Source organism: Acidobacteriota bacterium, from assembly GCA_035471785.1.
Taxonomy (GTDB): Bacteria; Acidobacteriota; UBA6911; order RPQK01; family DATIPO01; genus JANQFM01.
The window spans coordinates 1-57,671 of sequence record DATIPQ010000013.1; the positions used below are offsets into that span (position 1 = coordinate 1).

Sequence of the window (57,671 nt, forward strand, 5' to 3'; positions counted from 1 at the left end):
GCTCAAAACTTCTGAGGCACTGCATTAGGGCCACTTGGTGGCCAACAAGTTCACACACGAATCAAGTTTCAGCGACCGCGCTGAAGGCCTAATCGCTCTCGGCGGTATGAGGCTGCTCGCTATCAATTGAGATGGCATCCACAGCGCAAACTTCCACAGGCAGTATATCGTAAGCCGCCCCAGCCAACCCTCAGCCCTAATCTTCACGACATCTCCACGACGATGTTTTGCGACATCTTTGCGACATTGTTTGCGACATTCCAGCCGCCGGGCTGATCTTGGCCACGTGGAAGACGCAAGTCTGGTGGGAGGCCATCCGTGTGGCGATCCAGGGAATGCTGCGAGATGGCTGGCTGGCGGTAGGTGGCTGGCCATTTCACGACAGACTCAACCCAGGAGACTCCCCGTGACACCGGTGGGGATCGCCGCAGGGATGCGCCTCCCACCAGACCCGCGCCTCTCGCCGGGCTTGACTGTCTCACCACTCGGGGGACTGAAGCACTGTCGGGAAGCCTACATTGAGGGGATCGCTGCAAGGCGCCAGTCATGGTCTGATGGCTAGAGGTCCAGCAGGCGGGGGAGGACTTTGTCGGAGTTGAAGTGGGACTCGGCCAGGGCTCGGGCGGCTTGGGCGTGGCGGGGGTAGAAGCGGTTGACTTGATCTAGGGCTTGCAGGAGTTCTTCCATGGTCGAGAAGGCGAGAAGGCCGTCGCCCAGCGGGAGGTGGCCGGTCAGGCCCGTGTCCTGGGTGATGACGGGTCGGCCGCTGGCCAGGTAGCAGATGCTGCGGTCGGAGAACCAGCCGCTGTTGGCTTGCACGTAGCCTGATTTGGCGATGCCCAGCTCGCCGCGGCTGGCGCGGATGAAGTCCCGGTAGTCGTCGGGAGTGGCGGTGACCTCGTCGGGGTCGAGCAGCTTCCATCCGTGCTCGATGAGCGAGCGCAGGTCCCTGGATTCGGCCGGGTGGATGGAGAGAGCGGCGGCGAAAGCATCCAGGCTGCGCCCGGGCAAGTCGATGAATTCCCTCCAGGAGTGAGCCTTCTGTCCGAAGTGGACGCCCTGCCATTCGATCGATCCATAGCTGCGCCAGTTGGCGATGGTGGTCCAAGCCTGCAAGGTCACGTCCTCCAGGGGCGCCTGTGGCCAATGCTCCAGGACCATGGGCTGCAAAGTCGTGATCCATTCCTTATCGCAGGTGGGAATGGGGCAGTCACGGCGTCCTAAATTGAGGCCTACGGTGACGAAACGGTTGTGCAGATCGAAGCCCATGTCGGCTTCGCCCGAAGCCTGCCAGAGCTGGGTGAAGACAGGATCAAGATCCACGTAGACGCGCAGGGGGACGGGCTGCACCAGTTCGGGCAGGCGCAGCAGTCCCGAAATGTTGAGCAGCAGGTCGGCATCGCGAGCCCGCACCTTGAGCTGGGTGTAGGGGATGCCGATGCTGCGCAGCGTCTCCACTTCCAGCAGCGAAGAGTCTTGCAGGAAGCCGAACTGCCCCAGGATGCTGTGAAATTCGTGGGCGTTGACGGTGTCTTCCAACCGCGCCCGGGGAGGACGGCGGCTGTTCTGGACGAAGGGCTCGATGAAGGTGACGTGGTGTCCCAGGCGGCGCAAGCCCAGCAGGTATTGCAGCACGGCCCAGGCCGCCCCTCCCTGGCGGGGGACGGAGACGATCATTCCGGTGACGATGATGTTCATGACTCGTTACCCACCCCATCAGCCCTCAAGGATCGATCCGCTCCAGAAAGGCTGTAAGGATCTTATCGGAATCGAAGTGGGATTCGGCCAGACGGCGCGCGTGGAGGCTGTGATGGGAATAGTCGTCCACGATGCGGCGCACGCCGTCTGACGCCTCTTCCAGCGTGCGGAAGGTCAGAAGTCCGTCACCTGAGGGAATATTGTGAACGATTCCGGTGTCCTGGACAAGCGCCGGACGTCCCGACGACAGGTAGCGGACGGTGCGGTCGGAAAACCATCCGCTGTCGGTGTGGGCGTAGACTCCCTGAGCCACCGAGAACTCGGCGCCCGAGTTTTGCAGGTAGCGGCGGAAGAGTTGAGGCGTGTTGAGGCGGCGGGCATCGCTGAGCCGCCATCCCCGCCGCAAGAGAGCCGTCCGGTCGGCCTCGTCGCCTGGATGGATGTCCAGCGCCAGTTCGAATTGGGCGTCCTCAACCATCCGGGGCAGCTTGCGGAAGCGGCGGAATTCGTGGACCTTTTGGCCGTAGGTGACGCTGTCGTGCTGCAGGCTGCCGGAAGGGCTGCGCCAGGAAGCCACCGTTGTAAAAAGCGACGGCTGCGGCGAAGGCGACGGGGGCCATAGATCGAGCAGCGAGGGTTGGCGGATGGGAATCCAGCGCAAGCCGCCGGTGGGAATGGGGCAGAAGGACTTCCCGATGTTCTCGCCGACGGTGAAGTGCAGGTCATGGTTGGGGAGTCCCAGGTCGTGTCCTTGCTGGTGCCAGATCTGAGTGTAGCCGGGATCGAGATCGAGGTAGACCTTGCGGTCGATCAAGCCCAGCAGCTCCGGTTGGCGCAGATGTCCGGTGATGTTGAGCAAGAAGGAGCACTGGGAGGCCCACTGGCGGGCCTGCTCCCAGCGGATGTCCTGCGTTGGGTGGCCTTTCAGCAGGATGCCCTCGAGGCCGAAGTCCTCCAGGGTTCGGTTGAAGAAGTCCGCCGAACTGACTTCTTGAGCGACCTCCAGGAAGCGGACCTCGAGACCCATCCTCCGCAAACCCAGCATCCAGCTCAATCGCGTCCAGGCCGCGCCGCCGTTGTGAGGTTTCGCGGCCAGGGCTCCGGCAACCAGGGCTAGCATGGTTCCACTCCAGCTTGCTCGAGAAGGCGGCGCAGCACTCGCCGGGCGTCAAGGTGCCTCTCGGCCAGGCGGCGGGCGGCGCGGGCGTGGGCCGGGTAGTCGTCGAGGAGGCGGCGAATCTGGCGGGTGGCCTCTTGGGGAGTCGAGAAGATGAGGAGTCCCTCTCCCGCCGGCAGCCGATCGCCGAGTCCGGTGTCTTGGGCCAGGACCGGACGTCCCGATGCCAGGTAGCAGGCGCTGCGGTCGGAGAACCACCCACAGCGGGTGTCGACGTAGATGTTCTTGGCCACCAGGAACTCGCCCAGCGAAGAGCCGATGTAGTCACGATAGGAGTCCAAATCGCCGGCAGCCTCCCGCGACGGCAGCACTTCCCATCCACGGGATATCAGGCTCTCGCGGTCGGTCTCGTCGGCCGGACTGAGATCGATGGCGAGCTGAAAGCGGACATCGTCGATTCCTGAGGGCAGGTCCCAGAAGCGGCGGAACTCGTGCACCCGCAGTCCGTAGGTCCGGCCCCGGTACTCCAGCGGACCATAGGCCCCTCGCCAGGAAATCACCGAGGTCAGCCCGGAGGAAGGCCGGGAGACGGGCGGCCAGGACGGCAGGTGGACGGGCGGCAGAAAGTGTATCCAGGACTTGCCGCAGGCGGGTATGGGGCAGTCGTCGCGGCCGATGCGTCCGCCCACGGTGGCGTAGGCGTGGTGGCCGTCGAGGAAGTCGGTCAGGCCCAAGTCCTGCCACATTTGGGTAAACCCCGGGTCGATGTCGAGGAAAATGCGGCGGCGGGCGGCCTGCATCAGTTCCCCATCGCGCAGATAGCCCTGCACGTTGATCAAGGCCACCGACTCTTCGACCAGCGCCGCGCAATCCGCCCGCGCCCCCGCTTCTCTCAAAGAGCGCGACAAAGCGGCAACGCCACCTTGGGCGTCCAGCAGCACGCCCTCCAGCGGCGGGTCGGGGAAAGACAGCACCCGCTGGAACCAAAGCCTCTGTTCCTCCTGCAAGGGGTCATGGACCTGGTCGATGAAAAGCGGACGGAAGCCCAGGTCGCGCAGGCCCAGCAGGTACTGCAAGAAGACCCAAGCGTGCCCGGCCTTGCCCGGCTTTTGGGCCACGGCTCCGGCCACGACGATGCGGGGAGGCGAGGAGGCGCTCATGCAGCCTCTCCCGGGCCGGTCAGTTCATAGATGCGGCAGGTGTCGGGCGAATAGTGAAGGAGGCGGGCATGGCTCTCCAGCCAGTCGGCGAATCCGCCGTAGTGCTCCAGCCACCAGAAGGCGGTGGAAGGAATGAGCAGGTGGGTCAGGCCGTCCTGCCGCTGCTTTTGCAGAAGCTCGATGGCCGAAGCGCTGTCGGCGGGATGGTGCCAGAGGGGCCGTCCTGAGGAGTCGCAAGGGAAATGTACGACGTGCTCCAGCCCCAATCCCAGCATGTCGTCGTCTCCCCGGCTGATCACCGCCAGGCGGGCTTCCCCGTTCAACTCCTGGGAAGCGGTCAGGCGAAGGCGCAGCAGCAGGTGCTGGTACTGGCTCTTCATCCAATGGTCGCGGCGGCTCCGAGCCTGGCGGGCCCGCCGGGCGGACTGAGGCGGACGGGAAAGCACCTCCCTGACGGCGGCGGTCAGACGCTCACGGGCGCGCTCAGGGCTATGCCGCTCCTGCAAAGCCTCCCGCCCGGACTCGCTGAGCCGCCGCCACAGGTCGTCCTCCTGCAGGAGGCGTTTGACGGCTTGAGCGAAAGCGGGGGCGTCCCCGGCGATGAGCACCTCGCGCTCATGCTCCAGTCCGAGTCCTTCGGCGGCCACGGGAGTACAGACGCAGGGCGTGCCGCAGAGCAAGGACTCGATGACCTTGCGCTTGGTCCCGGCCCCGAAGCGCAAGGGGGCCAGGGAGAGGCGGGAGGAGGCCAGCAGAGGCTTGACGTCGTCGACCCAACCCAGGGGAAGTACGAGGTTCGGATTTCGAAGTTTGAACGGGGGAGGAATAGGCCCGCCACGGGACCTGGCGCGGGGGAGCTCGGTGCCGTGGCCCAGGATGCGTAGAGGGTGGTCAGCCAAAAGGGACTCGCCCAATAGCGGGACGATCTCTTCCAGCAGCCAGGAGACGGCGTCGCAGTTGGGCTGGTGGCGATGGTTGCCCAGGAAAATCAGTCCCCGGCGCTGCGACAAAGGGGGCGCGTCGGCGTAGGGCTCCTCGTAGTCGGGTACGGTGTGAATCCCCTGACGCCGGCCCAGCAAATCGCCGATCAGGGAGGCCTCCTTTTCCGATACCGCCAAGACCCCGTCGCAACAGGCATAGGTGTTGAGTTCGCTGATGAAGTTGATTCCGTCCTCCGGGTGCAGGAGTCCCTCTCCCAAGAGGGCTTCTCGCGAGCGGCGCAGCAAGTGCAAGTCGACGCTGTCGGCCATCACCCGGCAGCGGGGGAAGCGGGCACGGACCAGCGGCAACAGCGTCTCGGTCAGCTTCCAGAAGGCCGTCAGCACCAAATCGGGCGGCGAGGCCAGAGCCTCTCGGGCGGCCTCAGGACCGGTGAAGCACTCGATCTCCTGCTCTTGCAGACGCTGCAAGTAGGGAGAAGCCTCGCGCTGGTCGTGGGCCCAGAAACGCACCCGCGCGCCGGCCTCCCGCAGCAGCAGAATCAAATGATAAAGACGGCGGTCTCCGCTCTGGCGGTCGAAGGCCGGCGCCTCAGGGCTCGCGATCAGGCATTGCAGGTCAAGGCGAGAGGCCGGGTTCATGAGCCGCCCCCTCCGGCGGACGCATGCAGGTGAAAGAGCTTCAGGCACTGGGGACGGTCGAGCACAAGCTGCGCCTCGGCGGTCAGGTAGTCGGCCAGACCGCGGTAGTGATCGAGCCACCACAGCGTGGTCTGCGGCAGCAGCAAATAGGTGAAGCCCTCCTCGCGTCCCCTCCGCACCTGCTCGATGATGGCGGCGGAATCCTCCGGATGGTGCCCGGCGTATTCGCCCCCGGGTCCGCCGAGAATATGACGGCAGCGCCGATTGAGCATTTGCAGCAGCCGCTCGTCGCCCTTGGCGGCCACCAACAGGGCGGCCTCGGAGCTGAGACAGCCCTCGGCCTCGCCCACGATCTGACGGCGCAGGCGCTGATAGGCCAGGTCTTGGCGCCGGCCATGAGGCCGCCAGGGACGGCCCCACTTGCGCTCGTAGCGGCGGCGGTTGATCTCCATCAGGCGCTGGTATTCGCCGGCATCTCCGGTGGAGGAGAAAGTGGCCTGCCCGAAATGGTGTACGAAGGAGTCCTCCACGCACACCGTGCGCAGTCCCATCTGCCGCGCCCGGCGCGAATAATCGTCGTCCTCGAACATGCCGATCTGAAATCGTTCGTCCAAGGGCCCGAGGCAGCGATAGGTCTTCCGGCTCATGGCCAGGCAGAACATCGAGAGCATGGGCAGGTCGAGAAGAGGAGATTGCTTATTTTTTCCTGTGTATTGATGTGTTAAGCGTTGGGTGAAGAGAGCCAGCTCCCCCCAGGTGCGGTACTCGACGGGAATCTCGGACTCGTTGCCTGACTTGTTGGTGCAGGGTCCCGCCAGCCCCACCGAAGGGTCCTCCAGAGCCCGCCGCAATCCCCGCAACCACCCAGGAGGCAGCAGGGTGTCGTTGTTGAGGATGACCAGAATGTCGCCTTCAGCTTGGGCGAGTCCCCGGTTGACGGCGGGAGCGAAGCCGTGGTTGCGGTCATTGAGGATGGCCCGGCAGCAGGGATTGAGTTCGACAAGCTTCTCGAGCATCTCTTGGGTCCCGTCGCTGGAGGCGTTGTCGACCACGATGACCTGGCAGCTTTCCTCCTGCAAGGACACGGCCAGGGAATGAAGGCAGAGCTGGGTGACGGCCAACTGATTGTGGACGGGAATCACGATGGAGAGCTGGGGCGCGTCCGAGGCGTTGGAGAACCTGGCCGGGGGGGCGTTGAGGGCGGCCTGCAGGGTACTTTCGGGGAGCGTGTGAGGCCAGCGGCTGCTCAGGTGGATGGGCAGATCGTCCCCCAGCAGAGACGTTCCCTCCGTCGCTGGTCGGCAAGGCCTCATCCCGCCTCCACCATGCGTTGGTAGAGGCCGCCGCCCGTCATCAGTTCGTCGTGGGCTCCGCTTTCACAGATCCGTCCGTCTTGCAGCACCATGATGCGGTCGGCGCGGCGGACGGTGGAGAGGCGGTGGGCGATCATGAAGGTGGTGCGTCCGCCGCGCAGGCGTTCCAGGGCCTTCAAGATGACGGCTTCGGTGTCGACGTCCACCGAAGCGGTGGGCTCGTCGAGGATGAGCACCGGTGCGTCCTTGAGAAAGGCGCGGGCTATGCAGAGACGCTGTTTTTCTCCGCTCGATAGCCTGGAGCCGAGTTCGCCCACGGGAGTGCGATATCCGTGGGGCAGACGGGAAATGAAGTCGTGAGCATGAGCGGCGCGGGCGGCTTTCTCGACCTCTCCCTGCGAAGCCTCCAGATCAGCGAAGCGGATATTGTCGGCCACGCTGCCCGCAAAGAGCAGCGGTTCTTGAGTAACGAGACTGATCTGGCTGCGCAGCGAGCGCAAGGTGATCATGCGGATGTCCCGTCCGTCCAGCATGATGCGTCCTTGCCGGGGAGCGTAAAAGCGCATCAAGAGGCTGAGCAGGGTGGTCTTGCCGGCGCCGGTGGGTCCCACCACGGCCACCGTTTCCCCCGGCTGGACGGTGAAGTCGATGTCGCGCAGGGTCTCGCGCCGTCCATCGTAGGAAAAAGACACCTGCTGGTAGCGGACTTCCCCGCGCGCCCGCGAGATCTGATAGGCCTGTGGCAGATCGTCGATTTCTGGCTCCAGGTCGAGCACCTCCAGGGCCAGGTTGAGATCGACCAGGCGCTCCTGCAGTGAGCCGAGGGTGCCGCTGATGACCTGCAAGGGAGTGTAGACCGAGCCGATGTAGGTGAGCACCACCAGCAGCAATCCCACGGTGATTTCGCCCTCCAGCACGTGCAGGGCTCCGACACCCAGCACCAGCGCCGTTCCGGCGGCGGCCAGCAGTCCCACCACGAAGGCGAAGGTGCTTTGGCGCAGCGTCAGCCGCAGGCGGGAATCGAGCGAGCGGCGGCTGTGTTCGTTGAAGCGTTCCTGGGTGTAATTCTCGCGTCCGAAGGCCAGGATCACCCTCAGCATGGACATGGCTTCGCTGATGATGGAGAGCGAATCGGCTTCCATCTGGCGCACCTCGCGCACGCGCGGCTCGATGCGGCTGGCATAGAAGCCGATGGAGTAGTAGATGAAGGGCACCACCACCAGGGAAAGCAGAGCCAGTTCGGCGTCCAGCAGAAAAGCCACCCAGAACATGCCCACCAGCGTGATGAGGCTCTGGGTCAAGGGCAGGAAGGCCAGCGACACCTGGCCGATGGCGGCTGACTGAGTGTTGATGCGGTTGAGAGTGTCTCCGATGCGGCGCGAGGAATGGTAGGCCAGCGACAGCTTCTGCGCGTGCTGGAAGAGGTCGCTGCGGAAGTCGAGCAGCAGGTTGTTGTCGAGGCGCGTCTTGACGTAGGCGTTGAGCAGGTCGATGAGACGCTGAATCACGGTCAGAAGCAGCGAGGCCAGGACCACCAGCAGCAGCAGGCCGCGGGGTTCATCGGCCCATGATCCCAGCGGGGCGTCCAGCCACGACGGCAGGGGGGCGCCGGCCAGCACGTTGTCGACGATGATCTTGATGGGCCAGGGAGTGAGCAAGCCGAAGAGGGAGGAAAGAGTCACCAATCCCAGCGCTGCGATGGCCCAGGGCAAATGGGGACGCAGGTAAGGAACCAGGCGCTGCAGCAATTGACGGGTGGGCGCCATCTCAGCTCATCCTCCGTGGGTCGTCTTTAAGCAAATGCTTCCATTGCCCTGCGGCGGCGGCGGCTTCCAGGAAGGCGCGCAGGAACCCCGCCAGGGCCAGCAGGGCGAGCAGCGCCGATGCGGCCCAGGCCCCGTCGAAGGCGGCCGCTCCGCTGAGCAAGGCGAATCCCCCCACAAGCATGAGTCCGACTGCCGAGAAGCGGGGCCGCGAGCGCAGGCGCAGCAGTTGCTTGCCCTGGCCGTGCTCTTCGACCGCCATGTGGATGCGCAGCGAACCGATGACGCCGTTGCGGACTTCCAGGTCCCACCGGTCGAAATCGCCTCCGCGCCTGACGATGGCGTCGCGTTCCATGAGAGCCGCCTCAAGCTCGCGCAGGGAGGTTTCGGGAGCCGTCCAGGATTCTTTCCAGAGGCAATGGGTGCGAGGCAGCGGCCATGCCAGCCGGAGGCGGCGGCGGGGCCACAAACGCAGTCCGCGTCCCAGGCGTCCCCGCAGCCTGGCCAGCGGCTGCAGCAGATGCAGGAAGGCCAGCATGAGCAGGAAGGCCAAGCGCTTGAGTCCGCGCAGGTCATGGCGGCGCTGGGCCCGCCGAGAAGCTCCCCGCAGAGCCACGCTGAGGGGGATGAGGGTTCCGGCGGCCAGCAGGGGCAAGGCATAGAGCAGCGGCGGCCAGAGTCCTGCCAGTGCCCCCAGCAAGGCCAGCAAGCCGGCCACCATGTACCACTCGGGCGTGAGCAGGAAGGACTGCAAGGAGGAAGGCTTGGGCTGATAGATGGACTGGAAGAGCTCGCTGCCCCACACGCCGTGGTAGATGCGCGAGCGTCCCGGCGACGGCGGGGCGTTGTAAATGCGTCCGTCCCAGATGATCTGGCCCAGGTCGTTGTACTTCTCGGGCCACTTCTGCTCCAGCAGGGTCTCGGCGCGTCCGTAACCGCGCTGCTGGCGCCAGTAGGCGCGCAGTCCGCTGCGGTAGTGGTGCCAAACCAGGGCGGCAGGCGAGAATCCGATGCTCCAGCCCTCCTCCTGAAGGCGCCAGCAAACGTCCACGTCGTCACCCGCCACCCTGAAGCGGACGTCGAATCCGCCGATGGCCTGCAAGGCCCTCTTGCGGAAGGCCATGTTGCATCCGGGTACATGCTCGGCCTCTTCGTCGGAGAGCAGGATGTGGGTCGGTGCTCCGGGAGCCTGAGCCACGCACTGCGAGATGAATCCGTCCTCGGGCGGAGGCACGTTGGGTCCGCCCAGGGCGGCGCGTCCGTTGCGGGTGAAATCGATGGCCAGGTAGCGCAGCCATTGCGGATCGGGGTAGGCGTCGGCATCCAGGTAGGCCAGGTACTCTCCGCGGGCTTCCTCCATGCCGAGGTTGCGGGCGGCGCTGAGTCCGCGGTTGGGCGTGCGGAACACCCGGAAACGGGACTCGCCAACTTCCTCCGCCAACACCTGCAGGATGCGCGGCGTCTGATCGTCGGAACCGTCGTCGACCACCACCAGCTCGAAGTCGGGATAGTCCAGCTCCAGCACCGTCCTGATGCACTGGCGGATGGTGCGGGCGCCGTTGTAGACGCAGACCAGCACCGAGAAGGAGGGCCAGCGGCGTGCTCCAAAGGGGGCCTCGCCGAAAAACTCGGCCACGCTCTGCAAGGCGGGCTTGGGACATCCCTGGCGGTCGGTCAGGCCGAACTCCCAGTCCAGGATCTCTTCCCCGCCCCGGTGCCAGCGGTCCGTCCAGGAGAAGACGAAGGCCCCGGCAGCGCCCGACTCGTAGATGCTGCGCAACTGCCACTGAAGGGCGGAGGCTTGCGTCTTCAGGCCGTTGCGGCGGCTGTCCAAACCCACCTCGGCCATGACGAAGGGCAAATGCCCGGCCAGGTTCTGCAAACGGGGCAGGTAGGACTGGAGGTCTTCCTGGCGCTCCAGATAGAGGTTGAAGGCCGCGAAGTCGAGGAAGTTGAGTTGCAGGTATTCGGTGGTGGGATAGTTGACGTAGGTCAAGAGGGTGTGAGGAGCCGCCCTCTTGGCCAGCCGGTAGAGACGGTAGAGGAAGGCTTCCACGCGTCCTGCCCCGTGCCAGCGCACGATGGAAGCCGGAATCTCGTTCCCCAGCGTGAATCCCATCACGGCAGGATGATCAGCCCACTCCTCAACCGCCGCCACCACCCGGCGCCGGATTGCGCGCCGCATCGAGTAGGTATCGAGAAAAGCGACATGCTGTTCCCAGGGGATGCCGAGCAAGACCAGAAGACCCTGCCGGTGGGCCAGATCAAGGAGCCAGCGGGGCGGAAGAGTATAGGTGCGAAGCGTGTTGACGTGGTTGCGGCGCATGGCCTCCAAGTCCGCCTCCACGCGCTGCCGGTCGCCGTACTCCTGTCCTGCTGCGCCCAAAGGGCCATAGGTGACGCCGCGCAGGTAGACTTTCTGCGAAGCTCGGGAGAAGAACTTGCCCTGCACCGTGAGGGGAGCACTGTTTAGATGAGCCGAGGAAGAGGAGGAATCGGAATAGAGCATGCTAACTTCCAGATGCACGTTCCCGACGCTTCTTGGTACCTCGGCTTGAAAAGAACTGCCATCCCCCATCGCAAAGAGCGCTTGAGAGCATCTTCCCCTGGATGCCCCGACCGACATGTCCCGTCGGGCACGGCGCTATTCATTGTAACCTAAAATGGAGAAGCAGTATCGCTTTGTTCACGCCCTTGCGGCCTTTTGGAGTCATACTATTAGCCAAGAAAATTGAGCAATCTGCAATATTCTCAAGATTAGAAGTGGCTGGGCTGTTTGGGAATGGGACCTTGGTAGGACTTTTTGACCTCGTAGACGTTGATCCACTCCCAGGGCTCTTCTCCCAGACTCCAGGGGAGGATGCCCCAGCCGGTGGAGTAGAAGCCGGCATGACTGCGGTAGTCGATCAGGCGCAGCCGCGTCGGCATTTGCAGTTCGTGGCGGGTGAGGAAACGAAGGTATTCGTCGGAGTCGTAGAGGGTCACCCAGGGGGAAGCCACGTAGGGTTTGAGGAGGATGTCCCCCGCTTGGGGACCGGCCGCGGCCCGGGGCAGAGGACGCCCGCCCTGGCTGGAGAGGTAATAGCGCAGTCCCCATTCGCCGGTGAACCAGGTGGTGCGTCCGCTGCGCGAGTAGATCTCGACCATGCGGTGGGCGCCCTGCCGGTACATCTCGGCGAACTGGTAGTCGCCCCAGGAGATCCACATCCCGTAAGGCAAAGTCAGCGCGAATCCCAGCCACACCAGGTTGCGCAGCAGGTAGTCGTTGTGCAGGACGCGGCATTCCAGGTACTTGATCCAGAGCAGGATCAAGGGGGGAGCCGCCGGCAGCACGTAGCGCACCGAGCCCGCATAGTAGAGCAGCAGAATCGAGGCGGCGATGCCGATGAACCACAAGAACGCCAGCAGTGAGATCGACTGCTGCCAGTCATCGTCGGGCGCCTCGGCCGCCAGCCGCGAAGAAGAGGGATCGCGCGCGGCGGCCGGCTTGAAGTCCTCGGCGGAAAGACGGGAAAAGCCGGGATGGCAGACCGGCATGCGCCAGGGCACCGAGAGGAGCGTCGTCAGGGCCAGCAATCCGCTGCTCAGAAAAGCTGAGAAAAGCAGCACCTGCTGCCAGCTCCAGTCGGGCATCCAGAGCGCGAAGGGGATGGGTGTGAGAAAGAAAAGCAACAGCGTCAGCCGCGCGCTCCAGTTGCGTGCCCAGGCATAGACCAGAGCGGGCGGAAAGAGAAAGACCGCTCCCAGGTTGAGAACGAAACTGAGCAGCTTGAGAGCGAAAACGCGGCTCTGAAAGATCTGCCGCTTTTCCATGTGCAGCACCGTGTTGACCAGCACCAGCCGGTCGTAGTGCATCCAGGCCCTCAGGTACCAGAGCAGCCACAGGGTCAGCGGCAGGGCCAGCAGCACCATCAGCATGCGTCCCGAGACGCGCGGCAGATTCTTGTTGCGGGCGATAAACCACCAGGCGACCATCAGCATCAGCAGTCCCCCGCTCAGCAGCGAGAGGAACGCCGAAGCGAGAAGGCAGGCCAGACAGCCCCAAAGGGCCCCTCCGCCCCGCCCCTCTTCTCCCAGCCGCAGGTAAAAGGCCAGCGTCCCCAGCCAGCAAGCCAGGAGGGGAACGTCGGCCATCAGCGTGTGGCTGAGCGTCAGGAAGGCGGGCGAAACGACCAGCAGGGCAGCGGCCGCCGCCGGAAAGCGCAGGTAGCGGCGGGCAATGTCGTAAAAGCCCCACACGGCCAGCAACGGAAAGGGCAAAAAAGCCAGGTGCAGGACCCACTCGGAGCGGCTGCCCGTGAGCACCTCCACCAACGCAATCCAGTAGGCGTTGAGCGGCAGGTGACTGTGACTGGCGGCGTCTTGCGTCCAAATGCCCTCAAAGAGAACCGGATAGTCGTAGGGGAAGAGCGGCGAACGCTTGATCTGCTCGGCCACCTCCAGGTAAATGCGGTCGTCGATGTGGAAGGCCTGACCCAGGAAGGGCAGATAAATCAGGGCGGTGAAGATCATCAAGCGGGCTGGAACCGATAGACGCACTGCGACAGTCTAGCCCGTTCTGGCTTGCCGGTGAAAGCTGGCGTTATAATCGCCGCATGAGAGTCATCCGATCTTTGCTGACCTGCCTCCTGCTGCTTCTTTTCATCATCCCCAGCGGACAGGCCTGGGGACCGACCGGCCACCGCGCCGTGGGATTGATCGCCGAGCGCTACCTCTCGGAGAAGACCTCCTTGGCCGTGCGCGGCATCCTGGGGCCCGACACGCTGGCTGAAGTCTCGACCTGGTCCGACGAGATCCGCTCCGACCCGTCCTGGGATCATGCCTCCCCTTGGCACTACATCAGCGTCGATGACGGGGAAACGCTGGAAAATACCGAGCGCAACCCCGACGGCGACGTGCTGGAAGCCCTGCACCGCTTCGAAAAGGTCCTGCGCGATTCCGAGTCGGGCCGGGAGGAGAAGGCCCAGGCCATCAAGTGGATGGTCCACCTCGTCGGCGACCTGCACCAGCCGCTCCACGTGGGACGCCGCGATGACCGCGGCGGCAATGAAATCGAGGTGCGCTGGTTCGGCGAGCGGTCCAACCTGCACCGGGTCTGGGACTCGGGCATTATCGACTCGCAGGACCTCAGCTACAGCGAGTTGGCCGACTTCATCGACGACCCCTCCCTGCCCCAAATCCGCCTGTGGCAGAGCAGCGACTACGAGCAGTGGGCTCAGGAGTCCTTCGAGCTGCGCTCTCAGGTCTACGAGATCGGCGACGGAAACCTGCGCTGGGAGTACCGCTACAAGAACTGGCCCATCGTCGAGCGCCGCCTGCTGCAGGCCGGCATCCGCCTGGCCGGTAAACTCAACGACATCTTCGACCGCTAGTGGTCGCGAGCAGCCTCATACCGCCGAGAGCCATTACGCCTTCATCGCGGTTGCTGAAACTTGACCCGTGTGTGAACTTGATGGCCACCTAGTAGCCGGGCTGCCGGTCATAAATCCTGGGCCAGGGCCCTCCGTTTCTCGTCCCTGACAGGGACAGATTCGCCAGCCCAGGGTCAGCCCCGGCGAGCGCAAGCGAGACGGCGGCGCCACCCTGCGTTCCAGACGGCAAGGGTCCGAAGGCTGAAAGCGTGGAATAACGCGACAGGATGGCTCAAAACCTCTGACGCACCGCGCTAGGATCGGCCTCGAGGGTTTTCGAAAGGTTGAGGAGCCAGGGGTCTGCGGCTGAGGGGGCGGTCGTTGGAGGAGGAGATGTCCAGGACCAGCGCCTGCAGCAAGCAGTTGAAGCCGAAAAGCAAGGGGAGGGCGGAGAGAATGACCGTTCCGGGGGTCGCGGGAACGCCGCTGACCGAAGACTTCCACCAGTGATAGCCGCCAAAGAGCAGCGCGAAGAGGGTGAGGAGAGTCCCTGAAACGAGCAGCAGAGAGACGGCATTGAAATCCACCACGAAGTAGCGTTGCCAGAGACGGCGCAGGACTGCACGCAATAAGAATTCTGGGAATTCAAGAAGGCTCTTCCAGACCTTGAGATGGGATCCTGCGCCCTCATAGCGGGCCTGAATGGGCACATCCTGCACCACTCCTCCCACCGAACCGATTTCCACCAGCATCGAGGACTCGAAGAGGAAGCGGTCCTCGACCCGAGTCCAGTCGACCACTTCCAGGACCTCGCGGCGCCAGGCCACATAGCCGTTGGTAGGATCGAAAACTTTCCAATGGCCCGAGGCGGCTCGCAGAGCGAAAGACAGCCCCAAGTTGCCCCAGCGCCTGATGGACGGCATTGTGCGCAGAGCCCTGCGGTCAAACCAGCGGTTCCCCTTGCTGCAGTCGGCCTGAGAATCCCACAGAGGTGCCAGCAACCGGGGAAGATCGCACGCTTTCATCTGCCCGTCGGCGTCGATTTTGAAGACGATGTCGGCGTCCTCCTCCAATGCCGCTTTTATGCCTGTCTTCATAGCGGCGCCTACGCCTTGATTGCCGGAGTGGGTGATGAGCCGGACATTCTTCAGACCAAGCGAGCGCACACGCCCGCCGGTTTCGTCCTCGGAGCCGTCATCGACCACGATCATCCGTTCGCAGCAAGGGGCGAAATCAGTCAGCACCTGGGCGATGGTCGTGCTGGCCCGAAAAGCCGGAACGACCGCGACCAGACGAGCTTGCGGCAAAGAAGCGTCCTCGGGTCTGGCCTGCAGACTCATCTCAACGACTCCGGCTCTCTTGCTCCTCCTCCGGAGGAGGATCGCGAACGACCTCGAAAGCATGGAAGCGCCCGTAAAGCCCGTCCTTGCGCAGGTCTCCACGCTCCACCATTTTGCCCAGCCATTCCCCCCACGTCATCTTCCCCGCCTGAGGGAAGAGCATCAAATGATTGCTCTTGGACCGGGATAAATCCTCTCCAGCGATAAAGATAAAATCGCCCTTGTGCCAGCGCAAGCCTCCACGATCGACAGTATCGAGCCAAGGACGGCTGCCTTCCTTCCAGTTGACGAGCGATATGAGGAAGGGCGTCGACCAAAGGCGGCCCGCGAAGTCCGGATGGGACTTTCTCCACTCTTCCAGGTCCCGCACCGAAGAGTCCATTAGAGCCAGGTTGGTCCTTGCGGTCAACCAAGGCCGCGTCTGGGCCCAATTGAAGGCAGGACGCCAATCGACGATGCGCAGCGGATGCCGGGCGAAGGCGGCCGCAGCTTCGGCGGACGCCCAAATCATTACCAGGACGACTTGAAGGCCTATCCAGATAAGGCGCCGCCGTTCCTTCGTCCAAAAGCGCAAGAGCCGCTGCAAACCGCAGACGAGGACAGCCGCCATCACCACGAAAGCCGGAAGAGCTCCTCTTTCGTTGTAGCTGACGGTGTTGGCCCAGACCAGCAAGTGGAGCAGACCGGCCAGTGTCAGGACGACCATGTGGCGGTTCTTGACGGCCCCCGACAGAATGAGTCCGGCAGCAGCCAAGAGGGCCAAAGCGTCGACCCAGAATGCCCGATAGAAGGTGGCGCTCTCGATCAATTCCAAAGCGGCGCTGCCCAGGATGTCGAGACGGGAAAGATTGCCGTGGATGTCGTCCATCACATACTGGAACTGCTCGCCGAAGAGCGTATAGCCGCCTATCAGGTTCCAGCACAAGGGCGCCAGGCCGAGTCCGCAGGCCACCCTCAGGCCCAGCCCGAAGCGGCGGGCGCGGTCCTCCGCGGGCGAGAGTACAAAGGCCAGCAGGGGTACGGCAACCAGGATGGGCAGAACGGATTGCTTGAAGAGATAAGCGGTGGCCGCCGCCAGCCCGGCCAGCCAGGCGGCTGTCGGCTCCCTCTCTTCCGCGGCCTTGAAGTAGAGTGCCAGAGCCCAGGTCAGGTAGGCGACAGCCCCGATGTCGGCATAACCCGTTCCCGCCCAATGATAAAAAGGGCGAGTCACGAACAACACCAGCAGCACCATGACGGCGGAAAAACCCAAGCGCCTCTGCAGCGCCCTCAACCCGGCGTAGAGGATGAGCAGGTGGAGGAAAGCAAGGGCATGGCCGTAGAACTCCAGCCGGGTGCTTCCTGCAATCATATAGGGGAAGCTGATGGCGAAGGAATTGAACTGGGTGTAGAAGAGGTCGTAGCGGGCTGCCTGCTCAGGCGCCAGCACGAAGTCGACGGCCCAGCGGTTCCAACTGGCGACGGCGTCGTAGCTGTAGTAGGGCAAAAAGACGGATTTGTAGAGGACCGGCAGCAAGGGAACAAGCAAGAGCAGGGGCACACCCCACACCCTCAAATCGAAGCCGGCGCCGTCAGTCCGCGGCTCGTCAGCCTGCAGGGATGAACCGGCCCGCAGCCAAATGAAGAAAGTAGCGGCCGCCGCCAACAGCAACCACGCCCAAGCCGTCGCCGGACGATACCACTGGCCCAGGAAAAGGACCATAACGGCGAAGCAGTGCACGGCCAGTGAAACAGCGCAGCAGCGCCCCAAGGCTTCCAGCTTGTCTTGCCGGCCTTTCCAGCTTATGAGCGCCGCGCCAGGCAAGAGCGCCATACCCGCCAGGGCAAGCAAAGACTGCAGATGATCCATCGCTTCTGCTCCAAAATGAGGAGCAGCTTAACATCTTCCCGAGTCTTTCGCTTTAAGTCTTGTGCTGTGGCCCTAAGTTCTCTTGTTGGCCAGTTGGGTGCGGTGGAAGGCTTGCAGGTAGAGCTTTTCCATCCACTGGATGAGGCGGATTTCGGGCATGAAGGCGAAGAAGCGGTACTTGAGGCGCAGGCGCAGGATCTTGTAGTAGAGGGCGTAGATGCCCATCATGACCGGCTTGAAGCGGTTGTTGCAGAAGCGTTCGAAGGCCTTGCGCTCGAAGAACTTGCTCATCACGTTGACTTTGGTGACGAAGTGCTTCTGGTCTTCGCTGAGGAAGGGATTGTTGTTCTTGGCGAAGTGAAAGTGGCTCCACTCCTCCAAAGTCTCGGGCATCTTCATGCCGTAAACCAGCTTGGCCTTGTCGTAGAGGGTGGTGCCCGGATAGGGCGTATAGATGGCCACCGGAGCCACCCCGGCGTTGGAATTGGCCGACATCAGCTCGAACATGAAGTCGACCGTTTCCAGCGTTTCCCTGCGGTCCTCGTTGGGGAAGCCGGCCATGAATCCGTACTTGACGTAAACGTCCGAACCCGAGAGAAGCTGGTTGACCTCGCGCACCTGATCGAGGGTGTTGCGCTTCATGATTTCCTTGAGGCGTCCTTCGGAGCCCGACTCGATGCCCACCCAGAGTTCCTTGAATCCGGCCTTGTAGAGCTTGTCGATCATGGCTGGAGAGCGCTTGTGCAGGTAGTCGATGCGGCAGGGGACCTGAATGAGCAGTCCCAGGTCGCGCTCGATCAGCTCGTCGCAGATGGCCTCCACGCGTCCCGGATGGCCGAAGAAGTAGTCGTCCTCGACGAAGATGGCCTTGACGCCATAGCGGTTGACCACGTACTCGATGTCGGAGACCACCCTCTCAGCCGAGAAATAGCGGAAGCGGCGCTCGTTGAACTTGAGGTTGTAGCAGAACTCGCAGTCGTAGGGGCATCCCCGCGAGGTGACGATCTGCAACTGGCGCTGCCCTGTGGAAGGAGCCGTGGTGAAGTAGTGCTCCATGTCGATGAGGTCGTAGTCGGGAGGCGGGATGACGTCGAGTTCCTCGATGAGCGGACGCCCCGGCGTGAAGCGCAGCTTGCCGTCCTCTTTGTAGCCCAGGCCCCGGATGGCGGCCAGGTCGCCGGCGTCGGGACCGCCCTGACGGCGCAGGGCGTCGGCCAGTTCGATAAGGGTGATCTCGCCCTCGCCCAACACCACGTAGTCGCACAGTTCGTCCTTGAGGGTGGAGTCGGGGCACAGGGTGGGGTGGACGCCTCCCCACACCAGAGGAACCCGGGGGTCGACGTCGCGCACGGCGCGGGCGGCCTTGAGTCCGCCGCGGATCTGCAATCCGGTCATGGAGGAGACGCCGACCAGCACCGGCTTTTCCCGTTCGATGGAGCGGCGCACGTCTTCGGCGAAGTTGGTGGTAAGCCGCTCGTCGATCAGTTCCACCCGATAGCCGGCGGGCTTGAGGACGGCGCTCAGGTAGAGAGCCGACAGCGGCAGTCCCACGTTGATGCCGGCTACGTCCATCCCCGTCACCGGATAGACGATCAAGATCTTGCCCAGGTCGCGCTTTTCCCGGCGCAGCCAGGGGAGGTTCTGAGGCGTGTTTTCCTGCAGCGGCTTGCTGAAATCCATCGTTAGGTTCCTATTATAGCCGAGCGCGCCGGCCCGTCTTCATCGCATCAGCCAGTTCTTGTAAGCCCTCTCGGCAGCACCCGTCAGTCCGGGGAGGGTGCGGTGCATGTAAGGACGGATCCGCACCAGCGGCGCCGCCCACTTGGGGTGATTGAGATAATCGCAGTCGCCGCAGATTTTGAGCTTCTCGAAATCGCGCTGGTAAAGCTGGCGGCGGCGGGCGTTCATTTCCTCTGAATGCCACACCCGGTAAATACTGTTCTCGGTGACGTCTCCCACTGCATAGTCGGCCTCGGAGTCAAAGCAGCACAACGCCACCCGACCGTCGGCCAGGATGGTGATGTAATGGTAGAGGCGCTCGCAGAAGTTGACCTTGTGGGGCGTGCGTCCGTTGTTGTCGAGCTTGCCGCCCCAGTTGAAATAAACCGAGTAGCGCACTTCGTCGGCCTCTTTCCAAACCTCTCTGAAAAGCTCCCTTTCCGACTTGTTCTCCTCCACAGTGACCATGGCGATGGACACTTTGGGATCGCTTTTGCCCATCTCGTCGCGGCGGCGGATGAAGTTGAGCACGTTGGAGCGCACCTGGTCCCACTTGAGGTTGATGCGGATCTTCTCGAAGGTCTCCTTGGTGGCCCCGTCGATGGAGACGATGAGGCTGTCCACAAGATCGTCTTCCAGAAGTTCCTCGGTGATCTCGGGGGAGAGCTTCGATCCGTTGGTGGTCAGGTTGATGTGGGTCTCAGGCGAAGCCTTGCGCATGTAGCGGAAGTAATCCGTCACTCCCGGGACCAGCAGAGACTCCCCGTGCAGGTAGGGGAGGAACTTGCGGGCCTTGCGGCGCCCGCACTCATCCGCGATGCGCTGAAAGAGCTCTTCAGACATGATGGCCCGTTTGCGCTTCATGGCGGGCGTGGCGCAAATCGTGCAGCGCGCGTTGCAGATGTTGGTCAGCTCCACGTAGACGTGGTCCGGAAAGTCGGGGTAACGGTACATGTCGGCCTTGGAAAGATTTCTCCTTGGTTGCAATTAGTTGATGCGCGATCCGGCCGATTCCCTCTGCAGGAACTGGGGCAGGAAGTTGCGCTCGATGGCCTTGAGGTATTTCATTCCCGAACGCACCGAGAAGAGCTTGGGCAGCATGCGCAAAAAGCGCATGCGGCTGAGGAAGAAAAGCAGATAGGCCCTGCGCTGCCACCTCTTGAGGCCTTGAAAGTCGAATTCGTCGGAGCGGATCATGGGCACTTCGCGCAGATGATCGATCTTGCGGTTGTGGTCCTGCATGCCCATCCGCTCCACCTGGCGGCTCAATTCGGTGCCGGCATAAGGGATCACCAGCGAGAAGAGGGCCTCGTCGAAATCGCTGCGGCAGGCGAAGCGTATCGTCATCTTGATCTCTTCCACCGTCTCGGTGGGAAAGCCGATCATGAAGAATCCCATGGTGCGGATGCCGTACTTGCGGCACCAGGAGAGCACGTCGGGCAGCAGGTAGTGCTTGAGGTACTTGCGGCTGACGCTCTGGATGCGCGGCGAGGCCGATTCCACGGCGATGGCCATGTAGTGGGTTCCCGCGGCGGCCAGCTTCTGGATCAGCTCCTCGTCCAGCCGCTCCAGCCGTACGCCGTTGCCGAACTGGATGGCGATCTTCATTCCCTCTTCCACGATCATGTCGCAGATGCGCTTGGCGCGGTCCATGTCGAAGTTGAAGATGTCGTCTTCGATCATGAACTCGCGGATGTCGTACTCGTTGTAGAGCAGGCGCATTTCGGAGAGCACGTGCTCGGGACTGCGGGCACGAAACTTCTTTCCGAACAGGTCATGGCAGTAGCTGCAATGCCAGGGGCAGCCCCGGCTGGTAAAGACCTGTATGGCCCGCTTGTACTTGGGGGTATAGCGGGCCGACTCGGCGGTGGCGTAAGCGTCCAGATCGAGCAGGTCATAGGCCGGCAAGGGGATGTCGTCGGGATCGGAAACGAAGGTGCGGGGCTGATTGCGCACGGGCCTGCCCTGCTCGTCCTTGTAGGCCAATCCGGCCACGCGGCTCCAGTCGCGCCGCCCTTGGGGCAGCGTCAGCATGGTCAGGAACTCCTCGAAGGTATCCTCCCCCTCGGCCATGCACACGAAGTCGCAGTAGCCTTGGGCCACCACTTCTTCGGTGACGATGGTGGGATGCTGTCCTCCGAAAATGGTGACGATCTCGGGACGGCGCTCCTTCAGCTTGCGGGCGGCCTTCTCCGAGCCTTCGAATTCGGCGGTCATGCAGGAGAAGCCGGCTACATGCCACCGGCGCTCCTCCAGCTTGTCGAAGAGCGCCTGATCGGCGTCGCCTTCCAGGGCCAGGTCGATGATCTCCACGTAGTGACCGTTGCGCCGCGCGATGGGGGCGATGTAAGCCAGACCGATAGGGATGCCCAATATCATGTCCATGAAAGTGGGCTTGGCCCTGATCAGCAGCACGTTGAGTTCTTTGCTCATCGCTTCTCCTAGCGATCTCGGAAGGCCGGAATCTTGTAGAAAAGCGCCATCTTTTCCATCTTGGGAATCCACTGGCGCACTTTGAACATGTCCACCATGAAGGTGCCCAGAATGACAGGCAGCACGGGATTGGGCGCGTGGCAGTTGGCGCAGTCTGGGTAGTCCCGCAAATCGCCGTCCAGATGGGCTTGACGGATGCGCTGCATTTTGGGCGAGTTCCACAGTTCCTGTATCGACTGATTCTTGACGTTGCCGAAGGGTTCGCTGCGCCACATGTGGCAGCAGGGGAAAAAGTCGCCGTCGTACTTGACGGTGGGCGGACCCTGCCAGAGCTGGTAGCAGGGATTGCGTCGCCGGTCGTGCTGGATGCGCTCTTCAAGCGCCACCTCTTCGATGACGATCTCGTCTTCTTTGATGCGGATCTCGTCGATGCCTTCCAGATCCCACATCTTGTAGAAGTCGCGGGTCTGGTGGGCATTATCGGGCAGACGCACCATCTGCATGACTACGAAGACGTCCGACTCCATCTCTTTCTTGATTTCCAAAAAGCGGTGGATGTTGGCGATGACTTTTTCGAATATGGCGTTTTTGCGGTACTTCTCGTAGACCTCTTTGGTGGTGCCGTCGAATGCGATGATGAGGTTGTCGAGTCCGGCTTCGATGAGCCGGCGGCTGCGCTCTTCGTTGAGCAAGGTGGCGTTGGTGCTGACCACCGTGTAAATGCCCTGGTCCTTGCAGTAGCGCACCATCTTGAAGAGGTCGGGACTCATGAGGGGCTCGCCGCCGCCCCAGGGAAAGACCAGTTCCGTGCGGCCGCTGACCTCGTCGATGAGGCGCTTGAAGAGGTCGAAATCGAAGTCGATGTTCTCGTACTCGCCCAGCTCGCGGGGACACATGGGACACTTCAGGTTGCACTTGCCCGTATTCTCGACGATCAGCGTCATGGGAAAAGCATCCAGGTCGCTGGTCCCGCGCATATAGCCGGTCACCAACTTCCAGCGGTTGTGAATCTGAGAAAGCTGCATATCGTGTCGAGTCCGATGCTTTTCGTTCGTTCTCTTGTCAGACCGAGTGACGAGTATGGAAAACGACTCCGCCGGAGGTCAAGACGTGACCCGCCGGGAAGCTGGAAAGCTTGACGCTTTTCCGCTCAACTGATCCGACAAGCGGCAGTGTACCGTATTCGGCTGCCGGTCTGCGGGAGACTATGCGAATATTATCGCACTTTCGGCGATGCGTAAAGGGCGCATTACTGTCGGCCGATCGCCTTCCCTCCCAGGCGATTTCTCTCAGTTGATCCAGAAGTCGTCGTCGCGGCGCTTGGACTGGGCCGGGCGGTTGCGGTTTTCATAGACCTCGAAGCGCGAGCGCATGCGCTTGATCTTCCAGCGGTAGTAGGCCTGGCGGAGGCCGTTGGGCGTGAGCCATCCCTTCAGGTAGAGGAAGCCCACCAGCATTCCGCCCAGGTGGGCGAAATGAGCGATACCGCTTCCAGCGTCCCCTAAAGAAGAGAAAAGAACCAAGCCGGCTGTCAGGAGCACGAAGTACTTGGCCTTAATGGGAAGGATGAAGTAGATGAATATGGGCCGCTCGGGGAAGAGCATCCCGAAGGCCGCCAGCAGTCCGTAAATGGCTCCCGAGGCTCCTATGATGGGTATGTAGGATGAGTAGTCGACGGCCGCCGAGAGCAATCCGGCGCCGATGCCGGTGATGAAAAAGAAGCGCAGAAATTGACTCGAGCCCCAGTGTGCCTCCAGGGTGGAACCGAACATCCAGAGCACGAACATGTTCATCAGCAGGTGGAAGAAGTCACCGTGCAGAAAGATGTAGGTGATCCCCTGCCAGAGCCACAGATCAGGAGGCCAGAAGCGGGCCGGAACCAGGCCCAGGATCTGAATGATCTCAAGGCCGCCCAAGGCGGTCCAGATGAACACCGCCACGCAGGCGATGATCAGGTACTTGACCATCGGGGTCAGTTGGGGACCGAATCTGAAGCCGGTCTGGCGGTTGTACATTCCGGCAACCAGAATATCAGAGACGAGCCGGTCGGAGTTCGAAGCTCGACATTCCAAGTTCGAACGGCGGGCCCAAACGATCCCTCAGGCGGTAGCCGTTTCGGGCAGGCCGGCGGCTTGACGCAGGGCAGCGGCCTTGCCGGTCTCCTCCCAGGAGAACTCGGAGCGGCCGAAGTGGCCGTAGGCAGCCGTATTCTGGTAGATGGGCCGGCGCAGATCGAGAGTCTCGATGATGCCCTTGGGCGTCAACTCGAAGCTGTCGCGGATGAGGCGGCAGATCTCCATTTCCCCAATGCGTCCGGTGCCGAAGGTATCGGCCATCACGGAAACCGGTTCGGCCACGCCGATGGCGTAGGCCAATTGCACCTCGATGCGCTCGGCCAGTCCGGCGGCCACGCAGTTCTTGGCGATGTAGCGGGCCATGTAGCAGGCTGAGCGGTCGACTTTGGAGGGATCTTTTCCGGAGAAGGCTCCGCCCCCGTGACGGCCCATTCCGCCGTAGGTATCTACGATGATCTTGCGTCCGGTCAGGCCGCAGTCGCCTTGGGGGCCGCCCACCACGAACCGTCCCGTGGGGTTGATGTAGATCTTGGTGGCATCGTCGATCCATTGCTGGGGGGCCACCGGACGGATGACGTGTTCGGTGATCTCCCGCTTGATGGTCTCGTTGTCGACCTCTTCGCTGTGCTGGGTGGATATGACGACGGCCTCGAGGCGCAGCGGCTGGTAGCCGTCGTACTCGACGGAAACCTGGGACTTGCCGTCGGGACGCAGCCAGTCCAAAGTGCCGTTCTTGCGCACCTCGGTGAGGCGGCGGGTGAGTTTGTGGGCCAGTTCGATGGGCAGCGGCATTAATTCTTCGGTCTCCCGGCAGGCGAAGCCGAACATCAGGCCCTGGTCGCCGGCACCGCCGGGATCGACTCCCTGGGCGATGTCGGGGGACTGGCTGTCGATGCTGGAAAGCACGCCGCAGGTATCGCAATCGAAGCCGTACTTGGCGCGGTCATAGCCGATTCCCCGCACGGTTTCCCGGGCCACCCGGGGGATATCGATGTAGGCCTCGGTGGTGATCTCGCCCGAAACCACGATCAGACCGGTGGTGACCATGGTTTCGCAGGCCACACGGCCATTGGGGTCTTCGGCCATGATGGCGTCGAGCACGGCGTCCGAGATCTGGTCGGCCATCTTGTCGGGATGGCCTTCGGTGACCGACTCGGAACTGAAAAGGTAACGCCCTTTGGGTGCCATGATGCTTTTCCTCCAATAACTCTTATCGAAAGACCGGTCGACGTCTTCCGCCGCGGGTCACAATTCCAAAGCTTGGGAAGCTAGCACAGGGGCCCCTCCCTGTCAATCGCTGCCCGGGCCCGGACGCTCCCGCAGGCATCCGGCATCAACGCCAACCTGAGCCGCCGCGCGGACGCAATGGCGACCCGCCGGGCTGTTGGGGCGCCTCCTTCACCAGTTCCGGGTTGATGATCTCGACCGCCCTGCGGGCGGCGTCGAATCCGTAGCGCCTCATGTTGCGGGGATCGATCACCTGTCCAGCCGTTTCGCCCTTGAGCACCAGGTCGTCGTTGGCCGCAACCGCCTCCAAGTCTATCAGCGGGATGGAGAGTCCCCAGAACTCGTTCATGCGCTGGATGAACAGGTTGGCCACGGCGGCCTGGGCGGTGGCGTTGGGATGGACCCCGTCGAGGCTGAAGACGCCTCCCAGAAAATCGGTGGTGAGGGTGAATTGACCGGCCTGGAATCCGTTCTCGTCGACGTCGCGGATGAAGGAGTTGATGTCGACTACGGGAACGCCCACGGCTCCCGCGAACTGAGCGATGAAGCCGTTCATCTGGTTGGTGGCGGCGGTCATGGTGGCGGCTTCCTCTGCCGTCAGCACCACGCTGGGAGGCAGCGGGCCGGGCGCCTGCCCGGTCAGGATGGGCTCGATCAGTCCCAATCCCAGCAAGGTCACGAAATCGCCGTCCTCGATGCCCAGGATAGGCCCGATGGCTTGGATGGGAGCGCCCACGATGGCTTCCACTTCCTGAGTGCTCTGCAGGAAGGGGATGGCGGTCAGCTCGGGAATGTTGGCCACGATGATCTGAGCGTCGGTGAACATCAGCAGCGCGCCCAGAGACTGCTGGTAGGCCTGGCTGAAGACCTCGAAGGGAGTCACCAGCGAGGGATCGGCTTGAGTGGCGGCGCCCAGCACGTCGTTGGAGCCCAGCCAGTAGATGACGAAGGTCGGCTGCAGGCCAACGGCCAACTCGACCTGACTGACCCGCATGCGTTGATCAGGCGGCAGTTGAGGCAGGTTGAGCGGCAGCCCCAGAATCAGGTCGATGAGCGAATCGATTTCGGCCAGGCTGTTGAAGTCGGGACGGTCCGTCAAGCCGTCCAGAACGTCGGCGCCGCCGATTGCCAGATTCTGAGGCGTGATCAAGGGAAAGACGCGTCCCTGGCCGGGCGCCGGGATCACGTTGGTGACCGGCGGAAGGCCCGGTTCGACCAGTTCAATGGTGGGCCCGAAGAGCAGCGGGAGGAAGAAAAAGGCTCCCACCTGCCGCGAGATCAAAGCCGGGTAGGCCTCGATCTGGTCTTGGGTGTTGACGCTTCCGCTTCTGACGCCCAGAGTGAGGCTGTCTCCCAGCGCCACGATGTTGAGAAAGCTGGGCGGAGTCGGGTTCTGGCGCGGCCTCAGTTGGGGGGTCGCGGGGTCGTTCTGGGAAGGGCCTTGCTGGGCCAGCGAGAAAGCGGCCAGCAGAAAGGCGACGAGCGAAATGGATACGATGTTTTTCTTCATTTTCTTCTATCTCCCTCCTCAGAAGTTGAAGCGGAAGCCGAACTGAATCTGACGCGGATCAAAGGCTTCGGTGAATCCCAAGGGCTGGTTGGCAGGAATGTTCTCGCTGCCGTCCACGAAGCCGTTGCTCACAACCGGCCCGACCACGTTGTTGACGCCCGAGTAGTTGACGTTGTTGAAGAGGTTGAAGGCCTCGAAGATGAACTCGAAGTTGACGTCGTCGCTGAAGTTGAACTGACGCGAGAGGCGCATGTCGAAGGTGTAGGTGTTGGGTCCCATACCCGTGTTGCGTCCTACGATGGTGCTGCCGTCCTGCAGGGTGGGCCGGTCGGTTTCCTCGTGTCCGTCACCGTTGAGGTCGAATCCGACCAGCAGGTTGAAGGGCTTGCCCGACGACCAGGTGCTGATGCCCGAGAAGAGCCAGTCGGCGAAGAGATTCTTGACGAAGCCCTGTCCGCCGCCCGCCCTCCAGGGCGAAGAGAGCAGTCCGCTGATGACCAGCCTGTGGCGCTGATCGAAGCTTGATAGAGAGCGCTCGGCGGCCAGATTGGACTGATCGTTGCCCTGCAACTGGGTGATGAAGTCGGTGGTGTCGTCAATGGCTTTGCCCAGCGTGTAGCTGACGCGCAGGTTGTTCTGGCCGCGGAAGCGGCGCGTCAGGGATCCCGTGAAACCGTGGTAGATGGAACTGCCGCTGGTTTCGATCTGGTTGACCTGCAGAAAGCTGGGATCGCGCAGCCCGGCGAATTGGTTGGGGCCGACCGGATTGACGTTGATGTCGCGGGAACGGATCAGCCCCACTCCCCGGTTGAGGATGTAGTCGAGCGAAAAGGCGGTATCGGCGCCCAACTGCTGCTCGTAACCGAAGCTGACCTGCTGGCTGTAAGGATTCCTGACGTCTCCGGCGGCCGGCAGAATAACGGGCGGCGTGGTGCCGATGTCCAGCCCCACGCTGGCCAGGGTCTGCTCGTTCAACTGGCCCGTGCCTAGAAACTCTTCCCACACGTCAGCCGAGGTGACTCCCAGCCCGAAAGGATCGGAGAGAGCGGTGAAGACCTGGGAGATCTGTCCCGAGAGCACCTGGGAGACGAAGACCACCGCCTGGAAGAAATTGGCCTGGTAGATCCCGTAGCCCCCGCGCAGCACCTGGCGTCCGTCGCCGCGGAAGTCCCAGGCGAAGCCCAGGCGAGGAGCAAAGTTGTTGTTGTCGTCGAGGGAAAAGGTATCCAACTGCCAGGGCGGCGCGTTGTTGATGACGTTCTGGGTGGTGGGCTTGAAGTCGACGTCGTAGCGCAGCCCCAGGTTGAGCGTGAAGTTGGGGGCGATCTGCCAGTTGTCCTGAACGAAGAAGGCCAACTGTTTGTAGTTGACATTGGTGTTGGGATCACCGAAGCCCTGGAAGTAGGTGATGGGTAGTCCGAAGTTGAAGGATTGGACGGCCGTCAGGGCGGCGTTGGTGCCGGCGATATGCCCCACCAGGTCGGGACGCCCCAAGCCTCCGGCGGCGGTTGGAGTGGCCAAGGCGCGGGCCAGTCCGGCGGCGTTTCCAGGACCCAGCAGCGCGTCGAGGATTCCGCCCAGGGGAATGGTGTTGCCGGCGAAGGAAAACTCCCCGCCCAGAAAGACCTCGGCAAACCCGCTTAAGTCGAGGACGTTGAAATCGACTCCCGTCTTGATGGTGTGTCCGCCGGCGATCCATGTGTAATTGTCGACGAACTGAAAGATATCCTGCTCATATCCGGTGGGATTGAAGAACTCCTGCCCGAACTCGGCCACACCGGAAAGGGCGATCTGAGGCCCGATGGGGTCGTTGGTGGGGACCTGAAAGTCGCGGTAGGAGTACTGGAACTTGAAGTCGTTCAGCTTAGTGGGCGAAAAAACGTGGGTGTCGGAGAGGACGAAGGAAATGTCTTCGGTGTCGAAGGAAACGCCGTTGCTGACGGCGTCCAGGGCCCCGAACTCAGCGCCGTCGCGGAAGCTGTCGGTCCAGTTGAAGCGCAGGTTAAGGGTGTTGTTATGGGAGAAGGAATGGTCGACTTTGGCGGAGAAGGTGTCTTGATCGGCCATAAAGGGGAAGGTCCCGCTCTCTTCTTGAAACCGGGCCAAGGTTCCGGGAAAGTTGGCCGGCAACGTCCTCAGCACTCCCGCCGCCTGTCCGACGAAGGCCTCGGCAAGCCCCGCCAGAGTCGGGATGCCGGTGGAGGCAAAAAACCCGAACAGTTCCAGTTGGGAAGCCGTGGGCTGGAATATGGAGGGGTCGTCGAGGAAGGTGACGAAAAGCGATTCCTCCCGGTCCAAGCGCTCGTAGCTCAAGAAGAAGAAGGTCTTGTCTTGCACGATGGGTCCGCCGAAAGTGCCCCCGAACTGATCGCGGTCAAAAGGCGGATCCTCTTGGCGGGCGAAGGCGTTGCGGGCGTCCAGGGAGTCGTTTCTGAAGAACCAGAAGGCGTTGCCGTGAAAGGCGTTGGTTCCCGACTTGCTGACAATGTTGATGACGCCGGCCCGGGCCCTTCCGAATTCGGCCGAGAAGGTGTTGCGGACGATCTGAAACTCTTGAATGGCCTCCTGGCTGAGGGTTGCGCGCACCGAGTTGGAGATGACGTCCATGTTGTCGACGCCGTCGATGGTGACGTAGTTTGAGCGCTGGTCCTGCCCGCCGAAGGAAAGCCCCGAGGTGGGGGTCTGCACGGCCGCATCGGTTACGAATGTCGATTTGTCGCTGACTCCAGGAGTGAGGAGGGCGAAATCGAGGAAGTTGCGTCCGTTGATGGGCAGATTGTGGATCTCCTTTTGGTTTATGGTGTTGGCTTGAGCCGTCTTCTGTTTCTCCACGATGTCGGCATTGCCCATCACCACAACTTCTTCCTGGGTGGCCGAAACCCTGAGCTCGATGTCGAGGTTCCCATACTGGCCCACCGTCAGTTCCACACCTTGTATGACTGCGGTCGCGAAACCTTCGGTGGAGGCGCGGACGGTGTACTCCCCGGGGGGGAGGTTGAGAAACTGGTAGGACCCGTCGGAATCGGAAATGGTGTTGCGGACCAGTCCCGTGGAACTGTTGGTCGCCGAAACCTCGGCCCCCGGAACGATCGCTCCCGACTGGTCGCGCACCACTCCGGCCAGATTGGCGGTGTTGGCCTGCGACTGCGCCAGAATGGAACTCGTCAAGAGGGCCAAGGCCACCCCCAGAGTCACAATTCTCATCTTCATGCTTCCTCCTCGGATGCCGAAATCGACGAACTTGAAGAAGCCGAGAGGAGCCTCTGACAGGCCCGCAACCGCCTGGGCAGCCGGATCTTTTTCAAGGTCGCCCTTCCCTTTCGCTGTAGACCGAAAATCCCACCAACAATAATGGAATGGAGAAGGCGAAGTCAATGAATTACTGCGACTTGTCAAGCGGCAGCGAAGCCCATGTAGGGAAATGGGTTAGGACCGAGCCGCGGTTTCTTGCGCCAAGCTGCTCATTGTTATTTGCAGCGCTCAGGCGGCGAACGCCCTCAGGCGATCTTGCGGAAGGTGCGGTAAAGGGTGTCGCGCTGGAGGGGAGTGAAACCGGCCTCTTCGACCAGCTTGATGAGGTCGCTGGCCTCGGCTTTGTAGTTGGCTCCCGCGGTGGAAATGACGTTCTCTTCGATCATGATCGAACCCACGTCGTTGGCGCCGAAGAAAAGCGCCATTTGTCCAACCTGAAGCCCCTGGGTCAGCCAGGAGACCTGGATGTTCTCGATGTTGTCCAGGAAGATGCGGCAGATAGCCAGCAGCTTGAGGTATTCCACCGGCCCCATCTCTTCTTTCACATGCTGGCTCATGGGCGTCCCTTCAAGCTGCACGTTCCAGGGGATGAAGGCCACGAAGCCGCCGGTCTCGTCCTGCAGCTCGCGGATGCGCTGAAGGTGCTCGACCCTCTCCCGCAACGACTCGCCGCTGCCCACCATCATGGTGGCGGTAGTGGTGAGGCCTTCCTGGTGGGCGATGCGCATGACTTCCAGCCATTCCTGGCTGCTGCACTTGCCCGGGCTGATCTCCTTGCGCGAGCGGTCGGTCAGGATCTCGGCTCCGCCCCCGGGAATGGAATCGAGTCCGGCGTCGCGCAAACGGCGGATGGCCTGGCGAAGCGTCAGCTTGGAGAGCTTGGCCAGCACCACCACTTCGGGCGGCGAGAAACAATGCAGGTGAACGTTGGGAAAGCGTTCCCTCAGGGTGCGCAGAAGATCTTCGTAATAGTCGATCTTGAGGTCGGGATTCATGCCTCCCTGCATGAGGATGCCGGTGCCTCCCAGAGCCACCGTCTCTTCCACCTTCTTGCAGATCTCTTCGGTCGGCAGCAGGTAACCCTCTTCATGGCGGGGCTTGCGGTAGAAGTTGCAGAAGGTGCAGCGGGCCACGCAGACGTTGGTGTAGTTGATGTTGCGGTCGATGAGAAAGGACACCACCTTGCGGGGATGCTTCTGCCAGCGCAGGTAGTCTGCCGCCTTGCCGATCTCGTGCAGGGCGCCCTCGCTTTCCATCAGCGCCAAGGCCTGGGAAGAAGTGATTCTCCCGCCCTGATAGACCTTGTCGAGAATGCTCTTCACCGTCCTCATGACGGGTCATATTCTAACATGCAGGGAGCAACTGAAAGGCTCTGTGGGAATCCTTCCCTGCTCAGCGCAGACGCTGGAGCGGGCTGCCGGGTGCGATCTCGACGCGGGCGCGCAGAGGGACGTTTTCCACCACCTGCCTGGCTCCGGAGGGCCAGACCACTTCAAGATGATCGATCTTCTCGATCTCGCCCAATCCGAAATGGAGCATGCGCTGGCTGTCGGAAAGGTAGCTGGACCCCGCCCTCACTTCCTGCAGCCAGCGGCGGGAACCGGCCACCACGGTGACTCTGGCCCCCACGGCCTGGGTGTTGGCCCCCTCTCCCTTGAGAACCACCTGCAGCCAGGCCTTTTGGGGGGAAAGGTCATTGCGCAGCAGGTCGGCCCGGTCGTCGAGGTTGGAGACCAGGATGTCGAGGTCGCCGTCCGAGTCGTAGTCGATCAGGGCCGCGCCCCGGCTCGACTTGACCAGGCTCAGCCCCGGCCCCAGTTCCGAGCTCATCTCCTGGAAGCGGTTGGAACCCAGGTTGCGGAAGAGCTGGTTGGGCTGCTTGTAGCTGCTGCCCAGGTTGAAGGCGTCGACTTCGGGATAAATGTGGCCGTTGGCGGCGAAGATGTCGACGCGTCCGTCGTTGTCGAAGTCGGCGAAAAGGGCTCCGAAACCCAGGTACTGGAAGGTCACCTGGGCGATCTTGGCCTTGAAGGTGTGGTCTGAAAAGTACATGTCCCCGCCGTTCAGGTAGAGGACGTGGTAGTCGTCTGAAAAGTTGGTCGAGTAGAGGTCGAAATCGCCGTCCTCGTCGAAGTCGGCGGCATCGGCTCCCATGCAGGCTTGCTCGCGTCCTTCCTGATTGTAGGCCATGCCCGCGAAAAGGGCGACGTTCTCGAAAGTGCCGTCGCCTCGATTCTGCCAGAGGAAGTTGGGACGGGAGTCGTTGGCCACGAAAATGTCCAGGTCGCCGTCCATGTCGAAGTCGCTGAAGAGGGGCTGGAAGCCGTAGAGCTTGTCGGCGGACGCGATGCCCGCCAGTCGGGACACGTCCTCGAAGGTGCCGTCGCCGCGGTTGCGGAAGAGGCGGTCGGGGGCGCCCGGCAGCCCGCGCGGACCGCAAGCCACGCTGACGCCACGGAAGGCGCAAAAGCGGGGATCGCCGGCCGGCTTGTCGAAGTCGAAATCGACGTAGTTGGCCAGGTAGAGGTCGAGGTCGCCGTCCTTGTCGTAGTCTCCGAAGGCGGCCCCGGTGCTCCACAGCTCATCCGCCACGCCGGCCTTGGCGGCCACCTCCTCGAAAGTGCCGTCGCCGCGGTTGCGGTAGAGCAGATTGGGTCCGAAGTTGGTGACGTAGAGGTCGACTCTTGCGTCTCCGTCGTAGTCGGCGGCCACGCATCCCATGCTCCAGGAACTGTCGCTCACTCCGGCTCGCTCGGTGACGTCCAGAAAAGTTCCGTTTCCCAGGTTGCGCAGCAGGCGGCCGCTGGGCCCGCTCCCTTTTTTCCAGTGCTCGCGGGTGGTGCCGTTGGCGAAGTAAACGTCGGGATGGCCGTCGCCGTCGAAATCGAGCACGCACACGCCGCCGGTCATGGTTTCGACCAGGAATTCCTTCTGGGCCGTGCCGGAAACCACTTCCACATTCAATCCGGCCTGGCGGCTCACATCGCTGAACTGCCAGGTCTGCGCCATCGCGCTGCTTGTCAGGAGCAACCAAAGCGTCCACGTTTTCAGAGTCATGGGAACCACCAAGCTAACCCGCTCCCGGATGGGAATCAAGCCTCACCGGTATTCTTCTTTGCTCAATACTTTCTTGAGACGTTTCCAGGGATAGGTGTTTATGACGTCTTCGGCCGTCAGCCAACCGCGGCGGGCGGTGTGGAGGCCGTAGGTCAGATAGCGGAACATGTTGGCGTCGTGGGCGTCGCAGTTGACGCTGATGAGCGCGCCCATGTCGCGGGCCATGCGGCAATGCAAGTCGCTCAGGTCGAGGCGCGAGGGGTGGGCGTTGATCTCCAGGCAGACGCGGTTGTCGAGGCAGGCTTTGATGACCTCCTCGATATCCAGTTCGTAGGCCTTGCGGCGGGTCAGCAGACGTCCCGTGGGGTGGCCCAGGATGTTGACCAAGGGATGGCCGGCGGCCCGGCACATGCGCTCGGTCATTTCCTGGCGGCTGAGGTTGAAACGGCTGTGGACGGAGGCCACCACCACGTCCAGTTGAGAAAGGGCCTCGTCGCTGAGGTCGAGTCGGCCGTCGCTCAGGATATCGACTTCGATCCCTTTGAGGACGCGGATGCCTTCGGTCTCGGCGTTGATCTTGTCGATGGCCCGGCAATGCTCGGCTAGCTGCTCCTCGTCGAGTCCCCCGGTCATGGCCAGCGCCTTGCTGTGCTCGGTGATGGCGATGTACTCGTATCCCCTCTCCAGAGCCGAGGCGGCCATGGCTTCGATGCTGTCCCGGCCGTCCGAAGCGGTGGTGTGCATGTGCAGGTCGCCGCGGATGTCCTCCTCCTCGATCAACCGGGGCAGGCGGCCTTTCTCTGCGGCCTCGATCTCGCCCCGGTTTTCGCGCAGTTCGGGAGGGATGGGGTCGAGCCCCAGCTTGCGGTAGATCTCATCCTCGTCGCGGCCGGCCAGCTTCTTCTCGTCCTCGATGCGAAAGAGCCCGTACTCGTTGATCTTCATGCCCTGACGCTTGGCTCTTTCGCGCAGCACTACGTTGTGTTCCTTGGAGCCCGTGAAGTACTGCATGGCGGCTCCGAAACTGTCGTCGTCGACAACCCGCAGGTCGGCTTGCAGTCCCCGGCGCAGCACCACCGAGGCCTTGGTGTCGCCCTGGGCCAGCACTTCCTTGACGTCGGAATGTCCGACAAAGCAATCGATCACGCCGGCGGAATCGGGACAGCTCACCAGGATGTCGATGTCCCCCACCGTCTCCTTCCAGCGGCGGGCGCTTCCGGCGCCGGCTATGCGGGTGAGATCGGTTTTCTCGCGCAGGTAAGCGATCAGCACATCGCTCACCTCGCGTCCGTCGTCGAGGCGGAAACGCTGGTCTCCGCCGCGATTCTCGCGCACCGCCTTGAGAATCTTGGCCTCGCTTTTCTCGCCCATGCGGGGCAGATCGCGCAGCTTGCCCTGCTCGGCAGCCTTCTCCAGTTGATCGAGACTGGTGATGTCGAGTTCCTTCCAGAAGAGAGCGATCTTCTTAGGGCCCAGATTGGGGATCTTGAGCATGGGCAACAACGACTCGGGGACCTTCTCCAGGAGCTTGCGGAGGTCGCTGCTCTCGCCCGTCTCCAGAATCTCGTCGATACGCTCCAGCGTCCCCTTGCCGATGCCGCTGATCGATTCCACCTTGTCGCGCCGGCCGCTTTCCAGAGCCTGCTGAATGCTGAAGTTGAGGTTGTCGATGACCTGGGCCGCCCGGCGGAAGGAGCGGATGCGGAAAGGATTGCCGTCGGTGATCTCCAGCAAGTCGGCGATTTCCTTGAAGACCAGGGCCAGGTCGCGATTCTCCATGCGGGAATTCTAACGCGAAGCCCCGATCTTTGCGATGCGCTCAGCAGCCTCCGCCAGCAGGTCGAGCGTCTTGCAGAAAGCAAAGCGGACGTAGCGGCTGCCCAGCGGCTTATGGTGGAAAAAGCTGCTGCCCGGCACGGCGGCCAATCTGAATTCGGTAATCATGCGGCGCACGAAGCTGACGTCGTCCTGCTCGGTGATGGCGCTGATGTCGGTCATCACGTAGTAGGCGCCGTAAGGAGTCCTGAAGCGGAATCCCGCCTCCTCCAGGGCCGGCAGCAGGTAGTCGCGTCGCTGCCGGTAGTCGTCGGCCAACTGGCGGTAGTAGGCGTCGGGCAGGTTCATGGCGGCCACTCCCGCTTCCTGCAAGGGTGCGGCGGCTCCTACGGTGAGGAAGTCGTGCACCTTGCGGATGGCATCCGACAGGTCGGGCGCGGCGATGATGGTGCCGATGCGCCAACCCGTCACGCTGTAGGACTTGGACATGCCCGAGACGGTGATGGTGCGGTCGGCCATCCCCTCCATGAGCGCGATGGGGAAGTGCTGATGGCCGTCATAGACGATGTGCTCATAGATCTCGTCGGTGATGACGTAGAAGTCGTATTGGCAGGCCAACTGAGCAATACGCTCCAGCTCCTGTCTCGAAAAGACCTTTCCGGTGGGATTGTGGGGCGTATTGAGGATGAGGGCCCGCACGGCGGCCCCCGAGTCGGACTCGCGCTTCAACACGCTTTCCATCTCCTCGAAATCGAGAGCCCAGTCGCGCTGCGGATCGAGCGAGATGTAGACGGGGGCGGCGCCGGCCAGGATGGTGTCGGGGCCGTAGTTCTCGTAAAAAGGCTCGATGACCATCACCTTCTGGCCCGGGTCGACTACGGCCAGGATGGCGGCGATCATGCACTCGGTGGCTCCGCAGGCCACCGTGATGTGACGGTCGGGATCGACGTCCCAGTCATAGAAGCGGCGGTATTTCTCGGCCAGCGCCTGACGCAGGCGGGGGGAGCCCCAGGTGACCGCGTACTGATTGATGTCTTGCTGAATGGCGCGGCAGGCGGCGTCTTTGATCTCCTGGGGAGCGGCGAAATTGGGAAAGCCCTGAGCCAGGTTGAGGGCCGAATGGCGAGCCGCCAGGCGGGTCATCTCGCGAATCACCGACTCGCTGAAGGAAGCCGCCTTGGCACTGACTCTGGCGGGACGGGAGTCTCGGTTTTCTTCCACCAATGTTCGCTTTCCCCTCGGGGAAGTAGGGGCTGACCGCCTGACCGACCCGTGTCAGCTCCGGGCGCCCGGGTAGCTGTCTCCCAGCAAGGACTCGTCTCCCTTGGCCAGGATGCGCACCAGTTCCTCGTGGAAATAGTCGACAGCCCGCGCCACCTCGGGGTGAACGCGTTTGCTGTACATGTCGCGGCTGCGGTCGATATCGCGGGTCAGACGCTCGTAAAGGTCGGCATTGACCCGTCCGTTTTCAACCTGTTCCTCGTTGTACAGCTTGATCTCGGAAACCAACAGGCGGGCAAAGCGCCGGGCGTCGTCGTGAACCTTCTTCTCTTCTTCGGAGGAGAGGCTCGACACCGGCTCGGGCTCCTCTTCGGCCTGAGGTTCCGGTTCGGGTTCCGGTTCTGGCTCGGGCTCGATTTGGACGGGCTCTTCGAAGCTAGGTTCGGGCGGCACGTCAAACGAGGACTCTTCAGGCCGGGCGGCCTCTTCCTCTAGCGGCTCTTGGTGGGTCTCGGCCTCTTGGGTCTCGGCCTCTCGGGGCTCCGCTTCGGCCACCTCTTGCTCGCTCTCCTGGGCGGCTTGGGTCATGACTTCTTCGACTTCGGGAGTGGTATCGAGGTCGATTTCGAACCGGACCTCCTCCTCTGCGGGAAGCTCGAAGTCAAAGTCGTCGTCCGCCTCTTCTTCGAGGGGAGCCTGCAAGTGCTCGTCCAGCACTTCTTCAGCGACTTCTTCGGGTGAAGATTCCCGTTCCTCTTGCGCATCCGCCTCTTCCTCCAAAGCCGCCGAAGCCACCGCCTCGGCGTCCGGCTGGGGACCGGAAGAAGCCTGCTCGAAGGAAGTCTCGGCCACCTCCTGGTAATCGTCCTGCTCGACCCTTTCTTCCCGGAAGGGCTCAGCAGCCGGTTCGGCCTGGGGTTCGGCCGGCGGCGGGAAATCGACCTCGGACATCACCGATTCGGCGACCGCGGGCTGGGCGGAGGGCTCGGCCACCTCCTCAGGCTCGGCTTCAGCCGCCTCTTCCTCGACCGCTTCCTCCATTTCTTGCGGCTCTGTTTGCGTCTCGGGAGGCTGAGGAGCGGCTACGCCGGCCAGGGCAGTTGCTTCACCGGCCAACGCCTGCTGGAGATAGTTGTTCTTGAGCACCAGCACCGTCAGGTGGGTCAGCAGTTCCAGCGAATCGATGGCGATGGAGTCGTCGGAGTCTCCGTAGAAGACCACCGGGACGGTGTTGTCGAAGACCAGCGGAATGCAAAAGGTCGCCCGGGGCAGATTGCCGGTGTGAGCCAGCCAGGGCATGGAGTCGGTTGGATGATCGCGGCGGTAGATGAGTTGGCGCTGATGGGCGGAGCGCACGATGGCGTCTGAAGGATCTTGAAGGGCGATGTCGCGGATGCTTTCCGGATCGAAACCGTAGCTCTTCCAGGTCACATAGCGGCCCTCCCGCTGCAGGAAAAGAATGGCCCGCTGAACGAAGCTCTGAGCCTCCTCGAGATAGATATCGAGGATCTCTTCCTGGCTTTCCCCGTAGAGCAGTTTGCGCAGCGCCTCATTGACGTATTCCAGCTCCAACTGCCCGGGCGCCGCCTCGCCGGCCGGGGCCTGTGCCGGCACCGCCTGCTCCAACGCCTCGCGGTCCTCGTCCAGTTGGTCGCGCAAGGCGTCGAGTTGCCCGCTGATGCGGCTGATGCGTCCCGCCACGTGGGCCAAGCGCTCCTTGAGTTCGGTACCTGCCATGGTGCGATCTCCTTACGTTTTCAGTCTTTATCCATCAGACCTCTTCGGCAATGTCCATCGACATCATAAGCCTTGTTTCTGACACCTGGGGGACAGAAAATCTCTCCGGCCGCCGAATTTATGATTGGCCCAGCCAAGAATACTGATAATCGCGGTCCTCCACCGACAGCGCTTGACGGCTGACTTTGAGGGGACGGAAGGTGTCGAGCATGACTGCCAGTTCCTTGGTCTCCTTCATGCCCATCGACTCTTCCGCCTTACCCGGATGCGGCCCGTGGGGAATACCGTCGGGATGGAGCGTGATGGAGCCGTACTCGATGCCCTTGCGGCTCATGAACTCGGGAGAGGCGTAGTAAAGGACCTCGTCGCTCATGACGTTGGAATGGTTGTAGGGCGCGGGCACCGCCTCGGGATCGAAGTCGTAAGGGCGCGGGCAGAAGGAGCACACCACGAAGCCGTCCCCTTCGAAAGTCTGATGGACGGGAGGAGGCAAGTGCACCCGGGCCACCTTGGGTTCGAAATCGTTGATGTTGAAGGCCCAGGGATAGTAGTAGCCGTCCCATCCCACCACGTCGAAAGGATGGTGGGCCAGGATCACTTCGGTGAGGGCCGATCCTTTCTTGATGACCAGGCGGAATTCTCCCGAATCCTCGCGCGAAGACAGGTCCTTGGGCCGGCGGATGTCGCGTTCGCTGAAGGGAGCTCCTTCCAGCAGTTGTCCGAACTCGTTGCGGTAGCGGCGCGGGGTGCGGATGTAGCCGGCGCTTTCGATGACCAGAAAGCGGACCTTGTCGGCCGAGAGGCGATAGCGGTGCAGGATCCCCCGCGGAATCACCAGGTAGTCGCCCCGTCCGAAGGAGAGGTTGCCCAGGGGTGTCTCCAGGCGTCCCTCTCCATCGCTGACGTAGACCAGTTCGTCACCTTGGGCGTTGCGGTAGAAGAAATCTTCAGCTTTTTCCGAAGGCTCCGCATAACTCAGGGCCACGTCGTTGTTGAAGAGCACCGGGATGCGGTCGAGGGTGGGGCTCTTCGTGCCTGAAAGGGCGCCGGTGCGGAAATGGCGGTGCCGCACCTCGGGCTGATCTTCTGAACTCCAATCGAGATGGCGCAGGTGGCGCATCTCCTTGATCTGGGTGGGCGGATTCAGATGATAGAGCAGCGAGGAGGGTCCCACGAACCCCTTGTTGCCCACCAACTCCTCGGGATAGAGTCCGCCCTGAGGCTTGCGAAAAGCGATATGACGTTTCTTGGGTATCTCTCCAAGGGTGTGATAGATAGGCATAGCCACCTCCAGGGGCCGGCTCTTAGAGCGTGCCCCGCAGTTCTTGTTCGCGCTCGATGGACTCGAAGAGGGCCTTGAAGTTGCCCTTTCCGAAGCCGCGGCTGCCGTGACGTTCAATGATCTCGTAAAAGAGCGTGGGACGGTCTTCCACGGGACGGGTGAAGATCTGCAGCAGGTACCCTTCCTCGTCCCGGTCCACCAGAATGCCCAGCTTGCGCAAAGCCTCGATGTTTTCGTCGATCTCTCCCACCCGCGAGGGCAGGGCGTCGTAATAGGCGTCGGGGACGGTGAGAAAGTCGATGCCGCGCGACTGCAGGCCGCTCACGGTGCGCACGATGTCGTCGGTGAGCATGGCGATGTGCTGAACGCCGGGCCCCTCGTAAAAGTCGAGGTACTCCTCGATCTGGCTCTTCTTGCGTCCTCGGGCCGGCTCGTTGATGGGAAACTTGATGGAATAGGAGCCGTCAGACATGACGATGCTCATCAGGGCCGTGTACTCGGTGGAAATGTCCTTGTCGTCGAAAGTGATGTAGCGTTCAAAGCCCAGAATCTTGGAATACCAGTCGGCCCAATAGTTCATCTTGCCCAATTCGACGTTTCCCACCATGTGGTCGATGCGCAGGATTCCCAGTCCCTGGCCGGCAACGTAGGCGGGCCGAAAACCGGGCAGAAAGTCGCCTTGGTAATCGGAATCGGAGATGAAGGAATGAATGGTGTCGCCGTAGGTCTTGATGGCGGCGCGGCGGACGGTGCCCTTGTCATCGCTGACGTCGCGAGGTTCGAAGGCGCTTTCGGCCCCCCGTTTGAGGGCCTCGTGATAGGCTGCGTCGGCATCGTCGACGTGAAAGGCGATGTCCTTGACCCCGTCGCCGTGGCGATTGATGTGGCGGGCCAGAGGACTGTCGGAGTTGAGCGGGGTGCTGAGCACGAAACGCACTTTTCCCTGCTCCAGCAGATAGGAGGCGCGGTCGCGCTTGCCCGTCTCCAGACCCGAGTAGCCGGTCTGGGAAAATCCGAAGGCATTGCGGTAAAAGAAAGCCGCTTGCTTGGCGTTGCCGACCCAGAATTCAACGTGGTGTATCTTGCGTAATCTGAGGGGATTGTCACTCATAATCTGTCCTCCCTCCCCGGACGTTATAGAGAACCTCGGCGAGGTTTGTTTTTCACACTTCGACTATAAACGACCTGCGGTCGAACTTCCAACATCCAAGCCCCCAACTCACGAGCAGCGCTGCCAGTTCGAGCCAATACCCGGATGGAAGAAACGGTCAGGCGGAAGGGGCCGCCGACCGTGCCGCGGATCCTTGGGACTTTACCCTTGTGGCCGAATAGGGTATCAATCGACTAGACGCAAGGCGGCAGCGGCCTCGGAGCCCGCCCCCTCAGCATAGGAGATGCAAGCATGGCAATCGATATGGATCAGGTTTGGATTTACGTTATCAACTATTCCTACCTCTTGGTCACCGCTCTGATCATCCTCTTCGTGGGATGGGTGGTTTCCAAGTGGGCCTACTCGCTGACCAGCCGCAGCCTGGGCAAACGCAGCGTGGACGAGGCGCTCAAGCGCTTCATCTCCCAACTGGTCAAGTATGCGGTGCTGGCAGCCGCGGCCATCGCCGCGCTGAGCCAGATCGGAATCCAAATGGCCGGCTTCCTGGCCCTCTTAGGAGCCGCCGGCCTGGCCGTGGGACTGGCCTTGCAAGGCAGTCTCTCCAACTTCGCGGCGGGGGTGATGATCCTGCTCTTCCGTCCCTTCACCATCGGAGACAAGGTGACGGGAGGGGGGCACACCGGAAAGGTGGAGGAAATCGGACTCTTCGCCACCGTCATGATCACACCCGACAACGAGAAGATCATCATTCCCAACAGCCGGGTGACGGGAGACAGCATCGTCAACCATACGACCCTGGGCACCCTGCGCGGGGACGTCAGCATCGGCGTGGCTTACGGAACCGACCTGACGCAGGCCTTGCAGGTCTTGCAGGGGGCGGCGGAACGCTGCCAACTGGTGCTGGAAGATCCTGCTCCAAAGGTGGTGTTCAGCGGATTCGGAGCCTCCTCGCTCGACATCAACGTCAAGGTCTGGGCCACCTCGGCCGACCTGTACAACATGCTGCACCAAGTTAAGGTCAACGTATACGACGACCTCAACGCTGCAGGCATCGACATCCCCTTCGACCAGATCGTGGTCCACCAGGCCGGCGAATAGGGTCAGGAGGAAGACGCCGGCGCGGGCTTGGGCAGCGTCAGTCCGAGTTGCCCCACAAGGTCTTGCAGATGCTGCCCCGAGGCAGGGATGCAGGAGGGTATGCGGGTGGCGTTTCGGCGCGTGAAGTCGTCGGCTGAAGGGCCCGCTTGCGGCACGCAGTCGATGTCCAGGAGGCAGCGCCAGAGTTCTCTCTGGGACTCGGCATAAGCCTCCATGGAGGGACGCGCCGAGCGCATGCTCTCGCCTTTGACCATGTCAGCGAAAGGATCTCCGTGGCGCAGCACGCCATGGATCATGGAAGCCAACTGCTTGCCTTCTTGAAGCCCCGCATTCATGCTGTGCACGCCCACCGGAGAGGCCAGATGTGCGGCATCGCCGGCCAGCCAGGCCCGGCCCTCTCCAAACGAGGAAGCCAGGCGGTGCTCGAAGCGAATGGCCAACGACCAGTACATCTCCTTGAAGGCGGGACGGAACCAGGGAGCGCGCTCCTCGATGAGTTGCAGCAGGCGCTCTTTGTCGAGATGGGGATAGGACCGTCCGCCCACCTGCACCGCCAGCCGGCTTTTGCGCCGCGGATCGATGAAGTCCTGATCGCTGCGCAGTTGAAAGCTCCATCGGTAGGCACCCGACTCCAGCGGCCAGCAAACGGAAGTGAACCCGTCGTCCAGCACCACCGCCACTTCATCGCTGTCGTCCTGATCGGCCTGGAATTCGAAAACCGCGTACACCTCGGGCGAGCCGAAGTCTTCGAATTCGATTCCCAGACTGCGGCGCACCACGGAGCGGTGACCATCGGCTCCCACTACGAATTTGTAGTCGCGGGTCAGGCTCTTGTCGACGTACCACTCCGAGCTTGAGATGGAGTAGCCGGCACCCTCTTTGCTGAGACGGTGAATGGTGGCGGCAACCGAGTCGGCCCCTACCTCCAGCCTCTCCACCCGGTGGTTCCAATCGAGTTCCACCTTTTCGGCCTTGAGCCGGTCCACCAGGGCGGCTTCCAGCGCCCGCTGGGGCAGCACCAGAACGAAGGGGAAACGGCCCTCCAACTTGCTGAATTCGACCCGCCGCCGGGGACCCTCGGAGTCGCAGAAAACCAACCGCTCCAAGCGGCGTCCCTTGGCGATGAGTTCCTCGGCCATGCCCATCTCATCCATCAATTCGAGGGTGCTCGGGTGGAGGGCCAAGGCGTAGCTGCGGGCCGTGGTGCGCCATTCTTCGTCCACCACCTGCACCTGAAGCCCTTGGCGCGACAGTTGAAGGGCCGCAAACAATCCGACCGGCCCCGCTCCCGCCACCAGAACCTCCGCTTTGCGCTTGCTGATCATGATCTTGCTCCTGTTGGGGTTAAATGCCGAGACCGAAGCGAGCGACCTCCTACCGCCGAGGGCAATTGAGCCTTCACCGCGGTCGCTGAAACTTGACCCGTGTGTGAACTTGTTGGCCACCTCGTGGCCCTCGTGCTGGCGGTCATAAATTCTGAGCTAGGCCCTCCGTTTCTTGTCCCTGCAAGGGACAAATTCGCCAGCCCAGGGTCAGCCCTGGCGAGCGCAAGCGAGACGGCGGCGCCACCCTGGGTTTCAGACGGCAAAGGTCCGAACGCCGAAAGCGTGGAATAACGCAACAAGGTGGCTCGAAACATCTCACGCACTGCACTCGGTGCAACTCCGGGTCCAGTCCACCGATGCAAATATAAGATACTGAAAAAAGATCATTTAGCAACCCCGCCCAGAGCTCTTCCGGGAGCCCTCGATGGGTCAAAGCGCCCAAGGCCCTGGGCCGAGTCGCGCCATTGCACACGATCAGGCCTGCAGTTCGGGGCGGTCGCGGAAGTGGTCCAGGGCTTCGGGGTTGGCCAGGGCGTCGGTATTCTTGACCTCCAGCCCCTGGACCGCCTTGCGCACGGCCAATTCGCTGATCTTGCCGCTGATGGTGCGGGGGATATCGGGAACCTGCACGATCTTCCGGGGGACGTGGTGGGGAGAGGCTTGAGACCGCAGGCGACGGCAAATGCGTTGGCTGAGATCGTCGTCCAGCTCCAACCCCGGACGCAGGCGCAAAAACAGCACCACCCGCACGTCGTCTTCCCAGGGCTGTCCCACCACGATGCTTTCCAACACCTCTTCGAACTGCTCCACTTGGCGGTAAACCTCGGCCGTCCCGATGCGCACGCCTCCCGGATTGAGGGTGGCGTCCGAGCGCCCGTAGACGATCAGCCCGTGGCGCCGCGTGCGCTCCACCCAGTCACCATGCCGCCACACGCCGGGAAAATGCTGGAAATAGGCGTTGCGGTAGCGCGAGCCGTCGGGATCATTCCAGAAGCCCACCGGCATGGAGGGGAAAGCCTGGGTGCAGACCAGCTCTCCCGGCGATTCGGGAGGCAGAGGACGGCCCTCTTCGTCCCACACCTCCACCCGCATTCCCAGCCCCAGGCATTGCAGCTCGCCCCGAAAGACCGGAGCCACCGGGTTGCCCAGGGCAAAGCAGGAAATCAGGTCGGTCCCTCCCGTGATGGAACTCAGGCGCAGGTCGGACTTGACGTCGCGGTAGACGTAGTCGAAGCTCTCGGGACTCAGTACCGAGCCGGTCGAGAGCATCGAATTCAAAGCGCTCAAGTCATGACTGCGGGCCGGACGCAAGCCGGCCTTTTCCGCCAGGGCCAGGTACTTGGCGCTGGTGCCGAAGACGGTCATTCCCTCCTGCTGGGCCAGATCGAAGAGGACGGCCGGATTGGACTTGGGCAGGGGGGCGCCGTCATAGAGCAGCAGCGTCGCTCCCGTAGCCAGTCCGCTGACCAGCCAGTTCCACATCATCCATCCGCAGGTGGTGTAGTAGAAAATACGGTCCTGGGAGCTCAAATCACCATGCAGCACGTGCTCTTTGAGGTGCTGAAGCAAAGTCCCGCCAGCTCCGTGAACCATGCACTTGGGCTTCCCGGTGGTGCCCGACGAGTACATGATGTAAAGGGGATGGTCGAAGCGCAGGGGCTGGAACTCGCCGGAACCCTGCGGGACGCTCTGCAAGAAGTCCTCCCAATGCTGGGCGTCGCGAACCTGGCCCAGTTGCGGACTCGCGCCCACGGCGGGCAGAATGACGGTTCTCTCGATTTCAGGTATGGCTTGGACGATCTGAGCCGTCTTCTCCAGGCAATCGATGGACTTGCCGTCCCACTGGTAGCCGGCGGCCGCAAAGAGCAGTTTGGGCTGGATCTGTCCGAAGCGGTCGAGCACGCCGTTGACGCCGAAGTCGGGAGAGCAGGATGAGAAGAGGGCTCCGATGGAGGCGGCGGCCAGCATCGCGATCACGGTTTCGGGCCGGTTGGGCAGGTAGGCGGCCACCCGGTCGCCCTCCTTGACCCCGGCCTCGACCATGGCCCGCGACAAGCGGGACACCTGGGCCCGCAGTTGAGCATAAGAGGTCTCGCCGACGCGGCCCTGTTCGGTCCAAAAGACCATGGCCGCGCGGTCGTCGCTGCCCTTGGCAAGCAGATTCTCGGCGAAATTCAGTTGAGCTCCGGCGAACCAACGAGCTCCCGGCATCAGTGTGACGTCATCGACCACTTCGTCCCAGGGCCGCCGGGCCACAATCCCGCAGTACTCCCATACGGCGGGCCAGAACTCGCCCGGATGGTCGATCGACCACTGGTAGAGGCTGGGGTAATCGCTCACCTCGGTGAAGCGCTCCCCGACCCTGCGGATGAAGCGGGCCATATGGGCCTTCTCTGCCGCTTGGCTGGAAGGCCTCCACATTTCACGCGCATCGAAATCAGCCATCAGCAGGAGTTTACCAAGGCTGGTCCGCCAGCGTAAGCGCCCTTAGCTTATTCGGCCCGCAGGGCCAGCAGGGGATCGATGCGGGAGGCACGGCGGGCCGGGATGTAGTTGGCCAACAGAGCCACTGCCACCAGCAAGGCCACAGCGCTCAAGAAAGAGAGGGGATCGAGCGGACGGATGCCGTACAGGACGGCGCTCAAGACCTGGCTCAAGAGCCCGGCCAGCACCAGTCCCAGCAGAGCGCCGATCAGCACCATGCCCATGCCCTCGCGCACCACCTGGCGCTGCACGTCCCCGGCTCGCGCTCCCAGAGCCATGCGAGTGCCGATCTCGCGCTTGCGTCCGGAGACCGAGTAGGCGATGACGCCGTAGAGTCCCACCGAAGCCAGAAACAGTGCGAAGACGCCGAATCCGCTCAGGAACACCGCCCCGGCCCGGACTCCGAAGAGAGAGCGGTCGGCCTCCGCGCGCAGGGTGCCGAACTCCAGGAAAACGGCATCGGGATCAAAGGCCAGCACTTCGTCGCGCAGTAGCGGCAGCAGTTCCTTGGCGGGCCCGGCGCTGCGCACCAGGATGGCGCTCGACCCGGCCCGGGTCTGATCGGAGCAGAAGTGAACGACGGGCCGCGGAGACTCGCCCACGGTGCGCATCTTGTAGTCCTGAGAAACGCCCACGATTTCATAGGGCGTGCGCGAATCGGCCGACAGCAAGCGCTGTCCCAAGGCACTGCGGCCGGGCCAGAATCGCTCCGCCATGGCCTTGCTCACCACCAGCACGCGAGGCGACTGAGGAGTGTCCTGAGAGGTGCATGCCCTTCCCTGCAAAAGCTCGACCTGCAAGGTCTCGAAGTAGTTTGGCCCCACCCGGGTGGTGTCGATGTTGTGGGGCTTTTCATCAGGGCTCTGCTCTTCCAGATAAAAGTCGTTCTGGTGGACGTTGAGCGAAAAGGGCGAGGGATTGGCGCGGGCCGCCGATTCCACCCCGGGCAGCCCCGCCAGACGCTCGGTCAGCTCGACGAGTTTGGCGTGCCCCTGCTGAGGCGTATATCCGCGGGTGTCGAGGCTGAAGGACATCATGGCCAAGCGCTGGGCAGGAAAGCCCAGTTCGATGGACTGGGCCTGATTGAAACTGCGGGCCATCAGTCCGGCCCCCACCAGCAGGACGGTGGAAAGCGCCACCTGAGCCATCACCAGCACCTTGCGCATGCCGAAATAAGAGCGGCGGCCCTGCAAGTGGGAGGACTCGGCGTCCTTGAGGGCGGGAATCAGGTTGGCGCGGGTGGACTGCAAGGCCGGAGCCAGCCCGAAAATGACGCCGGTGGCGCAGGATACCGAGAGGGCGAAGAGCAGCACCCTCCAGTCCATCGACAGGTCGACGTCGATGGAGATGGAAATCGGCAGGGGCATGGCCGCCAGAGCCTGCATGCTGAACAGGGCCAGCAGGATTCCCAGACCGCCTCCCGCCCCGGCCAGCAGCAGGCTCTCGGTGAGAAGCTGGCGCACCAGGCGTCCGCGTCCGGCCCCCAGCGCCAGGCGCAGGGCGATCTCGCGGCGGCGGGCCGACACCCTGGCCAGAAACATGTTGGCCACGTTGGCGCAGGCGATGAGCAAGACCAGCCCCACCACCGCCAGGAGAAAATAGGCCACCGGCCCCAGGGCCGAGTCGGCCTCAGGATGCACCCTCACCTCAGAGGTGGGGAAGAGCACCGCCCCGCGTCCCTCGTTGCTGCGCGGGTACTCCAGGGCCAAACGCGACATGACGGTGCTGCACTGGGTTTGGGCCTGTTGCAGGGATGCGCCGGGCGCCAGCCGTCCCACCAGGGTCAGCCATCTGCGTCCGCGGCGTTCGATGATGGTGTCGCCGGGAGAAGGGGCCGAGTCCTGCATCCCCACCGGCTCGATCGTCTCCGCCATCATGACGGGGATCCACAAGGCCGGGGAGATGCCCGCCATCAGTCCCTGAAAGCGCTTTGGAGCCACCCCCACCACCTGAAAGTCCCGGTCGTTGATGGAAACGGTCTGGCCCAGTACGTCCCGGCTGCCGCCGAAACGCTCCTGCCAGAAGGCGTGGCCCAGCACGGCCACCGGACTGGCTCCCTCGGCCACGCATTCATCGGACCTGAAACCGCGTCCCAATCGGAGGTTGAGGCCCATGACTTCGAAGTAGTTGCAGTCGGCGATCTCGCCGATCAGCAGCTCGGTACGCCCCTGCCACTGCAGATTTCCGAACATCAGCGAGTAGGCCGTCATGGAAGAGAACGCCTCCACCTGTGCGCTGAGGTCCCGGTAGTCGGAATAGGAATGAGTGCCGTAGTTGGTTCCGCTGGCGCCAGTGGCGAAGACGGTGGCCAGACGTCCCGGTTGCTCCACGGGCAGCGGACGCAGCAGCACGGCGTTGACGATGTTGAAGACGGCGGTGTTGACACCGATGCCCAAAGCCAGAGTGAGGACGGCGGTGAGGGTGAAGCCCGGACGCTTGGCAAAGGTCCTCAGGGCGAAACGAATATCGGCACTCAGTTCTCGCATGTAAGAAAATCCTTTCGCATGAAAAGGGCTCATCAAGGCGCGCCGCAGCCCGGCGCCCATCTTCCTCAGCGACCGCAAGCCGAAGTGCCAGGCCACCGAGAAGGCCTGACGCCGGTACCAGCGGCGGGCGCGGGAGGGCAAGGTTGCGTGGCGGGAGCGGAATTCCTCCAGCAGATCGCCGTAAATCGACTCGCCTTCCAGGGTGTCGGGCAGTGTCCGGCGCAGGAACCAGGCGCTCAATGAGGGCGGCCCCTTGCGGCCCCTGCCGGTGGGCGGAGGCAGGCTCACCTCGATCCCCTTTCAAATACGTGGTCGAGGCCCCGATAAAGGGCCTCCATGGCCTGGCGAGCATCCTTCAAGGCTTGCAGTCCCGGCCCGGTGACCTGAAAGCGCCGCTTGCGGTAGCCGCTGCGGTCGGCGCCGGGCGAGGCGATGCTCCAGCGCAAGAATCCCTTGCGCTCCAGGCGGTCCAGGGAGGAGTAGAGGGCGCCCCGCGAAACCTCGCGTCCAGCCCGATCTTCCAGCAGCTTGCTGATCCCGGGGCCGAAGGCTTCATCCTCCAACTGCAGCACCGCCAGCAACACCATCTGTTCGAACTCTCCCAAACTGCTCTTGCGCGACATGTTCCGCTTTCTCCCTTGCTCGGTGGCGACGTCTTACCTCTCAAATGTCTACTTTGCAGACATGTTGCGATTGTAGACTCTAGGACGCAGCACCTCAACCGAGGATTAACAAACCCAGGCGAAAAATCTTCCCTTTCGTGATAGAACTAGCGTTATGCAGCGTTCTACCGGGTTCAAGCTGACGGCCTCCGCGGCGGTCTTCGTGCTGGCCGCCGGATTGGTGGCCTTGGGCATTTGGGTGGGCTTTTCCATCAAAAACCGCGAACTGCGCGAGCGCGTGGAGTACGCCACCCAGTCGCGCACCCTGGGCGCCCTCTTCGAGAAAGAGGGGACCGATCCCTTCACCTACGCCTACGACCAGCCCGAAAAGGCCTCCCAGGAGATGAAAGGCTACACCTGGTCGATTCCGGTCGTCCCCACCCCTTTTGTGGGAACGGCTCCCGAGCCGGGACGCCATGACAACTCCATCATCAACCAGCTCCAATTCAGGGACCGGCGACCCCTTCCCGCCCCCAAGCCCGAGGACGAGCTTCGCATCTTCCTGACGGGCGGATCGACCGCCTTCGGCGTAGGAGCGCCCAGCCAGGACTCCATCGTGGGGGCCTACCTGGAGGACATCCTCAACCGATCGGCCCCAGGCGGTCAAGAGTACCGCGTCTATACCTTCGCTTCGCCTTCCTGGTCGAGCACTCATGAGCGCATCGCCATCGAGAACCGCCTCTCGGAATGGAGTCCCGACCTGATCGTTTCGCTTTCCGGCAACAACGACGTCTATTGGGCCCTCTCAGGCCGCAATATCCTGTGGTCGCGAACCCATCAGGAGCAATACTTCTGGCTCATGCTGCGGGCCCTGCACCGAGCCTACGACAGTTGGCACCTGAGCGACGTGGAGGAGCGGCAGGAGGGCCCGGTGAGTCCTTCCCTGGTGGTGGAGCGCCTGGAGAAGAACGTCCGGCTGGCCGAGATGGCCGCCCGCATGGGCCGAGGACGCTATCTCTTCGTGCTCCAGCCCACCGTCTACTGGACCAAGAAGCCCCTGACGCCCCGCGAAGCTCACTGGCGCAAGGAGGATCTCGCCGCCTACTACGAAGAGGTGGGACCGGCCCTCGAGGACCTGCTCCAGCGACTGAAAAGGGAAGGGCTGCTGACGGCTTCCGCCGCGGACGCCTTCGACTCCCGGCCGGAGACCGAGGAGGTGTTCCTCGACTCGGTCCATTTCGGGGACCGCGGCAACCGGCTCATCGCCCAGCGCCTGGCCCCCGAAGTGCTGAAAGCGCTGGAGGCCCCAGTCCGCTAGCGAGTGCCGGAGGAAGAGCCGGCCGCTTGGCCGGTCAGTTCGCGCAAGGCCGGATCGAGCCTCTCCTGGACGGCGATCAGACCGGTCATGAAAGCCCTTACGGTGCCCTCGCGATCGAGCAGCACGGTGGCGGGCAGGCCGCGCACCTGGTAGGCGGGGCCGACGCGGATGTCTTCGTCCATCAGCACGTCGGCCTTCAGGCCCGTATCCTCGAGGTAGTCGCGGATGGTCTGGGCGTCCTCGCCCCAATTGACGCTGTAGAGCACCACGCCCTGTGAGCCGTACTTGGCCGCGGTCTCCTCCAGCAGGGGCATGACGCGGCGGCAAGGACTGCACCAGGTGGCCCAGAAGTCGAGAATGACGATGTCTTTGCCGAAGTGCTGGGACAGGGTGACCGTACCGCCTTCCAGGCGGGGAAGGGTGAAGTCGGGCGCCTGTTTGCCGTAGAGCGCATAGGACTGGGATTGCAGTCGACCGGCTTGCGATTCCTCGGCGGGGGATTCGTCCGCCGAAGCCGGGTCGCCGGACGGCGAGGCACACGACGCCGCCAGCAGTGCCAGAAGGGCGGCGAAAAACGTCTTGGCGAGGGGGCGGAACATCCTACGATTCTAGATGAAAGCGGGAGAGATAATCCAGTCCGATGCAGATAGAAAGGCGCACGGGCATGGTCAGCAGGAAGACGGCCACGATGACCAGCAAGAAGAAAATCCGGTAAAGATAGGGCTCGGGGGTGAATCCCAAATAGAGGATGATCATGGGGCCGGCTACGAAGATACGGTCGCCGATGACCCAGAATCCCCAGGTGTCTCCAGGTGCGGGCTGAAAACGCAGCCCGCACTCGCCGCACTCCTCGTGGGGGGTAAACCAACGTTTGAAGATGTGTCCGCGTCCACAACGCGGACAGCGCTTGGCCCATCCCCTGCGCAGCACTTTCCTCAACGGCGGAGCCTTGATTTCGGCGATGCCCATTATCTTAGTATTCTAATACTTTAGGCCGTGTGCAAGTGTATCTGGTTAACACGGAGTTTACGCCTCGGTTCCTTCAGGAAACGCTGTCGCGGCTTTCTTGCTGATAGCGAAGGGGCAGGCGGTATTGGCTGTCGACCTCTTTGTCTTCGGGTACTACGGGGATTTCGATGCGGAAGATGCTTCCCTTGCCTTCTTGGCTCTCGACCGAGACCTTTCCTCCCAGGGAGAGGCAGACGTGCTTGACGATGGCCAGTCCCAGGCCGGTGCCTCCCATCTCCCGCGAGCGGGCTTTGTCGACGCGGTAGAAACGCTCGAAGATGCGTTCTTGTTCGCGCGGCTCGATGCCGATGCCGTTGTCTTCCACTTCGACCACGGCGAATTCGCTGCCGCTGTAGACGCGCACCCGGACGCGTCCCCCGCGGGGCGTGTACTTGATGGCGTTGTCGAGCAGGTTGGTCACGGCTTGCTGGAGGGCGTCCATGTCGCCGCGAACCCTGATGGGCACTTCGGGCAGGAGTTCCTCGATTTGGATCCTCTTCTCCTCGGCCACCGACATCAGGTCGGGGACGGAGTCGAGAACCGGCTCACGCAGGTCGAGAATGGTCTTGCGCAGTCCGTGCTCCTCGCTCTGAAGGCGGGAAAGGCTGATCAGGTCGGTGACCAGGTTGGAGAGGCGCTGAGACTGCTTGCGGATCTTCTTGAGGAACTTCTTGCGCGTCTTTGCGCCCATCTCCTTGTCGTCGAGAATGGTCTCGACGATGCCGCGGATGACCGTAATGGGCGTTTTCAGTTCGTGGGAAACGTTGGCCACGAAGTCGCGGCGTATCACTTCCAGCCGGCGCAGTTCGGTGACGTCGTGAAGGACCAGCACGGCTCCGTCCAGATCTCCCGCCTGAGAGCGCAGGGGACGCGCCTGAATCTGCAACTGGTTGTCGGTCCCGGCCAGCAGCCGTACCTCGCTGTGAACCTCCTGGCCGGTTTCCAGCGCTTCCGAGAGCACTTGGCGCACCTCTTTGATGGGAATGGCTTCGGTGGCTATTGGATGGGACTGGTGGACGTCCTCCATCTGCAGCATGCGGTGGGCGGCGGCGTTCATGTGCACGATGCGCCCCTGGGAATCGACGGCGATGACGCCCTCCACCATGCTGCCCAAGATGGCCAGCAGTTCGTGACGGTCCTTGTTGATGGTGACCACTCGGTCTTGCAGTTCGTCGGCCATGGTGTTGAAGGCTTTGGCCAACTGCCCGAGTTCGTCGGACGAGATCTTGTCGACACGCTTGGCATAGTCGCCGGAAGCGATGCTCTCCACACCCTGGATCAGTCCGCCCAGCGGCTGGGTGACCCTGCGGGCGAAGAAATAGCCCACCACCAGCGCCACGCTGACCGCGATCACCAGCCCCAGCACGATGATGGTCCGCAGGTGGGCCAGGCGCTCATCGATGGCCGTGAGGGGAAGCGAGGCCCGCACGTAGCCCACCAGCCGGTCGGAATCCTTGACCGGTATGGCCACGTACATCATGTTCTTTTTGACCGTGCGGCTGAAGCGGCTGGAGAGTCCGAAGCCTTCATCCCGCGCCTGCAGGATTTCAGGACGCGTGGAGTGATCGTTCATGCTCTTCGGGTTTTCGTCGGTGTCGGCCAGCACCAGCCCGTCGCTGCGGATGACGGTGAGGCGAGGTTTGAGGTCGTCTCCCAGGGCGTGGATGCGGTCCTGCAAGGCGGGGTCCCGGCCCTGGATCAGGGCCGGCAGCGCCACCTCGCGCAGCAGGTAGACGGCTTCCCGCAGCCCGCTGCGGGTTTCCTCGATGGAATCTCTCTGAATCTGGCGTCCTACCAGCACGCCCACCACTCCGGCGGTGAGCAGGATCAGCACTACGTAGCTGGCGTAAAGCTTCCAGATGAAGCGCGATCTCTTCAAGCGACGGCTCCCTTGAGGTCGCGGAAGCGGTATCCCACGCCCCGGATGGTCTCGATGACGTCGCGCTTTTCATCCAGCTTCTTACGGATGGAGCGGACGTGGACATCGATGTTTCGGTCATGCACGAAGGCGTCTTCGCCGATGACCCGGTTGAGCAACTGGTCGCGCTTGAAGACGCGTCCGGGGTGAGCGGCCAGAAAGTGCAGCAGCCGGAATTCGGTGGCGGTGAAGGTGACCAGGCGTCCGCCCACCGTCACCTCGTGACGGGCGGCGTCGATGACGATGTCTCCCCGCACGATGCGCTCGCCTTCGCCCAGTTCTTCCTTGAGCGGCCCTCGCCGCAGCACGGCCCGCACCCGCGCCATCAGCTCCTTGGGACTGAAAGGCTTGGTGACGTAGTCGTCCGCCCCCACTCCCAATCCCAGCACCACTTCGCTTTCTTCTCCCTTGGCCGTGACCATGATGACGGGGATGGATCGGGTGAGGGGATCGGACTTGAGGCGCTTGCAGACTTCGATGCCGTCGCGTCCGGGCAGCATCAGGTCGAGCAGCACCACGTCGGGATTCTCCCGCCTCGCCACCTCGAGTCCTTCTTCCCCGTTGGTGGAGGTGAGGACCGAGTAGCCCTCGCGCTTCAGGTTGTACTGGATCATTTCCAGAATGTCATTCTCGTCTTCAATAACGACGACCTTCTCACGTTGCAAGACGACCCTCCTGTCGAAGTTTATCAAGACCGCAGTCTAGCCGCCGATTATGAAGATCGTGTTAAATCTTCACCCTCCAGTTCCACCTCTTGTGGGAGGCGAGGTCCGACACGCCAAAAATCGAGCGGCCATCGACCTCAACGACTTCCAATCCAGGGCACTGGCCGAACGAGGAGATGTGAGTTATAGTTCGTCTCACGCTGAACGCGGTTGCCCTGCCCACTTACATTCTTTTGTCCAGGGAGGCGGAAAAGCTTTGCTCATCGATCCGAGCTACCACTTCGACGACCTCTACGTCATTTCCGACCTGCACCTGGGAGGTGAGGAGGGCTTCCAGATATTCAACCAAGGGGACTTGCTGGCCGACTTCATCGACCATCTGCGGCAACTGCCGGGTGACAGGCGCGTCTGCCTGGTCATCAACGGAGACTTGGTGGACTTCTTAGCCGAGCCGGATCCTCGCCATTTCGATCCAACAGGAGCGGCGGGGAAGCTGGATCGCATTCTTGCAGATCCTTCTTTTGACATGATCCTGCCCTCCCTTCAAAGATTCCTCCTGACTTCCCGGCGCCACTTGGCAGTCACCCTCGGAAACCATGATCTGGAATTGGCTCTTCCCTGGGTGCGTGAGCGCCTGATCGAGCGGATCAGCGACGGAGACGCGACGGCTCGCAGTCGGCTTTACACCGTCTTTGACGGAACAGGCTTCCAGGCCAAGGTGGGAGGATTGAGCGTCCTTTGCACCCACGGCAATGAAACCGACATCCTCAATGTCAACGACTACGAGCGGCTGCGCAGGATCGCGTGCCAAATGGCCTTTGGCCAAAGCCCCGAAGCCTGGATCCCCAACGCCGGCACCCAGTTGGTCATCGACGTCATGAGTGAGATCAAGAAACGGTATCGGTTCGTAGATCTCCTCAAGCCGGAGCTAACCGCCGCAGTCCCGGTTTTGCTGGCGCTCCGACCGGAGTACGTGACCGAGATCGGCAAGCTCATTCCTTTCGGCCGCCGCGTCGTCACCGACTGGGTGCGCCGCAGAATCCGCCTTCTGGGAGAGGATGACGCGGAAAGCGAGAGCTCGCTCGAAGAAGAAATCGAGGTCAGACCTCTGCAGGAGATTCTTGGCGACGCCTTCGGCAAGGAGACGGTGGAGGAACTGGACGAAGACTATCTCAAATGGGTGGAGGACCAACTTGAGGCGGGAACGGATCCCGAGAGCCTGGCCAAGGACGGGGAGCGAGCCCTGCTGGGTCGGCAGCTGAGGTTCTCTGACGCCTGGAAGAAACTCGATATCCGCGAACGGCTGAGAAGGGCTCTGCTCTATCTGCAAAAAGAGCAGGATTTCTCACTCAAACACCAAGATCCCATGTTCAAGCGGATGGATAGGCTTGTGGGCAAGAGCGTCGACGTCGTTATCACCGGACATACTCACAAGCCGCGGTCGATCCCCCGTTCGGGGGGCCACTATTTCAATAGCGGAAGCTGGATCCAGCGGATCCGGTCCGGTTCGCTTGCACTTGATGACAAGGAGGCCTTCAATGAGGTTTATGGGGATCTCTCGGAGGGCTCGCAGAGCCGCTTGACCCGGTACGTCGAGCAGGAGCCGGTGGTGGTCTCGATCTGCCGCGCGGAGGGTGCAGTCAAGGGAGCGATCCAGCGGGTTGGCCGGTTCCCATCAGGCCTCCTGGAACCGGTGCCCGACAGTGAAATGTGAGCAGGTAAAAACTGAGTATGCCCCGTATGAATATCCGCACACTTACCTTGGAGCTGCTTCGGCATGGTCCCGCCCACAATCAACTGCTGTCTCCCCTCACCCGCTACTTGGCGTTGATCGGAGATCACTCTCCGGAGACCATTCACCTGCCTTTCGAGCATCGGCAGTTCTTGGCGCGGCTTCGGGCCTTTCGCGGACAAGACAGTGGCCAAACCCAAGATTTGCAGGTTGAGGACACAGCCGACATGATGGGTGATCTCCTGGGTGGTATCCCTGGCTTGATTGCGGAATTGGCAAGTGGAGGGAACGATCCGCACAATCCGCATCTTCACCTTGAAATGGTGCTTTCATCCTCTGAATTGGCGCTGCTGCCCTTCGAGTTGTCCACGTCGCCCAAAGCCTGCCCCAGCGAAGGCCAGCCGCTGAGTCTCCATCCCCAGTTGACGATAACGAGAAGAGTTCGCAGGCTGGGGGGCAGCCACATTCGCTGGCCAGAGCAACCCAAGATTTTGTTCGCGGCCGCCGATCCCGACTCCCCGATTCCGCGCCAGGCCCATCTGCTCGCCCTCCATCGGGTCATCGCCCCCTGGGTAAGACCCTATGACCGCAGCGACCCGAAGGATCGGGCCGACGCATTCCAGCAGCATATTACCTACCTGCGTCGGGCCAGCATTCGGGATATCAGGAGGGCATGCGAGCGGGAGCGGCAGGAAACCGGAAAACCCTTCACTCACGTGCACATTTTGGCTCATGGGGTCAAGCTGCCCAAAGATGAGGTGCGCTACGGTCTGGTGCTTCACAAGGTGGACGATGCCGATAGGCCCGACACGGTCGACGGAACACGTCTGGCTTGTGCGCTCGGCGACAGTCATCGCGGCCTTCCCGAAATGAGCCCGACTGTCGTTACCATCGCAAGTTGCGACGCCGCTCAACAGGGCTCGGTTGTAGGCGCCGGATCGAGTGTGGCGCACGTACTTCATGAAGCAGGAATTCCCTTGGTCGTCGCCTGCCAGTTCCCTCTTTCCTTTCCCGCCTCCATCATCCTCGTCGTCGAGTTCTACAGCCAATTGCTGTGGGGAAGCGATCCGAGATGCGTGCTGACCAACGTCCGACAGACCCTCAAGGCCCGGTTGGGGAATGACCTCGATTGGGCCAGCCTGGTAGCCTACGCCAGCTTTCCCCAGGACCTGGATGAGCAGATGGAGGGCATCCGGGCCGCTCGCGCCGACAACGCAGTCAAGGCAGCTCTCGAGCACGCAGAAAGAGCGCTTGAGGAGGATTCCAGTAACCGCCTCGACAACCAGAAGGAACCCGACACAGGGAAAGGAGCCCAAGAAGACTCACCTCTGGCGCGGTCACGATCCAGGCTGAGGAAAGCCAAAGGACGCCTGGAGAAGGTGGCCCGCGATGCGGAGTCGTGGGGGCTGCTGGCAAGTTCCCACAAGCAGGAAGCGCAGATCGTTTACCGTCAAGGCGATGGGCCTGCTTGCCTTGACCTTCTCAATACAGCGCTTCGAACCTACGAGAAAGCGTGGGAGATGGAGAGGACCAATCACTGGGTGGCAACGCAATACTTGTCGATGGCTTCAATCCTGAACCATCAAGAAAGGAACTTGGTGAGGATGTGGAGATTTGCCGCCATCTTGGCTGAATTCGAGATCGAACGCGACGATAGGAAGGCTCGGGCCTGGGCTCACGGCAGCTTGGCGGAACTCTGGATGATTGTTCCCTTGCTGCCCGATGCCGAAAACGAGCTCAGCCACGAGAGAGCCCGGAGTCGAGCCGAAGCTGTAAGGCACATTGAGAAGATGGTTGCGCTGATGGGGCTTGAGTCGTTTCATGTCTTCAGCACCCGCCGACAGTTCCGGCGCTACCTCGAATGGTTCATCCCCATGACCGGGTCCCGCCTGGACCCGCTGGGCGAAGTCGCAGAAGCGATCATGGAAAGGTTGACCCCTCCGCAGCCTCCGGCGGACCGATAGTTTAGCTTTAGCTTAGCGCAACAAGCTGTCAACCGAATATGTTCATCCAGCCTGGAGAACCCTGGTCAGGCACATGAGAATTCGCTAGTGCTGTCGGTCCTTGATTCTGAGCCAGCGCCCTCCCGTTTCTTGATCCCTGCAAGGGACAGAGTCGCCGGCTCCGGGGCAAGCGAGACGGCGGCGCCACCCTGGGTTCAATACAGCCAAGCCAAGGTCTGTACGCTGTAAGCGTGGAATAACGCAGCAGCGTAGCTCAAAACTTTACGTCTTGCATTAGTCGTTGTGAGTTTCTTGAAGAAAAACTCCTCGATCGAGCATGGCCCGCAACTGAGCAGAACAACATCTGACAAATCCTTGCCTCGTAACAACCTTCAGATGTAGACTGACTCCGCCGTTCGGTCTGGATGTAACGCTCCGACTGTGTATGTCAGTACGATCTCGCCGAGCGAGATGATAACCTAAATTTGATTTAACAGGGTGTGCATTCTCAGTGCAGACCCAGGGCCAGGAGGCGCAGAGAAAGTGCCTGGACGACGCCTGTTCATTGCAATGCCATTTGGCACTCGAGAAGGCACCCTGGACTTCACGCAACCCGAGAAACGCGTCGAAATTGATTTCAACAGTGTCTGGAACGGCGTATTGCGTCCCGCAATATCTGGGGAATTCGACGCTCGACGCGCTAAAGAATTCCGACAGCCTGGAATCGTTGACCTCTCCTACATCGAATGGCTCTATGATGCTGATGTCGTATTGGCAGATCTTACGTTTGGCAATGCGAATGTTTATTATGAACTTGGTATAAGACAAGCCTTATCGATGCAAGGGGCTGTACTTGTAGCTTGCAAGGGTACGCGTCTTCCCTTTGATGTACGAAACCAACGCGTTATTTACTATGACTATTCCCACGCCCCCTCGCTTCCTGAATTTCATGAGTCTCTGCGATGCTCCATCCAAGCTGCTGCGGAGGATCAGACGGCGAGCCCAGTACATGTGTTCCTCCCAGGCCTTAGGATCAGCAGAACGGATTCCTTGGAGAGTATGGATACTGTATTGACGGAGCTTCGAGACCGCCTTAGTCAGCTCCAGTCGAATCTAGATAGCACTGTATCGAGCCAAGAAGAAAGACGTTTTCTCAACCAATTATCTGATGCCACGGACAAATCCAACCTGATTCGGCTCTTCCGAAAAATTCAGAATCTACAAGAACCATCCATCGAGCTTCTTGAGCAACTTGGCAAGCGCCTTAGGAAATACGGCCTCATTGACGAAGCGATCAGGGTCTTCGAGCGAGGCATGAGAGTTGCCCCAAAGGATGGCGAGCTGCTTCGTGAAATCGGCTTCTGCTACCGAAAAAAAGGGCCCGCGTTCTTTGACCAAGCCGAGCGCTACTGGAAGGCTGCTCTCGAGGTCGATGATGAGGATGTCGAGCTTCTGGGAATGACGGGCGGTTTACTCAAACGCCGAGGGCGGCTGAGGGAGGCCCTGAACAACTATGAGCGT

Annotated in this window: 39 protein-coding genes (1 of these 39 running past the window's edge); 6 read left to right on the forward strand and 33 right to left on the reverse strand. The window is 62.1% G+C overall.

Features of this window, described 5'->3' with window-relative positions; all coding sequences use genetic code 11:
* Positions 1–558: 558 nt before the first annotated feature.
* The 8 genes from VLU25_01855 to VLU25_01890 all read right to left on the reverse strand — a co-directional run bounded on the left by VLU25_01855 (position 559) and on the right by VLU25_01890 (position 13,170).
* On the reverse strand, positions 559–1,698 hold the full coding sequence (locus VLU25_01855; protein ID HSR66657.1) for a glycosyltransferase: 1,140 nt from the start codon (positions 1,696–1,698) through the stop codon (positions 559–561).
* A 25-nt stretch (positions 1,699–1,723) separates the two neighbouring features.
* A complete protein-coding gene (locus VLU25_01860) occupies positions 1,724–2,818 on the reverse strand; it encodes a hypothetical protein (GenBank protein HSR66658.1) in 1,095 nt (364 codons plus the stop codon).
* Positions 2,812–3,975, reverse strand: coding sequence for a glycosyltransferase (locus tag VLU25_01865; GenBank protein ID HSR66659.1), 1,164 nt, complete (start codon positions 3,973–3,975; stop codon positions 2,812–2,814). Before VLU25_01865 ends, VLU25_01860 begins: the two co-directional genes overlap by 7 nt.
* Positions 3,972–5,555 carry a glycosyltransferase family 4 protein gene (locus tag VLU25_01870; GenBank protein ID HSR66660.1) on the reverse strand — a complete coding sequence of 528 codons (1,584 nt, stop codon included), beginning with the start codon at positions 5,553–5,555 and terminating at the stop codon, positions 3,972–3,974. Before VLU25_01870 ends, VLU25_01865 begins: the two co-directional genes overlap by 4 nt.
* Complete coding sequence (locus VLU25_01875) at positions 5,552–6,868, reverse strand: glycosyltransferase family 2 protein (GenBank protein ID HSR66661.1); 1,317 nt, start codon at positions 6,866–6,868, stop codon at positions 5,552–5,554. The genes VLU25_01870 and VLU25_01875 overlap by 4 nt, the downstream gene beginning before the upstream one ends.
* Positions 6,865–8,634, reverse strand: a complete 1,770-nt coding sequence (locus VLU25_01880; GenBank protein ID HSR66662.1) for an ABC transporter ATP-binding protein — start codon at positions 8,632–8,634, stop codon at positions 6,865–6,867. Before VLU25_01880 ends, VLU25_01875 begins: the two co-directional genes overlap by 4 nt.
* A gap of 1 nt (position 8,635) precedes the next feature.
* A complete protein-coding gene (locus VLU25_01885) occupies positions 8,636–11,158 on the reverse strand; it encodes a glycosyltransferase (protein HSR66663.1) in 2,523 nt (840 codons plus the stop codon).
* 230 nt (positions 11,159–11,388) lie between these two features.
* Complete coding sequence (locus tag VLU25_01890; protein HSR66664.1) at positions 11,389–13,170, reverse strand: glycosyltransferase family 39 protein; 1,782 nt, start codon at positions 13,168–13,170, stop codon at positions 11,389–11,391.
* A 56-nt stretch (positions 13,171–13,226) separates the two neighbouring features.
* Between VLU25_01890 and VLU25_01895 the strand changes: the two genes are divergently transcribed.
* Entirely contained in the window at positions 13,227–14,003 is a 777-nt protein-coding gene (locus VLU25_01895) for a S1/P1 nuclease (protein ID HSR66665.1), read from the forward strand.
* Between the two features lie 293 nt (positions 14,004–14,296).
* Here the strand turns inward: VLU25_01895 and VLU25_01900 are convergent, their stop codons facing one another.
* From VLU25_01900 to hppD, 17 genes are all read right to left on the reverse strand, one after another.
* Positions 14,297–15,322, reverse strand: a complete 1,026-nt coding sequence (locus VLU25_01900) for a glycosyltransferase family 2 protein (protein ID HSR66666.1) — start codon at positions 15,320–15,322, stop codon at positions 14,297–14,299.
* 1 nt (position 15,323) lies between these two features.
* A complete protein-coding gene (locus VLU25_01905; protein ID HSR66667.1) occupies positions 15,324–17,171 on the reverse strand; it encodes a hypothetical protein in 1,848 nt (615 codons plus the stop codon).
* A gap of 72 nt (positions 17,172–17,243) precedes the next feature.
* Positions 17,244–18,851 (reverse strand): radical SAM protein, encoded by a 1,608-nt coding sequence (locus VLU25_01910; protein ID HSR66668.1) that lies wholly within the window; start codon positions 18,849–18,851, stop codon positions 17,244–17,246.
* A 39-nt stretch (positions 18,852–18,890) separates the two neighbouring features.
* Complete coding sequence (locus VLU25_01915; GenBank protein ID HSR66669.1) at positions 18,891–19,844, reverse strand: radical SAM protein; 954 nt, start codon at positions 19,842–19,844, stop codon at positions 18,891–18,893.
* Between the two features lie 33 nt (positions 19,845–19,877).
* On the reverse strand, positions 19,878–21,323 hold the full coding sequence (locus VLU25_01920; protein ID HSR66670.1) for a radical SAM protein: 1,446 nt from the start codon (positions 21,321–21,323) through the stop codon (positions 19,878–19,880).
* An 8-nt stretch (positions 21,324–21,331) separates the two neighbouring features.
* Positions 21,332–22,348: a radical SAM protein gene (locus VLU25_01925; protein ID HSR66671.1), complete on the reverse strand. Its 1,017-nt coding sequence runs from the start codon at positions 22,346–22,348 to the stop codon at positions 21,332–21,334.
* Positions 22,349–22,612: 264 nt separating this feature from the next.
* Positions 22,613–23,338 (reverse strand): rhomboid family intramembrane serine protease, encoded by a 726-nt coding sequence (locus tag VLU25_01930; protein HSR66672.1) that lies wholly within the window; start codon positions 23,336–23,338, stop codon positions 22,613–22,615.
* 84 nt (positions 23,339–23,422) lie between these two features.
* Positions 23,423–24,586 (reverse strand): methionine adenosyltransferase, encoded by a 1,164-nt coding sequence (gene metK, locus VLU25_01935; protein HSR66673.1) that lies wholly within the window; start codon positions 24,584–24,586, stop codon positions 23,423–23,425.
* A gap of 145 nt (positions 24,587–24,731) precedes the next feature.
* Entirely contained in the window at positions 24,732–26,135 is a 1,404-nt protein-coding gene (locus tag VLU25_01940; protein ID HSR66674.1) for an SGNH/GDSL hydrolase family protein, read from the reverse strand.
* A gap of 18 nt (positions 26,136–26,153) precedes the next feature.
* Positions 26,154–29,345 carry a carboxypeptidase regulatory-like domain-containing protein gene (locus VLU25_01945; protein ID HSR66675.1) on the reverse strand — a complete coding sequence of 1,064 codons (3,192 nt, stop codon included), beginning with the start codon at positions 29,343–29,345 and terminating at the stop codon, positions 26,154–26,156.
* A gap of 287 nt (positions 29,346–29,632) precedes the next feature.
* The gene (mqnC, locus tag VLU25_01950) at positions 29,633–30,718 is read right to left on the reverse strand and encodes a cyclic dehypoxanthinyl futalosine synthase (GenBank protein ID HSR66676.1); all 1,086 of its coding nucleotides are present in this window, start codon (positions 30,716–30,718) and stop codon (positions 29,633–29,635) included.
* Positions 30,719–30,779: 61 nt separating this feature from the next.
* Positions 30,780–32,396 carry a CRTAC1 family protein gene (locus tag VLU25_01955; protein ID HSR66677.1) on the reverse strand — a complete coding sequence of 539 codons (1,617 nt, stop codon included), beginning with the start codon at positions 32,394–32,396 and terminating at the stop codon, positions 30,780–30,782.
* 90 nt (positions 32,397–32,486) lie between these two features.
* Positions 32,487–34,223, reverse strand: a complete 1,737-nt coding sequence (gene polX / locus VLU25_01960; GenBank protein ID HSR66678.1) for a DNA polymerase/3'-5' exonuclease PolX — start codon at positions 34,221–34,223, stop codon at positions 32,487–32,489.
* 9 nt (positions 34,224–34,232) lie between these two features.
* On the reverse strand, positions 34,233–35,441 hold the full coding sequence (locus VLU25_01965; protein ID HSR66679.1) for an aminotransferase class I/II-fold pyridoxal phosphate-dependent enzyme: 1,209 nt from the start codon (positions 35,439–35,441) through the stop codon (positions 34,233–34,235).
* Positions 35,442–35,495: 54 nt separating this feature from the next.
* Positions 35,496–37,178, reverse strand: a complete 1,683-nt coding sequence (locus VLU25_01970; GenBank protein ID HSR66680.1) for a hypothetical protein — start codon at positions 37,176–37,178, stop codon at positions 35,496–35,498.
* A gap of 118 nt (positions 37,179–37,296) precedes the next feature.
* Positions 37,297–38,460, reverse strand: a complete 1,164-nt coding sequence (locus VLU25_01975; protein ID HSR66681.1) for a homogentisate 1,2-dioxygenase — start codon at positions 38,458–38,460, stop codon at positions 37,297–37,299.
* A 22-nt stretch (positions 38,461–38,482) separates the two neighbouring features.
* Positions 38,483–39,571: a 4-hydroxyphenylpyruvate dioxygenase gene (gene hppD / locus VLU25_01980; protein HSR66682.1), complete on the reverse strand. Its 1,089-nt coding sequence runs from the start codon at positions 39,569–39,571 to the stop codon at positions 38,483–38,485.
* A gap of 291 nt (positions 39,572–39,862) precedes the next feature.
* Here hppD and VLU25_01985 point away from each other — a divergent pair, with 291 nt between their 5' ends.
* Positions 39,863–40,669 carry a mechanosensitive ion channel domain-containing protein gene (locus VLU25_01985; GenBank protein ID HSR66683.1) on the forward strand — a complete coding sequence of 269 codons (807 nt, stop codon included), beginning with the start codon at positions 39,863–39,865 and terminating at the stop codon, positions 40,667–40,669.
* A gap of 2 nt (positions 40,670–40,671) precedes the next feature.
* On the opposite strand, the gene VLU25_01990 is transcribed toward VLU25_01985, so the two are convergent.
* From VLU25_01990 to VLU25_02005, 4 genes are all read right to left on the reverse strand, one after another.
* Positions 40,672–41,994, reverse strand: coding sequence for an NAD(P)/FAD-dependent oxidoreductase (locus tag VLU25_01990; GenBank protein ID HSR66684.1), 1,323 nt, complete (start codon positions 41,992–41,994; stop codon positions 40,672–40,674).
* A gap of 474 nt (positions 41,995–42,468) precedes the next feature.
* Positions 42,469–44,439 (reverse strand): acetoacetate--CoA ligase, encoded by a 1,971-nt coding sequence (locus VLU25_01995; protein ID HSR66685.1) that lies wholly within the window; start codon positions 44,437–44,439, stop codon positions 42,469–42,471.
* Between the two features lie 47 nt (positions 44,440–44,486).
* Positions 44,487–47,252: an ABC transporter permease gene (locus tag VLU25_02000; GenBank protein HSR66686.1), complete on the reverse strand. Its 2,766-nt coding sequence runs from the start codon at positions 47,250–47,252 to the stop codon at positions 44,487–44,489.
* Complete coding sequence (locus VLU25_02005; GenBank protein ID HSR66687.1) at positions 47,249–47,587, reverse strand: PadR family transcriptional regulator; 339 nt, start codon at positions 47,585–47,587, stop codon at positions 47,249–47,251. The genes VLU25_02000 and VLU25_02005 overlap by 4 nt, the downstream gene beginning before the upstream one ends.
* 154 nt (positions 47,588–47,741) lie before the next feature.
* Between VLU25_02005 and VLU25_02010 the strand changes: the two genes are divergently transcribed.
* On the forward strand, positions 47,742–48,884 hold the full coding sequence (locus VLU25_02010) for a hypothetical protein (protein HSR66688.1): 1,143 nt from the start codon (positions 47,742–47,744) through the stop codon (positions 48,882–48,884).
* Here the strand turns inward: VLU25_02010 and VLU25_02015 are convergent.
* The 4 genes from VLU25_02015 to VLU25_02030 form a co-directional block, all read right to left on the reverse strand.
* Positions 48,881–49,483 (reverse strand): TlpA disulfide reductase family protein, encoded by a 603-nt coding sequence (locus VLU25_02015; protein ID HSR66689.1) that lies wholly within the window; start codon positions 49,481–49,483, stop codon positions 48,881–48,883. The two genes, VLU25_02010 and VLU25_02015, sit on opposite strands and share 4 nt — an antisense overlap.
* A 1-nt stretch (position 49,484) precedes the next feature.
* Positions 49,485–49,853: a DUF983 domain-containing protein gene (locus VLU25_02020; protein ID HSR66690.1), complete on the reverse strand. Its 369-nt coding sequence runs from the start codon at positions 49,851–49,853 to the stop codon at positions 49,485–49,487.
* A gap of 73 nt (positions 49,854–49,926) precedes the next feature.
* On the reverse strand, positions 49,927–51,771 hold the full coding sequence (locus VLU25_02025) for an ATP-binding protein (protein ID HSR66691.1): 1,845 nt from the start codon (positions 51,769–51,771) through the stop codon (positions 49,927–49,929).
* Complete coding sequence (locus VLU25_02030) at positions 51,768–52,475, reverse strand: response regulator (protein HSR66692.1); 708 nt, start codon at positions 52,473–52,475, stop codon at positions 51,768–51,770. The genes VLU25_02025 and VLU25_02030 overlap by 4 nt, the downstream gene beginning before the upstream one ends.
* Positions 52,476–52,731: 256 nt before the next feature.
* Here VLU25_02030 and VLU25_02035 point away from each other — a divergent pair, with 256 nt between their 5' ends.
* The 3 genes from VLU25_02035 to VLU25_02045 all read left to right on the forward strand — a co-directional run.
* Positions 52,732–54,189, forward strand: coding sequence for a metallophosphoesterase (locus tag VLU25_02035; GenBank protein HSR66693.1), 1,458 nt, complete (start codon positions 52,732–52,734; stop codon positions 54,187–54,189).
* A gap of 248 nt (positions 54,190–54,437) precedes the next feature.
* Positions 54,438–56,171: a CHAT domain-containing protein gene (locus VLU25_02040; protein ID HSR66694.1), complete on the forward strand. Its 1,734-nt coding sequence runs from the start codon at positions 54,438–54,440 to the stop codon at positions 56,169–56,171.
* Positions 56,172–56,693: 522 nt separating this feature from the next.
* Positions 56,694–57,671, forward strand: partial view of a tetratricopeptide repeat-containing protein gene (locus VLU25_02045; GenBank protein HSR66695.1) — the 5' portion only. Its footprint extends 366 nt past the window's final position; the window shows 978 of its 1,344 coding nt (coding positions 1–978); it begins with the start codon at positions 56,694–56,696; its stop codon lies off the right edge, out of view.

Bases quoted from the DNA above. Each gene is read 5' to 3' on its own strand.
- VLU25_01995 (HSR66685.1), bottom strand. From the start codon at position 44,439: ATGGCTGATTTCGATGCGCGTGAAATGTGGAGGCCTTCCAGCCAAGCG.
- VLU25_02020 (HSR66690.1), bottom strand. From the start codon at position 49,853: ATGGGCATCGCCGAAATCAAGGCTCCGCCGTTGAGGAAAGTGCTGCGC.
- VLU25_01940 (HSR66674.1), bottom strand. From the start codon at position 26,135: ATGAAGAAAAACATCGTATCCATTTCGCTCGTCGCCTTTCTGCTGGCC.
- VLU25_01970 (HSR66680.1), bottom strand. From the start codon at position 37,178: ATGGCAGGTACCGAACTCAAGGAGCGCTTGGCCCACGTGGCGGGACGC.
- VLU25_01860 (HSR66658.1), bottom strand. From the start codon at position 2,818: ATGCTAGCCCTGGTTGCCGGAGCCCTGGCCGCGAAACCTCACAACGGC.
- VLU25_01900 (HSR66666.1), bottom strand. From the start codon at position 15,322: ATGAGTCTGCAGGCCAGACCCGAGGACGCTTCTTTGCCGCAAGCTCGT.
- VLU25_01925 (HSR66671.1), bottom strand. From the start codon at position 22,348: ATGCAGCTTTCTCAGATTCACAACCGCTGGAAGTTGGTGACCGGCTAT.
- VLU25_01865 (HSR66659.1), bottom strand. From the start codon at position 3,975: ATGAGCGCCTCCTCGCCTCCCCGCATCGTCGTGGCCGGAGCCGTGGCC.
- VLU25_01905 (HSR66667.1), bottom strand. From the start codon at position 17,171: ATGGATCATCTGCAGTCTTTGCTTGCCCTGGCGGGTATGGCGCTCTTG.
- VLU25_01895 (HSR66665.1), top strand. From the start codon at position 13,227: ATGAGAGTCATCCGATCTTTGCTGACCTGCCTCCTGCTGCTTCTTTTC.
- VLU25_01945 (HSR66675.1), bottom strand. From the start codon at position 29,345: ATGAAGATGAGAATTGTGACTCTGGGGGTGGCCTTGGCCCTCTTGACG.
- VLU25_01855 (HSR66657.1), bottom strand. From the start codon at position 1,698: ATGAACATCATCGTCACCGGAATGATCGTCTCCGTCCCCCGCCAGGGA.
- VLU25_01920 (HSR66670.1), bottom strand. From the start codon at position 21,323: ATGAGCAAAGAACTCAACGTGCTGCTGATCAGGGCCAAGCCCACTTTC.
- VLU25_01955 (HSR66677.1), bottom strand. From the start codon at position 32,396: ATGGCGCAGACCTGGCAGTTCAGCGATGTGAGCCGCCAGGCCGGATTG.
- VLU25_01990 (HSR66684.1), bottom strand. From the start codon at position 41,994: ATGATCAGCAAGCGCAAAGCGGAGGTTCTGGTGGCGGGAGCGGGGCCG.
- hppD (HSR66682.1), bottom strand. From the start codon at position 39,571: ATGAGTGACAATCCCCTCAGATTACGCAAGATACACCACGTTGAATTC.
- VLU25_01985 (HSR66683.1), top strand. From the start codon at position 39,863: ATGGCAATCGATATGGATCAGGTTTGGATTTACGTTATCAACTATTCC.
- metK (HSR66673.1), bottom strand. From the start codon at position 24,586: ATGGCACCCAAAGGGCGTTACCTTTTCAGTTCCGAGTCGGTCACCGAA.
- VLU25_01915 (HSR66669.1), bottom strand. From the start codon at position 19,844: ATGTACCGTTACCCCGACTTTCCGGACCACGTCTACGTGGAGCTGACC.
- VLU25_01880 (HSR66662.1), bottom strand. From the start codon at position 8,634: ATGGCGCCCACCCGTCAATTGCTGCAGCGCCTGGTTCCTTACCTGCGT.
- mqnC (HSR66676.1), bottom strand. From the start codon at position 30,718: ATGAGGACGGTGAAGAGCATTCTCGACAAGGTCTATCAGGGCGGGAGA.
- VLU25_02010 (HSR66688.1), top strand. From the start codon at position 47,742: ATGCAGCGTTCTACCGGGTTCAAGCTGACGGCCTCCGCGGCGGTCTTC.
- VLU25_01875 (HSR66661.1), bottom strand. From the start codon at position 6,868: ATGAGGCCTTGCCGACCAGCGACGGAGGGAACGTCTCTGCTGGGGGAC.
- VLU25_01975 (HSR66681.1), bottom strand. From the start codon at position 38,460: ATGCCTATCTATCACACCCTTGGAGAGATACCCAAGAAACGTCATATC.
- VLU25_02005 (HSR66687.1), bottom strand. From the start codon at position 47,587: ATGTCGCGCAAGAGCAGTTTGGGAGAGTTCGAACAGATGGTGTTGCTG.
- VLU25_01910 (HSR66668.1), bottom strand. From the start codon at position 18,851: ATGGATTTCAGCAAGCCGCTGCAGGAAAACACGCCTCAGAACCTCCCC.
- polX (HSR66678.1), bottom strand. From the start codon at position 34,223: ATGGAGAATCGCGACCTGGCCCTGGTCTTCAAGGAAATCGCCGACTTG.
- VLU25_01870 (HSR66660.1), bottom strand. From the start codon at position 5,555: ATGAACCCGGCCTCTCGCCTTGACCTGCAATGCCTGATCGCGAGCCCT.
- VLU25_02015 (HSR66689.1), bottom strand. From the start codon at position 49,483: ATGTTCCGCCCCCTCGCCAAGACGTTTTTCGCCGCCCTTCTGGCACTG.
- VLU25_01930 (HSR66672.1), bottom strand. From the start codon at position 23,338: ATGTACAACCGCCAGACCGGCTTCAGATTCGGTCCCCAACTGACCCCG.
- VLU25_02040 (HSR66694.1), top strand. From the start codon at position 54,438: ATGGGTGATCTCCTGGGTGGTATCCCTGGCTTGATTGCGGAATTGGCA.